The organism is Amycolatopsis kentuckyensis, assembly GCF_002155975.1.
Taxonomy (GTDB): Bacteria; Actinomycetota; Actinomycetes; order Mycobacteriales; family Pseudonocardiaceae; genus Amycolatopsis; species Amycolatopsis kentuckyensis.
The window spans coordinates 1-57025 of record NZ_MUMI01000095.1; the positions used below are offsets into that span (position 1 = coordinate 1).

Consider the following 57025-nt stretch of genomic DNA (forward strand, 5'->3'; position numbering starts at 1 on the left):
CGAGCGTGAGCGCGGACGCGCAGGCCGAGGCCGCGGCGACGCAGGCGCTCCGGGGGCTGACGCTCGAGCAGAAGGTCGGGCAGCTGTTCGTCACCTGGGTGAACGGCAAGACCGCCGACGAGGTCAACCCGAAGAACCAGACGGACTTCGGCGTCGACACGCCCGCGCAGGTCATCCGGAAGTACCACCTCGGCGGGGTCATCTACTTCAACAACGACTCGCGGGACAACTTCGACGACCCCGTGCAGGTCGCGAAGCTGTCCAACGGCCTCCAGAAGGCCGCCCTCACGAGCGGGGCGCACATCCCGCTGCAGATNNGCGCGCCGGCCACCGAGTTCCCGAACGCCATGGCCATCTCCGCCGGGCGGGACACGAACCGCGCGACGCAGGCCGCCACCATCCTCGGCCGCGAACTGCGTGCCGTCGGCATCAACCAGGACTTCGCGCCCGATTCGGACGTCAACTCCAACCCGGTCAACCCGGTCATCGGCGTCCGGTCCTTCTCCGGGCGGCCCGGGCTGGCCANNCAAGCACTTCCCCGGGCACGGCGCCGCGCCGACCGACAGCCACACCGGGCTGCCCCGGATCGACAGCACCGAGGCGCAGTGGCGGGCCACCGACGTGCCGCCGTTCAAGGCCGCGATCGCGGCCGGCGTCGACTCGATCATGAGCGCGCACATCCAGTTCCCGAGCCTCGACCCGTCGCTCGAACCCGCGACGCTGTCCAAGCCGATCATCACCGACCGCCTGCGCAACGAGCTGGGCTACAACGGCGTCGTGATCACCGACTCCCTCGAGATGGAAGGCGTGCGCAAGCTGCACGGCGACGCCGAGATCCCGGTGCTCGCCCTGAAAGCCGGCGTCGACCAGCTGCTCATGCCGGTGCACCTCGAACTCGCGATCAACTCGGTCCTCGCCGCCGTCAAATCCGGTGACATCCCGATGCGGCGGATCGACCAGAGCGTGCTGCGCGTGCTCAAGCTCAAGTTCAAGCGCGGCATCCTGTTCTCGCCGTTCGTCGACGCGAACAAGGTCATGAAGACCGTCGGCACGCCGCCGAACCTCGCGACCGCCCAGGACATCGCCGACCGCGGCATCACGGCCGTCGCGAACGACGCCGGTCTGCTGCCCCTGAAGCAGAAGCCCGCGACGACGCTCGTCACCGGCTGGGGCGTCTCCACGACGGCGACCCTCGCGCAGAAGCTGACCGCCCACGGCACGGCCGCGACGGCCTACCAAACCGGCCAGACCCCGACGGACGCGCAGGTCGCGCAGGCCGTCGCCAAGGCCCAGGCCGCCGACCTCGTCGTCGTGCTGACGAACAACATCGCCACCTACCCGCTGCAGACCAAGCTGCTCGACGCCCTGCAGGCCACCGGGAAACCGGTCGTAGCGGTCGCCGCGCAGATCCCGTACGACGCCGGCTACCCGAGCGCCGTCCGGACCTGGCTGGCCACCTACGGCTACATCGGGCCGACCCTGGAGGCGCTGGCCAAGGTGATCCTCGGCGAGACGAAACCGGTCGGGAAGCTGCCGGTCGACATCCCGGCGGGAGCCGACGTGCAGACCGTGAAGTACCCGTTCGGTCACGGGCTGACCTGGTGACCCTCAACCGGCGCCACTTCCTCGGCGCGAGCGCGCTCACCGTCCCGATGCTGGCGGGCGGCTCCACGGTCGCCGCAGCCCAGCCCGGACAAGCGGCGGAGCAAGGTCACAGCCGCGTCCTCACCGGCGCGGAACAGCTGGCCGCGCAGGGCTGGCGCACCCTCGAGGGCCGCAAGCTGGGCGTGCTGTCGAACCCGACCGGCGTCCTGCTGAACGGCGACCACATCGTCGACTCGATGGTCGCCGCCGGGGTGAAACCGGTGGCGGCCTTCGGCCCCGAACACGGCTTCCGCGGCAGCGCGCAAGCCGGTGGATCCGAGGGCGACTACACCGACCCGCGCACCGGGGTTCCGGTCTACGACGCGTACGGCGTCGACGCGACGAAGCTCGCTTCGCTGTTCACCAAGGCGGGCGTCGACACGGTCGTCTTCGACATCGCCGACGTCGGCGCGCGCTTCTACACCTACATCTGGTCCCTCTACACCGCGATGGTGGCCGCCGCGAAGGTCAATGCGGCCCTCGTCGTGCTCGACCGGCCGAACCCGCTCGGCGGCCGGGCGGCCGGGCCGGTGCTCGACCCGAAGTTCGCCTCCGGGATCGGGCGGCAGCCGATCGCGCAACAGCACGGCATGACCGTCGGCGAGCTCGCGCGCTTCTTCGCCGGAGAGTTCCTGCCGGACGAAGAAGTGAAGCTCGACGTCGTCCAGGTGCGCGGCTGGCGGCGCGACACGCTCTTCGCCCAGACCGGGCTGAACTGGGTCCTGCCGAGCCCCAACATGCCGACGCCGGACACCGCGCTCGTCTACCCGGGCACCGGGATGTTCGAAGGCACGGTGTTCTCCGAGGGCCGCGGCACCACCCGGCCGTTCGAGATCGTCGGCGCGCCCGGGCTCGACTGGCGCTGGCGCGAGAAGCTCGAGGACCTCGCCCTGCCCGGCGCCCGGTTCCGCGAGACGTACTTCGTCCCGACGTTCAGCAAGTTCGTCAACCAGACGTGCGGCGGCGTGCAGCTCAGCATCAGCGACCCCCGCGCCTTCGACGCGATCCGGACCGCCGTCGCCATGCTCGTCACGGCGAAGGCCGTGCACCCGGACGTGTTCGCCTGGCGCCCCGACAACTACATCGACAAGCTGTCCGGGTCCGACCGGCTCCGGACCATGGTCGACGCCGGCGCGGGCGTCGACGAGGTCACCGGCGCCTGGCGGGCCGAGCTGGCCGAGTTCGACCGGAGACGCCGCCACTACCTGCTCTACCGCTGAGGGGGAGACTCGTGCGTGCTAGGAAGGTCCTCGTCGCGGCCACCGGAGTGCTGGTCGCGCTGACCACGTTGACCGTGTCGGACTCGGGAGCCAGCGCCATCACCAGCCACGATCCGGCGGCCGGCCGCTTCGACCGGCCGCAGCACGGGTTCGCCCCGCCGTGGACGACGCTGCGCGACGGCTGGCCCCAGGACGTCGGCCTCGACCCGGCGCCGCTCGAGGCGGCCGAGGACTTCCTGGCGAGCTGGACCAAGCCGGACGCTTCCGGGCACCCGCACTTCTCCGGCGCGGTCGGCCTGCTCGCGCACGACGGCGTGGTCGTCGACCGGTACGCGGTCGGCGGCGCGCTGCGGTACGCCGACGCCAAGGGCACCGAACTGCCCGCCGACCAGCAGGTCCCCATGAAGAACGACACCATCTTCGACATGGCTTCGATCTCGAAGCTGTTCACCTCGATCGCCGTCCTGCAGCTCGTCGAACGCGGGCAGTTCACCATCGACACCCCGGTGAGCCGCTTCTTCCCGGAGTTCGGCACCGGCGACAAGGCCGCCATCACCGTCAAGATGCTGCTCACGCACACCTCCGGCTTCGACGCCGACCCGATCCCGTCGCTCTGGGCGGGCTACCCGGACATCCCGGCGCGCCGGCAGGCAGTGCTCGACAGCCCGCTGAAGAACAAGCCGGGCACGACGTACCTCTACTCGGACATCAACCTGCTCACGCTGGGCTTCATCGTCGAGAAGCTGACCGGGCAGTCCCTCGACAAAGTGGTCCACGACCGGATCACCGCCCCGCTCGGCATGACCGACACCGGGTACAACCCGCCCGCCGCCAAGCTGGGCCGGATCGCCGCGACGGAGTTCCAGGCGAACCCGCCGCGCGGGATGGTGCGCGGCAGCGTGCACGACGAGAACGCGTGGTCGCTCGGCGGCGCCGCCGGGCACGCCGGCGTGTTCAGCACCGCCGGCGACATGGCCACCCTCGCCCAGGCGATCCTCAACGGCGGCAGCTACCGCGGGCACCGGATCCTGCGGCAGGAGACCGTCCGGCAGATGCTCACGAACTACAACCAGCAGTTCCCGGACGACTCGCACGGCCTCGGCTTCGAGCTCGACCAGCCCTGGTACATGGGCGCGCTGGCGTCGCCGGTCACCGCCGGGCACACCGGTTACACCGGAACGACGCTGGTCATCGACCCGGAGTCCCGATCGTTCGCGATCCTGCTGACCAACCGGGTGCACCCGAGCCGGAGCTGGGGTTCGATCAACACCGCCCGCCAGGTCTGGGCGACGTCGTTGGCGCGGGCCATGGCGGTCCGGCCGGTGGCCGGGAGGGACGCGTGGACGAGCACGCTCGGTAACGCCGGCGTTGCTACGCTGAGTACCCAGGCTTTTACTACGCATAGTGATCAAGCGCGCGTCTCGTTCTCCGCCTTCGTGGACACCGAGGGCAGTAGTGATCCACTTCAGCTGCAGGCCAGCACCGACGGCGTTAACTGGCAACCGATCGCCCTATCGGTTTCGGGACCGGGGGCACCCTCCGGAATCGTGACGTCGCTCTCCGGGCACGGGCACCGCGCCTGGTGGAAGGCGGTGGGCACGCTGCCGCAGGGCGCGTCGGTGAGCCTGCGCTGGCGTTACAGCACCGATCCGAGTTACACGGGACGAGGAGTTTCGGTGGACGGTGTGAAAGTCACCGAGAGCGGCGGATCACTCCTCGACGGTGAACGAACCCCCGGCGTTTTCACTGCGGAGGGTTGGCAGTTGACCTCTCGGTGACCGATCGGTCGCCGAATGTCCACCACAAGCCGGAATTAACCGTCCGCTTGCCGCTTGCACCGCGACACTAAGTTGCCAAGTCGTTAGCTTGACCTCGTTAACAAGGTCGACCTGGTTGGCGACTTTCTGGTCAGTGATTAATCGCAAATCCAGATCCGCAGACACGGACGGGTTGCGATCCGACCGAAGGGTGTGGGTAGCCTTGTCGCAAATGCCAACGGTTAGTAACTTTCCGACGGTGAGTGATACCGAATCCGTAGTCGGCACGGCACCGTCCGAGCCCGTATCGGTCCAGACAGCCGTGCGGGACGCCGACGCCAGTCCGCTGGTGCGGATCCGGTCCCTGCTCCCCGGCCTGGCCCGCGCCGAACAGCGCGTGGCCAAGGTGGTGCTGGAAGACCCCGCGTCGGTGGCGCGGCGCAGCATCACCGAGGTGGCCCTGGCCGCCAACACGAGCGAGACCACGGTGACCCGGTTCTGCAAGGCGGTGGGCGTCGGCGGGTACCCGCAGCTGCGCATCGCGCTGGCCGCGGACACCGCGCGCACCGAGGCGCGCACCACGCGCAACCTCGGCGGCGAGATCGGCCCGGAGGACGACCTGGCCGCCGTGATCGGCAAGGTCAGCTTCGCCGACGCGCGGGCCGTCGAAGAGACGGCCGACCAGCTCGAAGTCGCCACCCTCGAGCGGGTGATCGAGGTCGTCGCGAACGCCGGCCGCGTGGACGTCTACGGCGTGGGCGCCAGCGCGTTCGTCGCCGCCGACCTGCAGCAGAAGCTGCACCGCATCGGCCGCGTGTGCTTCGCGTGGTCGGACACGCACATCATGCTCACCTCGGCCGCGGTGCTGAGCCCCGGTGACGTCGCGATCGGCGTCTCGCACACCGGCGCGACCACCGACACCGTCGAGGCGCTGCGCGTGGCGCGCGAGCACGGCGCGGTCACCATCGCCGTGACGAACTTCCCGCGCTCCCCGATCACCGAGGTCGCCGATCATGTTTTGACGACCGCGGCCCGGGAAACCACGTTCCGTTCGGGAGCGACGGCGAGCCGGATCGCCCAGCTCACCGTCATCGACTGCCTGTTCATCGGCGTCGCGCAGCGGCACATGGACGCGTCGGTCAGCGCGCTGGACGCGACCAGGGACGCAGTCGGATCGCACCGCTTGGGGGTCAGGCCGGACGGTCGTCGCCGTCCGCGGGAAACCGGCAAGTAGATGACCGGAGAAAAAGTGAGGCGCATGATGACCGTCCCCGTGCAGGCGGTGCACGTCGATTCGCCGACCGAGACCCGCAATCCCCGCACCAAGGACATCGACCTGATGTCCACCGCGGGGATCCTGGGCGCGATCAACGCCGAGGACCGCACGGTCCCCGGTGCCGTGGCCGCGGTGCTGCCCCAGGTGGCGCACGCGGTCGACTACGCGGTGGACGCCCTGCGGGCCGGGGGCCGGGTGCACTACGTCGGCGCGGGCACGTCCGGGCGGCTGGCCACCTTGGACGCGGCGGAGCTGGTGCCGACGTTCAACGTGCCGGGCGACTGGTTCATCGCGCACCACGCCGGCGGCGAGCGCGCACTGCGGCACGCCGTCGAAAACGCGGAGGACGACTCGGCGGCCGGCGCCGCCGAGATGGCCGCGATGGTGCAGCCCGGCGACTTCGTGCTGGGCCTGACGGCGTCGGGCAGGACGCCGTACGTGCTGGGTGCGCTGCTGGCGGCGTCGCGCCAGGGCGCCCGGACCGGGCTGGTCTCGGGCAACGCCAAGGCCGCGAAGCCGGCCGGGGTGGACGTGCTCATCGCCGTCGACACCGGCCCGGAGGCGATCGCCGGCTCGACCCGGATGAAGGCGGGCACGGCGCAGAAGATGATCCTCACGTCGTTCTCCACCGCGACGATGATCAAGCTGGGCCGGACCTACTCCAACCTGATGGTCAGCATGCGGGCGACGAACGCGAAGCTGCGCGGGCGGACCATCCGGATCCTGCAGGAAGCCACCGGCATGACGATGGCGGACTGCTCGGACGCGCTCACCGAGGCCGGGGGCGACCTCAAGGTGGCGCTGGTGCACTTGCTGTCCGGCGAGGACGTCAAGAGCGCCGCGAAGGCTCTGCACGCGTCGGGCGGGCACGTGCGCAAGGCGCTGGACCTGGTCAGGGTCCGGGCGAGCTAGACCTCTATCTGTTCATCTGCTTAACCTCTCAGATGAGAGGGAAGGCGGGTGGGCATGGCGGGCAAGACGGAGGACTCGCGACGCAGGCTTTCGCGTCGCGAGTGGGTGTCGATCGGCGGGATGGGCGGAGTCATCCTGCTGCTGAACGTCGTGGGCTGGGGCGTGCTCACGGCGTTCGTCGCACCGCACCACTACGCGCTGGGCGCGTCCGGCGTGTTCGGGATCGGGCTGGGTGTCACGGCGTTCACGCTCGGCATGCGGCACGCGTTCGACGCCGACCACATCGCCGCGATCGACAACACGACCCGCAAGCTGATGGGCGACGGCCAGCGGCCGCTGTCGGTCGGGTTCTGGTTCTCCCTCGGGCATTCCACGATCGTCTTCGTGCTGTGCCTGCTGCTGTCGGTGGGCGTCCGCGCGCTGGCCGGCCAGGTCGAGGACGACTCGTCGGCGTTGCACCAGGCGACCGGCGTGATCGGGACGTCGGTGTCCGGGGTGTTCCTGTACGTGATCGCGATCCTCAACCTCGTGGTGCTCGTCGGAATCCTGCGGGTGTTCCGGCAGATGCGCCGGGGCGAGTTCGACGAGGCCGCGCTGGAGCACCAGCTGGACAACCGCGGCGTCATGAACCGGCTGCTGCGCGGCGCGACGAAGGCCGTGCGCAAGCCGTGGCACATCTACCCGGTCGGGCTGCTGTTCGGGCTGGGCTTCGACACCGCGACCGAAATCGGGCTGCTCGTGCTGGCCGCGGGCGCGGCGACGTTCGCGCTGCCCTGGTACGCGATCCTCGTGCTGCCGATCCTGTTCGCCGCCGGGATGAGCCTGTTCGACACGGTGGACGGCTGCTTCATGAACTTCGCCTACGGCTGGGCGTTCGCGAAGCCGGTGCGCAAGATCTTCTACAACATCACGGTGACCGCGCTGTCGGTCGCGGTGGCGCTGCTCATCGGCACCATCGAGCTGGTGTCGATCCTCGCCGAGAAGCTGGACATCACGTCCGGGCCGCTGGCCGCGATCGCTTCGGTGGACCTGGACTACGTCGGGTTCGGGATCGTCGGGCTGTTCGTGGTGACGTGGGTCGTCGCGCTGGCGGTGTGGCGGTTCGGGCGGATCGAAGAGAAGTGGTCGGCGAAGCTGTCCTGAACGCGACGGCCAGTGCTCCACTCAGCTCACGGGGCGGAGATGGTGAGGGTCGTCGGGCCGGTGAGGCTCCCGATACCCGCTCCGGCGCACGCGAGCGCGTTCGGCGTCACGAGCGTGGCCACCTGGACCGCGCTGCCCGGCGCGTACCGGCCCGCCGTGATCAGGCCGGTGTTGGTGACCACGACCTGGCCGGCGACCACGGTGGTGGTGAAGTTGTAGGTGAAGGTGGTCGGCGCGGCCAGCGGGTTGCCCCACACGTACGTGCGGGACGTCGAGCCCGCGTTGAGCAGCGTCGTGCACGAGACCGTGTCGGTGAACACCTGCGTGTAGGACGCGGTGGCGGCCTGGGGGTCGGTGCAGAGGGGGAAGACTCCGGTGAGCACCCCGTTGACGAGCCGGGGCGTGTTGGTGATCGGCGGGTCGTAGGTGACCGCCCAGGTGCCGGTGCAGGACTGGACGGCGGCCTCGGCGTGCGCCGGCCCCGCGGACGCCAGCACGCCGCCGGCCGCGGCGAACACTGCCACCAGGAGAGCACCGCAGCTGCGCAACCGGTTCATACCGGTAATAGACCACGAACAAGAACGGCCGACTACCGCCGTTTCGGTATCAGGAAGCCGCGTCCGAAATGCTCTTCGCTTCGCGCGCACCGGCTTCGAACGCTTCACAGCAGAAGAGCAGCCACGCGCGTACGCCCTCCGGCGTTCCGCTCGCGAAGCCCTCCGCAGCCTCGAGGTAGCGAGGCACCCGGCGGAAGAACGCCACCTCGGGCACGCTCAACGACTTCGGGTCCAGGCCCGTGGCGACCATCGTCAGCCGCGCGGCCGCCCGGGCCACGACGCCGTCCGCGCTGCCGAAGGGCTTGAGCGCCAGCAGTTCCCCGTGCACGACCGCCGTCAGGACCGGTCCCGGCACCGACGTCGCTCCGGTCACCAACTGGGCGAGCAGTTCGAGGCGGCCGCCACCGGAATGCGGGCGCCCCAACGCATCCAGGTCTTCGACGAGATCCGCCGCGGCCAGGACGTGCAGGCGCGCCAACGCCTGCAGCGGCGCACGGCGCCACGTCGGCAGCAGCGATTCCAGTGTCTCCGCGACGCGCAGGGCGCCGGCGAGGACCGGATCGGCGACCGCGCCGTCGGCGGGCAGTTCCGGGTTGGCGCCTTCGATGCCGGCCGACGCGCGGGCGGCGCGCACGGACGCTTCCGCCGCCGTCGCCGCGCCGCCGCGGAGGTTCGCCGGGAGGCGGTGGACCGCGAACACGGCGTCCTGCGCGGACTTCGCCGCCGCCGCGACGCCTTCGAGGTCGAGCAGGGGCTTCAGCGGGTCGCTCATGCGTCGAGCACCTGTCCTTCGCGGGTGACCACGGGCGGCAGGACCGACCACGGGAAGTTGATCCAGCGATCGGTGTGCCGCCAGACATACTCGCACTTCACCGTCGAGTGCGGCTTCTCGTAGACGACGGCCGAGCGGACCTCGGCGACGTGCTCGAGGCAGAAGTCGCGGACCAGCTTGAGGGTGGCACCGGTGTCGGCGACGTCGTCGGCGATCAGCACCTTCTTGCTCGTGAGGTCGACGACGTTGGGCACCGGCGGCAGCATCACCGGCAGGTCGAGGCGCTGGTCGACGCCGGTGTAGAACTCGACGTTCATCACGTGCAGGTTCTTCACGTCGAGCGCGTAGCCGAGGGCACCGGCGACGAACAGGCCGCCGCGGGCGATGGAGAGGACGAGGTCCGGCGCGAAGCCGTCTTCGGCGATGGTGTGAGCCAGTTCACGGCTCGCCGTGCCGAACAGCTCCCAGCTCAGCTCTTCCCGCTCTTCGCCCATCGAGCCCGTCCTTCCGTCGTGGTCCGCCGAGCATAGGCAACCCGGAAGTGGCCTCTGAAAATGATCAGAAATTGGCTATCCTGAGCAGCCACTGGCCGATCTACCGTGGCCGTGTGACCGACTGGAGCACCCGACCGACCCTGTCCGGCGCGCACGTCCGCCTGGAGCCGCTGTCCCCCGAGCACGCCAAGGGACTGCTGGAAGCCGGCGCCGACCCGGGCATCTGGGCGTGGCTGAGCAGCCGGCAGCCCGAGGACCTCCCCGCCGCCGAGCGGCTGGTCGAGGATGCGCTCGCCGACCCCGACCGCCGTCCCTTCGCGCAGATCGACGCCGCTTCCGGCCGGGTCGCCGGGACGACGTCGTACTACCAGGTCGTGGCGAAGCACCGGATCCTGTCGATCGGGCACACCTGGATCGGCGCGGACTGGCAGCGCACCGGGCTGAACACCGAGTCGAAGCTGCTCCTGCTGACGCACGCGTTCGAAACCCTTGGCGCGCAACGGGTCGCCTGGGAGACCGACATCCGGAACCTCCGTTCGCAACGCGCCATCGAGCGGCTTGGCGCGCTTCGCGAAGGCGTCCTGCGGGCCCACCGGATCCGGCCGGACGGGTCGTCCCGCGACACCGTCCTCTATTCGATGCTCGCGCCGGAATGGCCGGCCGCCAAGGCCCGGCTGAACGAACGCTTAGTCACCGGGGCTCGCCTGGCACGGTGAACCGGCCGGGCAACGTGGGTGCAACCTTTTACAAGGCGGACTAACGTCGCTAGCGTGCCGCTAGCCGTCATGTCGGCGCACTACAGGAGGCCTTGCAACCATGACCGAGCAGTCCCCAGCCCTGGACAACCTGCTCACCGAGAGCCGCACCTTCCCGCCCGGTGACGAATTCGCTGGCCAGGCCAATGCGAAGGCCGATCTCTACGCCGAGGCGGACGCCGATCGCGAAGCGTTTTGGGCCAAGCAGGCGGAGCGGCTGACGTGGGACACGAAGTGGACCACGGTACTGGACTGGACCAATGCGCCCTTCGCGAAGTGGTTCGTCGGCGGCAAGCTGAACGTCGCCTACAACTGCGTCGACCGGCACGTCGAGTCCGGGCACGGCGACCAGGTCGCGATCCACTGGGTCGGCGAGCCGGGCGACACCCGGGACATCACCTACGCCGAGCTGAAGACCGAGGTTTCCAAGGCCGCCAACGCACTCGCGTCGCTGGGCGTCACGGCCGGCGACGTCGTGGCGATCCAGCTGCAGATGGTCCCCGAGGCCATCTTCGCGATGCTCGCGTGCGCGCGGATCGGCGCGCTGCACAGCGTCGTCTTCGGCGGCTTCTCGCCGACGGCGCTGCGGGCTCGCGTCGACGACGCCGCCGCGAAGATCGTGATCACCTCCGACGGCCAGTTCCGCCGCGGCAAGGCCGCGCCGATGAAGGCCAATGTCGACGAAGCGCTCGAAGGCGCCGAGACCGTCGAGAAGGTCATCGTCGTGAAGCGCACGGGCGACGAGCTCGAGGGCGAGGTCCCGTGGACCGACGGCCGCGACCTGTGGTGGCACGAGCTCGTCGACGGACAGTCCGAAGAGCACACTCCCGAGGCGTTCGACAGCGAGCACCCGCTGTTCATCCTGTACACGTCCGGCACGACCGGGAAGCCGAAGGGCATCCTGCACACCTCCGGCGGCTACCTGACGCAGACCGCGTACACGCACCACAACGTCTTCGACCACAAGGCCGGCGAGGACGTCTACTGGTGCACCGCGGACATCGGCTGGATCACCGGCCACAGCTACATCGTCTACGGCCCGCTCGCCAACCGCGTCACGCAGGTCGTCTACGAAGGCACGCCGAACACCCCGCACGAGGGGCGGCACTGGGAGATCATCCAGAAGTACAAGGTCTCCATCTACTACACGGCGCCGACGCTGATCCGCACCTTCATGAAGTGGGGCGCGGAAATCCCCGAGAAGTACGACCTGTCGACGCTGCGGGTGCTCGGTTCGGTCGGCGAGCCGATCAACCCGGAGGCGTGGATCTGGTACCGCGAGAACATCGGCGCGGGCAGGACGCCGATCGTCGACACGTGGTGGCAGACCGAGACCGGCGCGATCATGATCTCGCCGCTGCCGGGCGTCACCTCGACCAAGCCGGGCTCGGCGCAGAAGGCGCTGCCGGGCGTGTCCGCGAAGGTCGTCGACGACACCGGCACGGAGGTCGGCCACGGCGGTGGCGGCTACCTGGTGCTCGACAAGCCGTGGCCGTCGATGCTGCGCGGCATCTGGGGCGACGAGGAGCGCTACCGGGACACCTACTGGTCGCGCTTCAAGGATCAGGGCTTCTACTTCGCCGGCGACGGCGCGAAGTACGACAACGACGGTGACGTCTGGCTGCTGGGCCGCGTCGACGACGTGATGAACGTGTCCGGCCACCGCATCTCGACGACCGAGGTCGAGTCGGCGCTGGTCTCGCACCCGACGGTGGCCGAGGCCGCGGTGGTCGGCGCGACCGACCCGACGACCGGCCAGGGCATCGTCGCGTTCGTGATCCTGCGCGGCAACGCCGTCGACGGCGGCGAGGAGGCCATCCAGGCGCTGCGCAACCACGTGGCGAAGGAGATCGGGCCGATCGCGAAGCCGCGGCAGATCATGGTCGTGCCGGAACTGCCGAAGACGCGCTCGGGCAAGATCATGCGCCGCCTGCTGCGCGACGTCGCGGAGAACCGGCAGGTCGGCGACGTCACCACGCTGGCCGACTCGTCGGTGATGGACCTGATCTCGTCGGGCCTGCAGTCGGGCAAGTCGGAGGAGTGAGCTAGCGTTCTCCCGTCAGAGCCCTTCCGGCTTCGCGCCGGAAGGGCTCTGTCATGACACCCCCGAGTGGCACGAGTCGAACGCATGTTCTACGCTGTGCCGCGAACCACACCCACTTCCCGGGCAAGGAGACGACACGACGATGACCGTGGATGTCCTGACGCACGACGAGGAAACGGCCGAGGCTCCGGTTTCGACGCCGGAGGTTTCCACCGACGAGGCGGCCGTCACCGAGTCCGCGTCCCCGGCCCCCTCGGAGGACTCGCCCGAGCCCGCCGCCGAGGAGGCCCCGAAGCCCAAGCGCGGCCGCCCGAAGGGCGCGGCGACGGCGTCGACGGCGAAGAAGACCCGCACGGTCGAACTGATCCTCACGGTCACCGGCACCGCCGACGGCGAGTGGCAGGCCGAGCTGAAGAACGGTTCGAAGTGGGTCGCGAAGGGCCTCGAGATCCCGGCCGCGGCGGTGTCGCGGGCGGCGAAGGAGCTGCACAGCGACCTGTCCGGCCCGATCGACGAGGTGATCAACCAGGCCCGCGAGGCGCAGGCGGCCAAGGTCGCCGCACTGGAGGCCGAGCTCGAGAAGGCCAAGCAGGCCCTCGCCGAGCTGGACGCCTGAGGCTTCACTCCAGGAAACGCCCGGTCCGCTTTGCGCGGGCCGGGCGTTTCCGCTTTCAGGCGATCGGCGGACGGCCCGGCAGCGGTGACTTGAACTCCACCCACATCGCGTCCGTCAGCGCCTCGACGTGGTGGGCCACCCCGCGCGGGTGCACCACCGAATCGCCCGGTTCGAGGACCGCCTCCACGCCGTCCACCGTGCCCCGCAAGCGGCCCGACAGGACGTAGACGATCGAGTCGTGGTCGTGCGCGTGTGGGGGTGACGACACGCCCGCCGGGTAGTGGATCAGGTACGCCAAGCCGCTCGGTGCCCGCTCCAGGAGGCGGTACCGGCCCTCGCCGCCGAGCAGGGGCGCGCCCTCGACCTTGACCAGCGGTTGCCACACCTGCTCTTCCATGCCGACCATCATGACCCAGAACGGCTGAGAGTCCACACTGGACCGGCTTAGGTAAGGCATGTGTTAATTAGGCGCACCTGACAAAAAGAGCAAGTCTCGCCACGATTCCGCTTCCGTGTTTCACTGGTCCGGTGACCGAAACCATCGACGGTGACGCCGTGGAGCACACCCACGAACCACACCAGGGTGTCGGCGGGAAACTGAACTGGCTGCGGGCCGGGGTGCTCGGAGCGAACGACGGCATCGTGTCCGTCGCCGGCATCGTCGTCGGCGTGGCCGGGGCGACCACGGAAAGCACCACGATCCTCACCGCCGGAATCGCCGGGCTCGTCGCCGGCGCCTTTTCCATGGCCGGTGGGGAATACGTTTCCGTGAGCACCCAGCGCGACACCGAACAGGCCCTGCTCCGGCTCGAGAAGCAGGAACTCAAGACGATGCCGGAGGCCGAGGAGCGCGAGCTCGCCGAGATCTACGAGGACAAGGGGCTCTCGCCGGACCTGGCGAGCCGGGTCGCCCGGGAACTGACCGAAAAGGACGCCCTGCAGGCGCACGCGGAGGCCGAACTCGGCATCGACCCGGACAACCTGACCAGCCCGTGGCAGGCCGCGTGGGCGTCGCTGCTCGCCTTCTCCATCGGCGCGCTGCTGCCGATCCTGTCCATCGCCTGGGCCGGCGTCTCCCTGCGGGTGTGGGCGTGCGCGGCCGCGGTCGTCGTCGGCCTCACGCTGACCGGGTGGGTCAGCGCGAGGCTCGGCGACGCGAACGTGGGGCGCGCGATCGTCCGCAACGTCGGCGTCGGCGCCCTCACCATGGTCGTGACCTACTTCGTCGGGGTGATCTTCGGAGTCACCGTGGGCTAGTGGACGCCCTTCATCAGCTTGCGGATGAACGGGATGCCGAGGAACAGCAGCACGCCGACACCGATGGCGACCAGGCCGACCGTGCTGAAGTACGGCGCCTCGTCGTCGACCGAGTAGTACTCGGCGAGCTTGCCGGACATCGCCGTGCCGAACGAGATCGACAGGAAGTTCAGCGCCACCATCTGCGTCCGGAACGCTTCCGGCGCGAGCTTCGTCGACAGCGACAGCCCCACCGGGGAGAGGCACAGCTCGGCGATCGTGAACACGAACAGGATGCCGACCATCGCGAGGATCGGGCTCGCGTTCTTCCCGCTGCCCACCATCGGCAGGAACAGCAGGAACGCCGCGCCCATCAGCACCGTGCCGAGGACGAACTTCATCGGCGTCGACGGCTGCCGCTCGCCGAGCTTCGTCCACAGCGCCGCGAGGACCGGGGCGAAGACGATGATGAACACCGGGTTGATCGAGTTGACCCAGGACACCGGCATCTCCCAGCCGAACAGGCTCCGGTTCAGCCGCTGGTCGGTGTAGGCCGCGACGACCGTGAACTGCTGCTGGTACAGCGAGAAGAACACCGCGCTGGCGATGAACATCGGGATGAAGGAGAACACCCGGCTGCGCTCGACGGCGGTGATCTTGCCGCTGGTCAGGATGACGAGGAAGTAGACCACCGAGATCACGCCGACCACCCACACGACGACGTCGGCGAGGTTGCCCGGGTTGACGACGCCGGTCAGCACCAGCGCCAGGACCGCGGCCACCAGCAGGAGGGCGGCGCCGATCGCCAGCGCGCGCTGCGACGACGGCAGCGGGTTCGGCACCTCCTTGGCCTTGTCGCCGAGGTTCTTGCGGCCGAAGGTGTACTGGGTCAGGCCGAGCGCCATGCCGATCGCGGCGAGGCCGAACCCGAGGTGGAAGCCGACCTCGGTCTGCGCCAGGCCGGTCAGCAGCGGACCGACGAAGCCACCGAGATTGACGCCCATGTAGAAGATCGTGAAGCCCGCGTCGCGCCGCTCGTCGCCCTCGGCGTAGAGCGTGCCGACGATCGCCGTCGCGTTGGACTTCAGCCCGCCGCTGCCGACCGCGACGCACACGAGGCCGACGCCGATGCCGGCCAGGCCCGGCAGCAGGGCCAGGCTGAGGTGGCCGATCATGATCAGCACGGCGCTGTAGAACAGCGTCCGCTCGGAGCCGAGGAGGCGGTCGGCCACCCACGCGCCGATGACGGCCGACAGGTAGACCAGGCCGCCGTACGCGCCGACGATGCCGAGCGCGGACTCCTGCGCGAGGCCCAGACCGCCCTGTTCGACCTTGTAGTAGAGGTAGATCGGCAGGATGCCGAGCATCCCGTAGTAGGAGAACCGCTCCCACATCTCGACGCCGAAGAGGTTCGCCAGTCCTCGTGGGTGCCCGAAGAACCTCGTGTCCTGCTGGACCTCGGTTGAGGTGCTCACAACTCTCGTCTTCCTTTGGGTAGGGACTTCGTTGTCGATTGGCATGGTATGAGCCCACCGCGTGACCCACCACCGGCACGACGTGTGGCGGCGGTCATGACAATGCGTGACAAAGGACCGGTAAACTGGACTCAAGGTGCGCCGGGAAGCCTGGTCGGCAACAGTGATCAGCGACCCCTGGAGCCGCCCCGATGACCCGCCCGTTCAGCGAATTCGCCCGCTACCTGCGCACCGAAACGACCGGCGGGCTCATCCTGCTCGGCGCGACGGCGGTCGCGCTGCTCTGGGCCAACTCGCCGCTGCGGGACAGCTACCACGCGCTGCGCGACTTCCGGCTCGGCCCGGAATTCCTGCACCTGAACCTGACGCTCGGCGACTGGGCGAAGGACGGCCTGCTCGCCCTGTTCTTCTTCGTCGCCGGGCTGGAGCTCAAGCGCGAGCTCGTCGTCGGCGAGCTGTCGCGGTTCAAGCAGGCGGTGCTGCCGGTGGTCGCCGCGATCGGCGGCATGGCCGTGCCCGCGCTCGTCGCCTTGGCCGTCGGCTGGGGGACGCCGGGAATCGAACGGGCCTGGGCGATCCCGGTCGCCACCGACATCGCGTTCGCCCTCGGCGTACTCGCGCTGACAGCGTCGAACCTGCCGTCGAGCGCGCGGGTCTTCCTGCTTTCCCTGGCCGTGGTGGACGACCTCGGCGCGATCATCGTCATCGCCGTGCTGTTCACGACGGGCTTCGACCTGGTCGCGGTGGCCGTCGCCGTCGTCGCGCTCGCCCTCTACGCGTTCCTGCAGCACCGCCGAGTCCGGACGCCGTGGCTGTACGTCCCCTTGGCGCTGGTCACCTGGGTCGCGGTGCACTCGGCGGGCGTCCACGCCACGATCGCCGGCGTCGCGCTGGGCCTGCTCACCCGCGTCCGCACCGACGACGGCGAAGCGGAGTCGCCCGCGCTCCGGCTCGAGCACCGGCTCCAGCCGTGGTCCGCGGCGCTCGCCGTGCCGGTGTTCGCGCTGTTCGCGGCCGGGATCTCGGTCAACGCCGACGCGCTCGGCGCGGTGTTCACGACGGCGTTGCCGCTCGCGGTCCTCGCCGGGCTGCTCGGGGGCAAGGTCGTCGGCATCCTCGGCGCCAGTGCGCTCGCCGTGAAGCTGCGAGTGGCGGAGAAGCCGCGCGGGATGGGCTGGCGGGACCTGGCGGCGTTGTCCGTGCTCGGCGGGGTCGGGTTCACCGTGAGCCTGCTGATCGCGGAGCTCGCGCTGCCGGGGGAAACGAGCGAACTGGCGAAGGCCGCGGTGCTGATCGCGTCGGTGACGGCGTCCCTCCTGGCGGCGGCCTTGCTACTCCGTCGCAGCAAGGTTCATGCGCGAATCTCCGACACACTGTGAGTCCGCCGCGCCCGCATAAAGGACACATGGCACGATGACCCGGTGAGCAGCCCCAAGCACGAACGCATCGGCCCCGACGGCGTGGGGGCCGTGCCTTACCTCCCGCTGTCCTCCGCCACCGACGTCCCCGGCGACCAGTCGATCGGCCGCCTGGTCGGCGACGCGACCCAGCACATCTCCACCCTGGTCAGGGCCGAGATGGAGCTGGCGAAGTCCGAGCTGGTCGGCGAGGTGAAGAAGGGCCTCAAGGGGGCCGTCTTCTTCCTGATCGCGCTGACGGTCTTCCTGTACAGCACGTTCTTCCTGTTCTTCTTCGCGGCCGAGGGGCTGGCCGAGTGGGTGCGGTACCGCTGGATCGCGTTCGGCATCGTGTTCGTCCTGATGCTGCTCGTCGCGGCCGCGGCCGGGTTCCTCGGCTACCGCAAGGTGAAGAAGTTCAAGGCACCCGAGCGGACCATCGCCAGCGTCAAGGAGACCGCCGCCGCGCTCAAGCCGCAGCGCGCGCCCGAAGCCGGCTTGACCACGCGCGACTGAAGTCGTTGCACGCGTCCCCCGACCCGTCGATCGTCCGGCTCGACGGCCCGTGGGTCCACCGCGACGTGTCCGCGAACGGCATCCGCCTGCACGTCGCCGAGCTCGGCGACGGGCCGGTGGTGCTGCTGCTGCACGGGTTCGCGGAGTTCTGGTGGACCTGGCACCACCAGCTGAAGGCACTGGCCGACGCCGGGTTCCGCGCGGTCGCCGTCGACCTGCGCGGCTACGGCGACTCGGACAAGCCACCCCGCGGCTACGACGCGTGGACGCTGGCCGGTGACGTCGGCGGCCTGATCAAGTCGCTCGGGGCGCGCCGCGCCCACCTCGTCGGGCACGCCTGGGGCGGCATGCTCGCCTGGACGGTCGCGGCGCTGCACCCGCGGCTGGTGTCCTCGGTGACGGCGATCGGCGCGGCCCACCCGCTCGCCCTGCGCTCGGGCGCGGCCCGCCCGTGGCGCGGCCAGGGCCGGGCGGCCGGGCACCTCTTCCGCTTCCAGCTGCCGATGGCGCCGGAGAAGTGGCTGGTGAAGGACGACGCCCAAGCCGTCGAGGACCTGTTCGGCAGCTGGGCCGGCCGGCGCTGGCGGTCCACTTCGGACTTCAGCGGCAGCGTCGAAGCGTTCCGGCAGGCGATGCTCGTGCCCGGGGTCGCGCACAGCGCGCTCGAGTACTACCGGTGGGCGTTCCGCGCCCAGTTCCGCGGCGAAGGCCGCCGGTTCACCGACGCCGTCGGCACCCGGATCGCGGCGCCGACGCTGCAGCTGCACGGCGCCGACGACACCTGCATCCTCCCCGAAACGGCGCTGTCGTCGACGCGCTGGGCGGGCCCGCACGCCGAGCCGGAGATCTGGCCGGACGTCGGGCACTTCCCCCACCTCGAGGTGCCGGACCGCACGTCGGCGGCCCTGGCGGGCTTCCTCAAGCGAGACTGATGGCGTTCTTCGCCCGCTCCACCGACTCCTCCGACGCCGGTCCTTCGGCGTTTTCCGTGGCCAGCGCCTGGTTGAGGTCGACGAAGGGCCGCATCCGCCGTTCGTAGGCCGCGAAGGCCTCTTCGCGCGTGGCCCGGCCGAGTTCCTGCGCGAGGACGTACGCGCCGACCAGGGCGAGGCTCGTCCCCTGCCCGGACAGCGCCGAAGCGCAGTAACCGGCGTCGCCGACCAGCACGACCCGGCCCGCCGACCAGTGGTCGAGGTGGATCTGGGCCATGGCGTCGAAGTAGAAGACGTCCGCGGCAGCCATCGCTTCGAGGAGCTTCGGCACCTCCCAGCCGATCCCGCCGAGGCGCTCGGTGATCAGCCGCTTCTGCTCCGGGACGGTCATCCGCGGCAGCGGTTCCGAGCCGAAGCCGAGGGTCACGCGGAGCTCGGTGTTGCCGCGGACCGGGTAGATCGCGCCCCCGGTGTGCTCGTGCCGGAACCAGACCTGCCAGTCCTCGAGCCCGAGGAAGTTGGCCGTCGGGAAGATCGCCAGGTACTGCCCGAGGTGGCGGGTGAAGTCCGCTTCCGGGCCGAACGCCAGCCGCCGCACGACCGAGTGCAGGCCGTCCGCCCCGACGACCAGGTCGAACGTCCGGGAACCGCCGCGCTCGAACTCGACGCGCACCCCGTGCGCCTCTTCGGTCAGGGCGGTGATCGAGTCGCCGAAGACGTACTCCACGCCGGGCGCCTCCAGCAGCATCGCGACGACGTCGTCCCGCAGCAGCTCGAAGTCCGCGCTGTCGAGCCGTCCGCTGCTGAAGGTGTGCTCCTCCGAGCGGAACAGCTCGTGGCCGTCGCCGTCCACCATGGACATGCCCCGCATCCGCGTCCGCAGCGCGCGCATCCGGTCGCCGAGCCCCAGCTCGTCGACGACGTCGAGCGCGACCCCGCGCACGTCGATCGCCTGGCCGCCGGTGCGCGGGCCGGGCGAGCGCTCCACCACGGTCACCGCCCAGCCCGCGCGCGCCAGGAACCAGGCCAGGGTGCCGCCGGCGATGCCGGCGCCGGAGATCAGGACGTTCCGCATTGTTTCCTCCAGGGTCGTACGCTTGTACGCTCCACTGTGGAGAACAGCCAGCTCTGCGGCTATTTCTGTACTAGTACAGATGGCCACCTGTACTAGCTCAGGAGTCAGCCGTGAAGTACGTGGCCATCGCCGACGAACTGCGGGAGCGGATCGCGCGCGGCGAGCTCCCGCCGGGCGCGCGGGTGCCCTCGACCCGGCGGCTCGCGGCCGACCACGGTGTCGCACTGGCGACCGCGGCCAAGGCGCTGGCCCAGCTGAGCCAGGAAGGCGTCGTGCGCGCCGAGCCGCGTTCCGGCACGGTCGTCGCCGAGCGGGACCGCCGCGGCGGTCAGCGCGGCCTGACCCGCGAGCGGCTCGTGCGGACCGCGATCACCATCGCCGACACCGAAGGCCTCGGCGCGCTGTCCATGCGCGGCGTCGCGGCCCGCCTCGGGGTCGCGGCGATGGCGCCGTACCGGTACGTGCGGGGCAAGGACGAGCTGGTGCTGCTCATGGCCGACACGGCGTTCGGCGAGCGCGGCTACCCGGCCGAGCCGTCCGGCGACTGGCGAGAGCGGCTGACGCTCGGCGGCCGCACCCTCTGGTCGCTGTTCCGGCGCCACCCGTGGCTGGCGCAGCTCGGGCCGATCACCCGGCCGCTGCCGCTGCGCAACCTCGCCGTGCACGGCGAGTGGGCCCTCTCGGCGCTGTCCGAACTGGGCGTCGACGCCGCCACGCTGTGCGACCTGCACGTCCTGTTCTTCGGCCACATCCAGGGCATGGCGGTCCACCTCGAGCGCGAGCAGAGCGCGCTGGCGTCGTCCGGCCTGACCGAGGACGCCTGGATGGACCACCAGGGCCCCGCGGTGGCGGCGATGGCGGCCGGTCACCCGACGTTCACCAGGATGCTCGCCGAGCTGACCGAGACCGGCTACGACCTGGTGCTGGACGACATCTTCGAGCTGGGCATGCGGGCCCTGCTCGACGGCTTGGCGCTGCGGTTCGGGTGTTAGGCGGCGCAGGAGCCGGTGGACACGTTCGCCGACTGCGAGGGCGCCGCGTCGACCTCGGCGCGGACCTGCTCGGCCGTCAGCGTGAAGCCGGTCTCGGGGTCCTCCACCGCCGCGCCGAAGACGACGCCGATGACCTTGCCGTCCGGGGTCACCATCGGGCCGCCGGAGTTGCCGCTGCGGATCTCGGCGCGGACCGTGAAGACGTCCCGCTGGACGGTGTTGGCCTCGTAGATGTCCGGGCCGCGCAGGTTGATCCGGCCGCGCACGCGCGCCGGCGTCGCCCGGTACGGGCCGTCGAGCGGGTAGCCGAGCACGATCGCGCTGTCGCCCGCCGACGCCGTCTCGGGCGCGAACTGCAGCGGCTCGGCCTTCAGCCGCGGCACCGCGAGCACCGCGATGTCGACCTCCGGGTCGAAGTAGACGACGCGGGCCGGGTAGTCGCCCTGGGTGGTCTCGATGCCGACGGTGTCGGTGCCGGCCACGACGTGCGCGTTCGTCATCACCCGCTGCGGCGCGATCACGAACCCGCTGCCCTCCAGCGACCGCGAGCACGAGCTGGCGGTGCCGCGGATCTTGACCACGCTGCCGTGCAGGTCCTGGACGATCCCGCTGCGCTGCAGCGCGGGGTCCGGCGGCGAGGTGTCCGCCGTCGGCGCCTTCTGGAACGGGTCCACGATGGACGGGAAGCCGGACGCGTCGAGCAGCTTGCGCAGCTGGCTCGGGAAGCCCTGGGCGGCCTCCGGCATGGCCTCGTTGACCTTGCCGAGCACCACCGAGTTGTTGATCGCCTTGGCCAGCCCGGGCAGGCCGGACACGGTCGTCAGCGGCGTCGCGATCAGCCACGCCACCACGAACACGACCAGGGCCTGCACGACCGCGCCGAGCGTCTTGTCGATGCCGGAGAGCTTGTCCGGGTTGATCTTCTGCCGCAGCCGGCGGCCCACGTAGACGCCGATCGCCTCACCGAAGGCGACCAGGAACACGACCGTCGCGACGGCGAAGGCGACCTTCCAGACCGGGTCGTCGAAGAACGAGACCACGACCGGCGCGAGCTTGATCCCGGCGATCGCCCCGAGCACGACACCGACCAGCGACGGCAGGGCGATGATCACCCCCTGGAACGCGCCGGACACGGCCGCCAGCAGGGCCAGCAGCAGCACCAGCACATCGACCCAGTTCACCGCGTCAGTCCTTCCCTGCGAGCCGCGCCTGGAACGCCGCGAGCGCCTCGTCCAGGTCCCGGACGTCGCCCGAGTCCCATTCGCGCTCCCAGCCTCCCAGGCTCAGGAGCACCGACAGCAGCCCGGCGGTGAACCCCCACACGAACAGGCCGCCGACCTCGAACGCGGGCCCCTTCCAGGGCGCTCCGGCCTTCTTGACGGTGAACCGGTTGGCCGGGTCGACCAGGTCGGCGATGGCCACGCGCGCGACGGACGCCGTCTCGGCCGGGTCGACCGCGTGCACCGGCGACGGCTCGGCCCAGTGCGCCAGCACCGGCGTCACGGCGAACCCGGACACCGGGACGAACAGTTCCGGCAGCACCGCGACCGGCCGGACACCGGAGGGGACCACGCCGGTCTCTTCTTCGGCTTCGCGCAGCGCGGTGCCGATCGGGCCGCCGTCGCCCTCCTCGGCGCCGCCGCCGGGGAAGGCGACCTGCCCGGCGTGCGAGCCCAGCGTGTCGGCGCGGCGCTGGAGCAGGATGTCCGGCTCGCCGTCGGCCTCGCGCTCGCCGAAGAGGATGAGCACCGCGGCCGGGCGCGGGTAGGCGTCCTCGGGCGGGCTGAACCGCGTGAACGTCCGGGAATCGACTTCGCCGCTCACCTTGACCAGCGGCCGGAGCCACTCGGGAACCGACTCCGGTTCGACCAGTGGTCCGATCACGATGCCCCCTCGACTGCCGCGTGCACCTGGTCAGTGTTCCCGAAGGTCGGTGGGTTCGCGATGAACCGGACCTCGCCGGCCGCGGTGACCAAGTAGGACGCCGGAAGCCGCGGCGGCACCTTCAAGGCGGCCCGGACCGGGCCGGTCTGCCCGTTGCCGTCGTACACCGACGGCAGGTGCACGCCCAGCTTCGCCAACAGGTCCAGGCCGTCCTTCGCCGGGCTCTGCACCTGGACGCCGAGGACGCGCACGGCACCCGGCTGCTTCGCGTACTCCTGGAGCACGGGCAGCTCGGTCCGGCACGGCTCGCACCACGACGCCCACACGTTGACCAGCACCGGAGCGCCGGCGAGGGCCTTGCCGACGTCGACGCTCGCGCCGTCGCCGAGGCAGTCCGCCGTGACGCCTTCGAGCTGCTTCACCGGCTGTGCCGACGCGGGCGCCGGGCACGGCTGGAGCGCCGCGGCGGACCGGGCGGGCCCGAGGTCCCCGGACGGCTTCGCGGCGGTGTCGTCACCCCCGCGCGGCAGCAGCGCGACGATCAGGGCCACCGCCAGCACGGCGGCGGCCACGGCCCACTTGGTGACTCTCGTCACCGGGGCGCCGCCAGCGCCAGGATGTGGTCCTTTTCGACGCCTTTGACCAGCTTCGCGGCTTCGTCGAACCCGGTCGGGCCGGTGCCGTACGACGGGCAGTCCTTGGCCAGCGGGCAGGCACCGCAGGCCGGCTTCTTGGCGTGGCAGACGCGCCGGCCGTGGAAGATCACCCGGTGCGAGAGCATCGTCCACTCCCTGCGGGGGATCAGCTCGCCGACCGCGTGCTCGACCTTGACCGGGTCCTCCTCCGCCGTCCAGCCCCAGCGCCGGACCAGCCGGCCGAAGTGGGTGTCGACGGTGATCCCCGGCACGTCGAAGGCGTTGCCGAGGACGACGTTGGCGGTCTTGCGGCCGACGCCGGGCAGGGTGACCAGGTCTTCGAGCTTGCCGGGGACCTCGCCGTCGAAGCGCTCGACCAGCGCCGCGCCGAGGCCCATCACGGAGTTCGCCTTGGCCCGGTAGAAGCCGGTGCTCCGGAGGTACTCCTCCAGCTCGGTGCGGTCGGCGCCCGCGTAGTCGGCCGCGGTCCGGTAGCGCTTGAACAGCGCGGGCGTGACGAGGTTCACCCGGACGTCGGTGGTCTGCGCCGACAGCACGACCGCGACCAGCAGTTCCAGTGGTGTGGTGAAGTCGAGCTCGCAGTGGGCGTCCGGATACACGTCGTCGAGGCAACGCTTCATCCGCCTGGCGCGTCTCACCAGAGCTAACCGGCTTTCACCAGCGCCCTCACGGGGGGCGTTCGTGGTGGCAGGTGGCACCCCGATAGCCTACGGGCGCCGTCGGACGAGCCGGTGACTGCACCGGTGGACGACCGACACGCCAGAGCACCACCTCGGCGCGTTTTCCGGCCGCCATGAGCGAGGATCTGGAGTAGATGCTTTTCAACGAGTGTTTCGGGGTCCGGTCATGACCGTCTGGTTCGTCATCCTGGTCCCCCTGGTGATCATGTTCTTCGCGCTCTTCATGGAGCGGGTGGAGAGCAGGCTCAAGCACGTCGCGGTGCAGGAGAACGAGGTCGAAGAGTTCCTCGAGCAGGCGCAGCCCAACGAGGTCAGGGCGCTCTACGGGCACGGCATCGGCCGCGCGCTGGAGCTGTTCCGGCTGCGTAGGCTGGGCGGACGGGCAGCCAGGCTACGCGCGCGTCGCGTGCGGAGTTAGGCTCCACGTTCGAACGAGATCGTTTCCGCCACGTGCGAGTCCGGCGGGCGATCTCGGGAGTACGCCCTAGACTGACGCGCAAGTGATCGGCGTCACGCTCCTCCAGTCACGGGGGAGCGTGATCGTTTCTCGACGAGGAGGCACCCGAGGTGGACGAAACCCTGGCCCGTGCGGGCATTTTCCAGGGTGTGGAGCCGGCAGCGGCGGAGGCGCTGGCCCAGACCTTGGAATCCGTGGAGTTCCCCCGCGGCCATGTCATCTTCAACGAGGGTGAACCCGGCGACAAGCTGTACATCATCCAGTCCGGCAAGGTGAAGATCGGCCGCAAGTCCCCGGACGGCCGCGAGAACCTGCTGGGCATCTTCGGCCCGTCGGACATGTTCGGCGAGCTGTCCATCTTCGACCCCGGCCCCCGGACGTCGAGCGCGACCACGGTCACCGAGGTCCGCGCGGTCACCATGGACCGCCCGGCCCTGCGCCAGTGGATCTCGACCCGCCCGGAGATCGCCGAGCAGCTGCTGCGCGTGGTCGCGCGCCGCCTGCGCCGGACGAACAACATGGTCGCGGAACTGATCTTCACCGACGTCCCGGGCCGCGTGGCGCGGGCGCTGCTGCAGCTCGCCCAGCGGTTCGGCAGCCAGGAGGCAGGCCTGCTGCGGGTCACGCACGACCTGACGCAGGAAGAGATCGCCCAGTACGTCGGCGCCTCGCGCGAGACCGTCAACAAGGCGCTCGCCGACTTCGCCCACCGCGGCTGGCTGCGGCTCGAAGGCAAGAGCGTGCTGATCCTGGACCCCGAGCGGCTGGCCCGCCGGGCTCGCTGAGTCCCTCACGTCGAAGGCCCCTCGGTGAACCGAGGGGCCTTCGTCGTCGTGTCCCATAACAAAGAGCCGGGCGCCACCCCCGACGTGGCGCACCGGCTCTTCGTTGTTTGCGCGGACCATCCCCCGACGATCCGCGCTCCCCGCCCTCCGGGCCAGGCCCCGACCCGAGTGCCGGAGGGAGCTGGGTTTTTCTGTGCTGTTGTTCAACCATCACGGCCCATACCCACGAATTCAAGGCCATTCACTCTCAAGGACGCCGTCTGGGCCGTTTCGTTGCAGGAGTCCACGGAGAATATCGTGAGTGTTACCCGATCGAGACCTCTCGCACCGGTCCCAAGATCCACTGCCAGTGTGCCGGTGACGAAGCTGACCGTCAAATAACTGGTACTGACGTACCAGACTGCGGCATACTTGTACGCGTGTCCCACTCTGCCTCGAACCACGAAAGCCGCACGTCCCTCGGCGACTACCGGACCGCGCTGACGACCCGGGCGGCCCGGTGGCCCGCCGTCGCGGCCGTGCTCGCCCGCCTGCCGATCGCCATGATCGGCATCTCGGCCCTGCTCTACGTCCAGCGCGAGACCGGTTCCTTCGCCACCGCGGGGCTCGTCTCGGCCGGTTCACTCGTCGGTGTGTCGGTCGGCGCGGTGGTGCAGGGCAGGCTGATCGACCGGTTCGGGCCGACGCGGCCGTTGCTCACCGTCGCCGTCCTGCTGGCGCTGTCGATGAGCGCGCTGGTCACGGCGATCGAGTCGCACGCCGCGACGGTCGTGCTGGTCGCGCTGGGCGCCCTCACCGGGCTGACCGAGCCGATGGTCGGGTCGGCGTCCCGGGCGCTGTGGGGCCGCCTGCTCCCGCCGGGCGGGCCGCGCAACGCCGCGTTCTCGTACGAGGCGATCAGCATGGAGGTCTTCTTCATCCTCGGCCCCGGTGTGGCCGGGCTGCTGGTCATGGCGCCGTGGGCGGGCACCGGCCTGGTGCTGGGCGTCGCGCTGCAGGTCACCGGCGCGGTGCTGTTCGCGCTGAGCCCGGCCGTGCGCGCGTGGGGGCCGGGTTCGGGTTCTTCGGGGTCGCTGCTGGGCGCGCTGGCGAGCCCGGGCATGCGGACGCTCGCGGTGGCCGCGCTCGGCTTCGGCGTGGTGATCGGGTTCGTGGAGGTCGCCGTGCCGGCGGCGGCCACCGAGGCCGGCTCCCCTTCGACGGGTGGGTTGCTGCTGTCGGCGTGGTCGCTGAGCTCGGTCGCGTTCGGCGTCGCCTACAGCCTGCGGCCGTGGCCGCGGCAGCTGGGCCTGCGCCTGCCGGTGCTGCTCGGCGGGTTCGGTGCGCTGGTGGCGCTGCTCGCGTGGCCGTCTTCGCTGTGGGGCCTGGCGCTGATGATGCTGCTGGCGGGCGCGCTGATCACCCCGCAGTCGACGGCCCACTCGACGACGATCGAGGTGGTCGCACCGTCCGGGACGGCGGCGGAGGCGTTCGGCTGGGTGCTCACGGCGGTGACGCTGGGGCTGGCGGCCGGCCAGTCGATCAGCGGGTACGTCGTCGAGCACGCCGGCCCGGGCGCGGCCTTCCTGGCGGCGAGCGCGGCGGGGCTGGCGCTGGCGGTGGTCGTGTGGCTGCTGCGCGGAACGGTCCGCTCCGCCGCCGCTCCGGCCGAGTCGCGTTCCCTGGTCAACGCGTAGTTCGGCGGTTTTTGTCGGTGCCTGCCGCTAGCTTGCGGGCATGGACGTCACCGCGCCTGCCCACCGCCTCTCGGCGGCCGTCTCGGCCGCGTCACGCCTGCTGCCGTCCCGCACCGGACTGAGGCTGCGGGCGGACGCGGCCGGGCTGACGGTCGCCGGCGTGGCTCCGGACCTGGCGGTCCGCTTCGACTGCCCGGCGACCACGCACACCGACGGCGCGGTAGTGGTCCCGGCGGCCCCGTTGGTGGAAACGCTGAAGGTGCTCGACACGGAGCTGGTCCGCTTGGTCGTCGAGGGCACGCGCCTGGCGTTGCGGCTGGACAACGCCCGGTTCGCGCTGCCCCTGCTGCCGACCTCGGCGGCCCCTGCGGACCCACCCGCGCAGGTGTCCGAAGTAGACGGAGCGGCGTTCGCTTCGGCGTTGCGCATCGTGGCGGGCACGGCGGCCAAGGACGACCCGCTCCCCCTGTTCACCGGCGTCCGCCTGCAGGCCGCCGGTTCCGGCCTGACGTTGACGGCGTCGGACCGCTACCGGATGGCGGTGGCCCGGCTGCCCCTGCTGTCCCCGGGTGCCCTCGACGTCCTGGTCCCGGCGGCCCTGCTGTCGGAGGCGGCCCGCCAGGCCCGAGGCCGGGTGGGCCTGCACGTGGGGCCGGGCCGCTTCGGGGTGAGCTGGCAGGGAGGCCTGGTCGCCACTGCGGTCCTCGACGCGGGCTTCCTGTCGGAGGACTCGATCCCCTCGGGCACGGTGGACACCACGGTGTCACTGCCGGCGGACGCCCTGGCCGCGGCGGTCCGCCGAGTGGGCGTGTACGCGGAGGACAGGCGAGTCCTGACGGTGGAGGTGGGCGACGCACAGGTCCGCTTGGCGAGCGCACGGCAGGACACGGGCGAGGCGGAGGAGGTCCTGAAGGCGAACGTCAGCGGCGGGCGGACGTCACCCTCGTTCCAGGCCCGGTACCTGCTCGACGCGCTGGGGGCGTTCGCCGGGGAGCGGGTGGAGCTGTCGATCCAGCCGGGGATGCGGGCGTGCATCCTGCGGGCCGCGGAGCCCGGGGAGGTGGCATTGACGTACTACCTGATGCCGATGCTGGCGCGGTAGATCAGCCGATGCCGATCAGTCGGGCTCCGGCTTGTGCGGAAGCAGGCTCGCCGGGAAGGCGAGCCGGCGGAGCTGCCGGATCGCGGTGCGCGAAACGGCAGCTCCCGCGCTACACGGTGCCGAAGCGCTTCAGCGTCCGGATCATCGGTGCCGTCTCCACCTGACGGATGCCTTCCAGGCCGCCCAGGTCGTCGGCCAAGTACTCGTACAACGCCGCGTCGTCGCGGCAGCCCACGTTCGCCACCAGGTTGGCCGGGCCCGTCGTTGCCGCCGCGAAGGCCACCTGGGGGTGTGTGGACAGCGCCTGGCCCGTTGACTCCAACGCCGATGGCGCGACCGTCAGCCACAGCGTCGCCGTCAGGGGGTAGCCCAGCAGGGCCGCGTCCACCTCGACGTCGAAGTACAGGGCTCCCGATGACCTCAGCGTCTCGAGGCGTCGGCGGACCGTCGACTCCGAACGACCCGAGGCCGCCGCCAATGTCGACATGTCGGCACGGCCGTCGCGGGCCAACGCAGCCAGCAGTTCCGTGTCTCCGGGCTCCGGGCGGTAGGCCGAAGACCCCGGAGTGCTGCGCAACGCAGCGACCTCGGCCGGAGTCAACGCGCTCGACCGGCCCGGCCAGCCCGCCGGGCCGCCCGCGAAGCGACGCAGCAAGCGGTACGCCGTCATCGACACCACCCGGGGTGTCTTCGGCAGCCTGCCCAGCAGCAGCCCGCCTGCCTGCTCGCGCAGCGGTGCCCGGACGAAGCACACGATCTCCGTCCCGCCGGACATCAGGCTCACCCACTGCGTGTCGTCCCGGCGGGCCAGCGCCGCCGCGATCGGGGCCGCCGCGTCCGGGACGCAGCCGAGGCGGACCAGCCAGTGGACCTGCCCCAGCGGGGCCGCCTCCGGCACGCCCACCACCCGCAGCACCCCGGACGACCGCAGCTTCCGGTACCGGCGCGCCACCGTCTGGTCCGACACCCCCAGCACCGCCGCGATCGTGCTGAACGACGCCCGGCCGTCCAGCTGCAACGCGTGCGCCAGGCGGCGGTCGAGACTGTCGAGCAGGCCGGATTCCACCAGATCAGCCTAGGAGATGTCGGATTCCGTGCACGATCTCGTCATGGATGGAACGCCGGTGCGGAGCCGCCCACGCTGAAAGGATGAACATCGACCACACGGTCTTCCTGACCCGCCGCCACGGGGAAACCTGGCGGCGCTACGAACAACTCGGCTTCACGCTGAGCCCGCAGTCGCGGCACTTCGCCGCTCCCACCGGCGACAGCGAGCCGGTGCCGAGCTGCACCGCGAACCGCTGTGCCTACTTCGGTGGCTCGTTCCTCGAACTGATCGGCATCGTCGACGAGACGACCGGCGATCCGTGGCGGGTCCTGCCGATCCTCGACGCCCGGGGTGACGGCCTCCACGGCGTCTCCTTCGGTGTCGACGACTCCGAGGAGGCGGCAACGAGGCTCCGCGAAGCCGGCCTCTCGAATTCAGGAGTCCTGAAGCTGCAACGCGACGTGGACCTGCCCGAAGGCACCCGCACCGCGCGGTTCCGCAGTGTCCACATCAGACGGGACCGGAGCCCCGAGGGCATCCTCCACACCGCCGAGCACCTCACGCCGGAGTACCTCCACCAGCCGCGCTACCTCGATCACCCCAACGGCGCCCGCGGCGTCGCGGGGATCGTCCTCGTGGTCCCGGACGGCGAAACAGCCGCCTACCGGCAGCGCTACGACGTGATCACCGGCGGCCGGCGGCTGGTCGACATCATCGGGGTGAGCGACCTCGACGCCGTCCTGCCCGGCGAAACCCCGCGGAAGCTGCCGTACTTCGCCGCCCACGGGGTCGTGGTGGCGGATCTCGCGAAAGCGCGGAAGCTGATCGAGGAGCACGTCCCGACCACCACCCACGACCGCGGGTTCTTCGTCCGCGCCGAAGACGCCTTCGGTGCCGCGGTGTTCTTCGAGGAGGCACGATGATCGTCGAAACCACCAGCGGCCGGGTCCGCGGCGCGCACGGCACGTTCAAGGGAATCCGCTACGCCACCGCGAAACGCTTCGAAGCCCCGATCCCGCCGAAGCCGTGGAGCGGTGTCGAAGACGCGCTCGAAGCAGGACCGGCGGCGCCGCAGCCACCGTCACGCCTGGAGCACGCCCTCGGGCCGATGCCACTGCCGCAGCGCGAAGACTGCCTCTTCCTCAACGTCTTCACGCCGTCGACCACCGGGAACCGGCCGGTGCTCGTGTGGATCCACGGCGGCGGGTTCTCCAGCGGCTCGGGCGGCCAGGTCTGGTACACCGGCACGCGCCTGGCCCGTGACGCCGACGCCGTGGTCGTGACGCTCAACTACCGGCTCGGCGCCCTCGGCTTCGCCGCGCTGGACGGCGTGCCGCCGAACCTCGGGCTCCGGGACCAGCTCGCCGCCCTGGAGTGGGTGCGGGACAACATCGCCGCGTTCGGCGGGAACCCGGCCGAAGTCACCCTCGGCGGGCAGTCGGCCGGTGCGCAGTCGACGCTCGCCCTCTGGTCGTCGCCGCGGACGAGAGGGCTCATCAAACGGATCGCCCTGCAGAGTGCGCCCCTCGGCATGCGCCCCGCCACCAGGGAGGAAGCGAACCGGACCGCCAGCGCGCTGGCGGCCCTCCGGACCGCCCCGGTGGAACAGCTGCTGGCCGCGCAGGTTTCGGTCCCCGGCAGGCCCGGCTCGATCGAACCGCCGTTCCAGCTGGTCGCCGACGACGACCTCGTCGCGCACGACCTCATCGAAGCCGCGCCCGAAGGGCCCGCCCTGATCAGCTGGACCCGCGAAGAACTCCGCGCCTTCGTCCCCGACGCGCCGCAGGAAACCATCGACGCGGCGAACGGCTTCTTCACCAGCGACCGGTTGGTCGAGAAGCTCGGCGCCTTCACCTACCGCTTCGACTGGCAGGCGCCCGGAAACCGGTTCGGCGCCTGCCACTGCCTCGACATCCCGTTCCTCTTCGGCACCCACGACGTCTGGGACGCGCCGATGCTCGAAGGGGCCCCGAAGGGCCTCGAGCACGAGACCGGCCTGCGCGCAGTGTGGGCCGCCTTCCTCCACGGGGAGCGGCCCGCCGCGCTCAGCCCGCCGAAGCTGCCTTGACCGCCGCCTCGACCTCGGCGAACGACGGGTTGACCATGGCCGTCGACCCGACGATGACCGTCGGCACCGTCTCGTTGCCGTTCGCGACCTCGCGCACCCGCGCGGCCGCCGCCGGGTCCTCCCAGATGTTGATCGCCCGGACGTTGAAGCCGCTCTTCGACAACGGCCGCTCCAGCGCGGCGCAGAACCCGCACCCCGGCCGCCAGTAGAACTCGACCTCGACGTTGCTCATCCGTTCTCCTCCGACCGCAAGTAGTCCAGCTGCGCCTGCACGCTCCACTCGGCGGGCGCCCACAGCGCCCGGTCGACGTCGGCGTACACGACCTCGACGACCTGGCGCGGTGTGGCGTCCGCCCCGAGCGTCTCCAAGGCCGAACGCACCTGGTCCAGCCGCTGTTCCCGATGGGCAAGGTACTCGCGCGCGGTCGCGGGCAGATCGGGGAGCTCCGGACCGTGGCCGGGCAGGCCGACCGTCCCGGCCGGCAGCTCGATCAGCTTCCGCAGGGAACGCAGGTAGTCGCCGAGGTCGTGCAGCACCGTCGTGCCGCGCCCGAGGATGGTGTCGCCGGTCAGCACCTGCGAACCGACCACGAGGGACACCGAGTCGTCGGTGTGGCCCGGCGTGTGCAGGACACGAAGGGAAAGCCCGCCCGCCGAGATCACTTCGCCGTCCACAAAGGACGAAGCGCCCACGCACAGGGCGGGATCGAACGCCCGCACCGGCGCGCCGACGCGCTCGGCGAACCACGGCGCGCCCTCCGCGTGGTCGGGGTGGTGGTGCGTGAGCACGACCAGCTCGACCGGAGCGACCGAGGCCAGCAGCTCGAGGTGCTCGAGGTCGCGGTAGCCCGGGTCGACGACCACCGCCGGGCTCGACGGTGCCGCCCGCAGCACCCAGCTGTTGGTGCCTTCGAGCGTCATCGACGACGGGTTGTTCTCCAGCAGCACCGAAGCCGTCTCGGAGACCTGGCGCAGCACGCCGTAGGCCGGGGCGCTCATCGCGGCTCCAGGACGACTCGGACGTGGCCGTTCTCACGCACCAGCGTGGGCGCGATCCGGACGATCTCGCGCGGCGCGTCCAGCACGTCGTCGGCGGTGGCGAACTCCGCCAGCTCGCTCAGCGTCAGCCACGTCGGCGGCATCAGCATCCGGCGGCCTTCGCGCGCGTCGGCGATGGCGTCTTCGGGACGCTGCCAGCCGGAGCTCGAGGCCTCCGACGTCGCGCCGTCGGCCTCCTGGCCCTCGGGCAGCTTGGCGACGTAGAACCGGGTGTCGTAGCGGCGCGGCTCCTGCTCGGGCGTGATCCAGTGCGCCCACGGCCGCAGCAGGTCGGCCCGCAGCGTCAGGCCCGCGTCGGCGAGGAACCCGGCCAGCGACACCTCCCGCGTCTCCAGGGCCTGCCGGGCCGCCGCGTACGGCGTGACGTCGGTGAGCACCGCGTCCGCGCCGCCCGCGAGCAGCACGCCGGACTCCTCGAACGTCTCGCGCACCGCCGCGCAGGTCAACGCCCGCGCGAGGGCTTCGTCGCAGCCGAACCGCGAGGCCCACCACGACGGCTCGGGCCCGGCCCACGCCACCGACGTGTCGGCGTCGCGCCGGTCGACCCCGCCGCCGGGGAACACGGTCATCCCGCCCGCGAACGGCATGCCCTTGACCCGGTGCTGGAGGAAGACCTCGACGCCGTCGGCGCCGTCCCGGACCAGGATCACCGTGGCCGCGTCCTTCGGCGTCGCCGGCGGGCCGTCGGCGTTGGCGCGGGTGGCCACCCCCGCGCCGACCGGGATGTCGAAGACAAACTCCTTTGGCTGCTCCACCTCGGCAACATACCTCCGCCACCCGACGTCCCGTCGCGCAGTTGTGGCACGCCGGACACGGAAAAGGCGGCACCTCCCGGAGGGGAAGTGCCGCCTTCTCGTGAACAGAGTCCTACGGGGCGGTCCAGCCGCGCTGGTCGCCACCGGAGCGGGACGCGCCGTTGAGCCGCATCTTCGCCGCCTCGGCCCGCTCGCGCTCGGCCAGCTCGGCGTGCAGCTCGCGCAGCAGCGCCCGGTCGCGCTCGCTCAGGCTCGGGTCGTCCAGGTCCAGCGCCGGCAGCTCGACGACCTCGTGCATCGACGGCTTGCCCGCGGCGATCTCGCGGCCCTTCTCCGGGTCCTCGGCCAGCGCCTGCCGCAGCTGCGCCACCTCGGCCGGGGTCAGGTCGGCGGTGCGCTCCGCCCGCGTCTCCGACCGCGCCTTGCGGGGCGGCTCGGCGGCGGGCGACGGCGACACGATCGGCACCACCGGGGCAACCGGCTCGGCCGGCGCCGTCGTGGTGCTGCTCGACCGCATGCTGTGCCGGCTGCCCGACTCCGCGACCGGCTCCGACGTCACCGGGGCCGGCGGCTTGGCGACCGGCTCCGGCCGAAAGGACGACGAACTCGACGTCGTGCTCCCGGTCACCCAGGCCGGCGACGCGGCGGCCGAGGCGGCCTGGTGGTACTCGGAGTGCGCGACACCCGGACCGCTGACCTCGACGACCGAGTGGATCCCGGCCCGGCGCAGCGCCGTGTCGACGCGGAACGCGACGGCCGGCGGGTTGCCCTCCGGCCCCAGCTCGACGAGGACCACCCGCTGCGGCAGCGCGCCCGGCACGCTGCCGGCCGGGGTGTTGCGCCACACCGCGTGCACCGAGCGGACGTCCGGCAGCACCTGCAGCGTCCGGTCGAGCGCCTCGGCGATGCCGAACTCCGGGGAGTTCTCGCCGCTGAACCGGTGCGTGTTGACCGGCTCGGTCTCGTCGACCAGCAGGTCGTTCGCCAGCGTCGCGTCCGACCGGCTCATCTCGAGGACGAGCGCGAGCTCGCGCTGCTCGGCGGAGCTGACCGGGATCCGGCCCGCGATGAGCGTGCCGGTGGTCAGCTCGACCGCCTCGTCGATGTGGGCCCGGGCGATCAGCTCACGCGCTTCGGTGAGCGCGCTGTCGTCGATCCGGCCCGCCAGGGCCAGTAACAGGTTGTGCAGGCGCAGGGGCACCGAGAACCCGTCCATGGGCGGGCCGTCGTGGACCTCCACCATTGCCTTGCTCCCTCCCAGCTCGCTGGCGGGCGAGCGTTATGCGGCTACTAGCCGGGTCCCCGCCACGGCGCCCACGCAGACCAGCTCTGAGTCGGCCAGCGCGGCCCGGTGGTACCCCGGCAGGTCGAAGCGCGGCGGGATGACTTCGACGCTGGGCTCTTCGTCGCCCAGGACCCGCAGCACCCGCTGCAGTTCGCCGGTCAACCTCGGCAGCCCCGTCAGCGCGGTGATCAGCAGGACCCGCTTCGCGGTGCCCTGCCCGACCACACCGACGTGTCGCCAGCTCTGCCGCACTTCCCCCACGTCCGGGCGACCGCGCAACGTTGCGTGGATCAACACGGACACGGAGTCGACCGAGTTAACCCATTCGGGCGCACTCGACGTGAATGTGTACCGGTTCTCGGTGACGTCGTCTACCCCCAGCGTCGAACTGACCTGGTGCCAGTCGGCGCCGTGCGGGATGAGACCGGCCACGAGCAGCCGGTACTCCGTTTGGTCGAGGTCGATCCTGTGCTTAAGCAAAGACCTCGGCAGGGTGCGCGCGAGGGTGCCCATGGCGCCCTCGCCGAGCCAGTCGCGGAACCGCCACAGCAGCTGGTCGGGCAGCCGCCCGGCCAGCCGGAGCAGCAGCTCGTGGGTGGCCTGCTCGATGTCCGGGTCCATCACTGCACCTCCACGATCAGTTCGACCTCCACCGGCGAGCCGATGGGCAGCTCCGCGACGCCGACGGCCGAGCGGGCGTGGATGCCCGCGTCGCCGAAGACCTCGCCGAGCAGTTCGGACGCGCCGTTGACGACCGCAGGCTGACCGGTGAAGCCTTCCGCGGAAGCCACGAAGCCGACAACCTTGACGATCCGCGCGACGTTGTCAATGCCGACCAGGGCGTGCACGGCCGCGAGCGCGTTGAGCGCCGACGTGCGGGCGTGGCCCTTCGCCTCTTCGGGGCTGATCTCCGCGCCGACCTTGCCGGTCGCGGCGAGCACGCCGTCGACGAAGGGCAGCTGGCCGGAGGTGTAGACGTGCTTCCCGCTCTGGACGGCGGGCACGTACGCGGCCAGCGGGGCCGCGACGCCGGGCAGCTCGATGCCGAGCTCCTTCAGCCGTTCGCTCCAGCTCACCGGGTCAGCCCTTCGGACGCTTCAGGTAGGCGACGTGCTGCTCGCCGCTCGGGTTCGGCAGCACGGTGACCAGCTCCCAGCCGTCCTCGCCCCACTGGTCGAGGATCTGCTTCGTGGCGTGGATCAGCAGAGGGACGGTGGCGTACTCCCACTTGGTGGCGCTCATAGCCGCCGAGCGTAGCCAAGCGGGCAAGACCGCCTGGGACGGCCGCCGGAAAACCGGCCGCGACGCGCCGGGGTGTGGTTCATCTCACGCTAGCGTGGGCGGCGTGGAAACGTGGCGCGTGATCGTGACGGCGCTGCTCGCGGCGGCCGGGCTGCCGCTGGCGCTCGTCGTGATGGCGAAGGTGCGCGACCGGACGCAGAACTCCGGCCAGGTCGCGCTCGGCGGGGTGATCACCTTCACCCTCGTGGTGGTCGTGGGCGTGCTCACCCTCACCGTGCTGCCCGGCCTCGTGAGCTGGGCACTCGTCGCGGCCGTCGCCGCTGCGGCGGGCGTCATGCTGCTGGCCGGTTGAGCGCTGAATTAGGGTGCAGAAGTGACCATTTCCCATGCCGGCTGGACCGACGAGCTTGCCCGCGCCCGGCTGCACTTCGTCACCGGCAAGGGCGGGACGGGCAAGACGACGCTGGCCGCCGCGCTCGGCCTCGCGCTCGCCCGCGAAGGCCGTCGGGTGCTGCTCATCGAGGTCGAGGGCCGGCAGGGCATCGCCCAGCTCTTCGACACCGAGCCGCTGCCCTACGCCGAGCAGCGCATCGCGTCCGTCCCGGGCGGCGGCGAGCTGCGCGCGCTGCACATCGACGTCGAGGCCGCGCTGCTCGAGTACTTCGAAATGTTCTACAACCTCGGCTTCGCCGGCCGGACGCTGCGGCGGATGGGCGCGATCGAGTTCGCGACCACGCTCGCGCCGGGCCTGCGGGACGTCCTGCTCACCGGGAAGATCAAGGAGTGCGTCGGCCGGACCGAGTCCGACGGGCGGCACACCTACGACGCCGTCGTCGTCGACTCGCCGCCGACCGGCCGGGTCGTCAAGTTCCTCGACGTCACCAAGGCGCTGACCGACCTCGCGAAGACCGGCCCGATCCGCGGCCAGGCCGACGGCGTCGTCCGCCTGCTGCACTCCGGGGAGACCGCCGTGCACCTGGCCACGCTGCTGGAGGAGATGCCGGTGCGCGAGACCGTCGAGGCCGTGGCCGAGCTGGACGGCGCCGACCTGCGCCCGGGCGCGGTGCTGGTCAACCGGGTCCGGCCGCCGCGGTTGCCCGCCCGGTCGGTGACCGCCGCCGCGGACGGGCGCGTCGACGCCTCCCGCGTCCGGACCGGGCTCGCGTCGGCCGGGCTGAAGCTGCCGGACGACACGTTGGACGCGCTTGTAGAAGAAACTGTCGAACATGCCGTGCGGGTGGCCGCCGAGCAGCGGGCGCGCGAGCAGCTCGCCGAGGCCGATCTGCCGACCCTCGAGCTGCCGGACATGACCGACGGCATCGACGTCGCCGCCCTCTACGACCTGGCCGAAGCCCTGACCGACCAGGGGGTGCGGTTGTGACCACCATCGACATCGACGCACTGCTGGACGACCCGGAAAGCCGCGTGATCGTCTGCTGCGGCTCCGGTGGCGTCGGCAAGACGACCACGGCCGCGGCGCTGGCCCTGCGCGCCGCCGAGCGCGGCCGCCAGACCGTGGTGCTGACGATCGACCCGGCACGACGGCTGGCGCAGGCGCTCGGCCTGCGCGAACTCGGCAACCACCCGAGGCAGGTGCAGGTCGAGGGGTTCGAGCCGAAGGGCGAGCTCTGGGCGATGATGCTCGACATGCGCCGCACCTTCGACGACATGGTGCGCGTGCACGCCGGCCCGGAACGCGCCGAGCAGCTGCTCCAGAACCCCTTCTACCAGACGATTTCCACGTCGTTCTCCGGCACGCAGGAGTACATGGCGATGGAGAAGCTGGGCCAGCTCGCCGCCACCGGCGAGTGGGACCTGATCATCGTGGACACCCCGCCGAGCCGGTCCGCTCTGGACTTCCTCGACGCGCCGACGCGGCTTTCCTCCGCGTTGGACGGCCGGATGATCCGGCTGCTCACCGCCCCGGCGAAGGCCGGCGGCTGGGGCCTGCGCAAGGTCGTCAACGCCGGGTTCTCGATGTTCGCCAAGGCCGTGTCGACGATCATCGGCGGCCAGCTGCTGACCGACGCGTCGGCGTTCATGCAGGCCTTCGACAGCATGTTCGGCGGTTTCCGCGAGCGCGCCCGCAAGACAGCGGAGCTGCTGCGCTCGTCCGGGACGTCGTTCCTGGTCGTGGCCGCGCCGGAGCCGGACGCGCTGCGCGAAGCGTCCTACTTCGTGGAGCGGCTGTCGTCGGAGTCGATGCCGCTGGCGGGGTTGATCGCGAACCGGACGCACCCGGTGCTGGCGAAGCTGTCGGGCGCGGAGGCGCTGGCGGCGGCCGAGTCGCTGCAGGAGGGCGACACGAACGCCCCGCTGGCCGAGGCGGTGCTGCGGCTGCACGCCGACCGGGTCGGCCTGGCCGCGCGCGAAGAACGGCTGCTCGCCCGGTTCACCCGGGCCCACCCCGAAGTGGCGCTGGCCCGGGTGCCCGCGCTGGCCGGCGACGTGCACGACCTCGACGGCCTGCGCGACATCGGCGTGAAGCTCGCCGGCTGAAGCGGCACGGGCGGCGCGGCAGCAGGACCGCACCGCCCGCGGCCGCTCAGCCGACCTTGACCCGCTCCTTCGCGTCCCGCTTGGCCGCTTCGAGCAGGTCCGCCCAGCTCTCCACGTCGGGACGGCGGCGCAGCAGGGCTCGCCGCTCCCGTTCGGTCATGCCGCCCCAGACGCCGAAGTTGATCCGGCCGTCGAGCGCTTCGGCGAGGCATTCCGTGCGGACCGGGCAGCCCATGCAGACGGCTTTCGCCCGGTTCTGCTCCGCACCCCGGACGAACAGGCCGTCCGGATCGGCGTCCCGGCAGGACGCGTTGATTCGCCAGCTCGACTGGTTGGTTTCCATACCCCCAGCTCCCTACCCTGGTGATCGACGCACCAGCGGGGAAAGGCACTGCGCTCCCTTGCCCCCGCGAGCGTGTCTCCCTCAGCTCACGTCGGTTACCCGGGCACCTCCCCGGTGCCGGTGCCGCCGTTCGGACCAGGCGAGCTCCCACCCGCGTTGATCCATCCGACGGCTTGTCTTCGTGAGACGTTGACGGACTGTAGGGGCCGTCGGTTCCCCCCGTCGAGACCCAGAATGCCTTCCGTTACCAGTTGTCACCGAAGGGGGTCTGTTTTGTCACTGAATTCACACCTGCGGAGACACGGCGTCACCGGCGCCTGACTCACTCCGGGTAGCCTGGCCCTCGTGCGAAAAGCGGATGGTTTGTTCAAGCTCATCGGCCTCTGTCTGCTCGCGGGGGTGCTCGTCGCCGGCATGCTCTTCCCGGTCGTGGGGGCCGCCGGTGTCATGTCGAACCAGGCCAGCGAGACGGTGGAGAAGACCTCCTCCGATCTCGCGGACATCCCACCGCCGCTGGTGACGACGGTCACCGACAGCACCGGCAAGCCGATCGCGACCCTGTACGACCAGTACCGGCTGCCGATCACCGAGAACCAGATCAACGAGGCCATGAAGTGGGCCCTGGTGTCGGTCGAGGACAAGCGGTTCTACGACCACCACGGCGTCGACTGGCAGGGCACGCTGCGCGCGGCCGTCAGCAACACCACCGGCGCCGACACCCAGGGCGCCTCGACGCTGACCCAGCAGTACGTGAAGAACTACCTGATCAACGTCGTCTACCGGACCGACACGATCGGCCAGAAGAAGGCCCAGGAGCAGTCGATCGCCCGCAAGCTCAAGGAAGCGCGGATCGCGATCCAGCTCGAGACGAAGCTGACCAAGCAGCAGATCCTGGCCGGCTACCTCAACATCGTCGAGTTCTCCCGGCAGATCTACGGCATCGGCGCGGCGGCGCACGCGTACTTCGACACGACCCCGGAGAAGCTCACCGTGCCGCAGGCGGCGCTGCTGGCCGGCCTGGTGAACAACCCGATCAACAACGACCCGTGGAAGCACCCGGACAAGGCCACCGCGCGCCGCAACCTGGTGCTCGACCGGATGGTGGACAACAAGAAGCTGGCCAAGGCCGACGCGGACCGCTTCAAGGGCGAGCCGCTGGGCGTGGTCGCGGACACCCCGAAGAAGCCGCCGGCCAACTGCATCGGCGCGGGCCCGGAGGCGGGCTTCTTCTGCCAGTACGTCGAGGACTACCTCCTCAAGGCCGGCGGGATGACCAAGGACCAGCTCTACACCGGCGGCTACACCATCAAGAGCACGCTGGACGAGCGCGCCAACCACGAGGCGAAGGTCTCGGCGGAGGCGCAGGTCAAGAAGACCCAGCCGTACGTGGCGAACACGTTGTCGCTGGTGAAACCGGGCAAGAACCGGCACGAGGTGGTGGCACTGGCCTCGAACCGCGACTACGGCCAGGACCAGGGCGCGGGACAGACGACGTATGCCCTGCCCACCGGCGTGTACAACACCGGTGGCGCGGGGTCGACGTACAAGATCTTCACCACGGCGGCGGCGCTGGAGAAGGGGCTCGCCGGGATCTACACACCGGTGGAGGTGCCGGAGTCCTACACCTCGCACGTGTTCCTGGGTGGCGCGAAGACCTGCCCGAAGGCCGGCAACTCGAACTGGTACTGCGTGGGGAACGCCGCCGACTACAGCCGGATCGCCCAGGGCGCGACGGTCCAGACGGCGTTGGCCACCTCGCCCAACACCACGTTCGTCGAGCTGGAGGACCGGCTCGGCAGCACCGGTCCCGGCATCGACATGGCCCGGCGCCTCGGCATGCGCGACACCATGGCGAGCAACATCGGCGGCGGCACGGTCGACCCGAAGTCGGACAAGGCCGAGAAGAGCCAAAGCCAGGCCGAGTACTACGGCCCACGCCCCGGCTGGGCGGGCTTCGGCGCGTTCACCCTGGGCTTCAGCCCGCTGAGCGGCCTGGAACTCGGCAACGTCGCGGCGACCATCCTCTCCGGCGGCGTCTGGTGCCCGCCGACGCCGATCGGCGGGGTGACCGACCGCAACGGCAAACCGGTGCCGGTCAAGGAAGCGCCGTGCGAGCAGGCCGTGCCCGAACCGCTGGCGAACACCCTCGCCGTGGGCATGAGCAAGGACGACCAGGCGGGCGGCACGTCGTTCCAGGCGGCCAACAGCGTCGGCTGGAACCGGCCGATGATCGGCAAGACGGGCACCACGCAGGGCAACGTCTCGGCGACCTTCGTCGGCGGCACGCCCCAGCTCGCGGGCGCGGCGATGACGTTCAAGTTCGGCGGCGGCCAGGGCGGTATCTGCGACGCCGGCCCGGGCAACGTCCGCGTGTGCCCGAGCGGCAACATCTTCGGTGGCAAGACCCCGGCCCGCACCTGGTTCGGCGCGATGAAGAACATCATGGACGCCAGTCAGCCGATCCAGGAGCTACCGCAGCCGGATCCGCAGTACATGGGCGGCGGCGCCCGGTAGCCGTCGCGAAAGCCGGAAGGGGTCCGCGGCGCACGCGGGCCCCTTCCGGCTTTTCCGCTCAGTACCAGCCGGTGAGGATCTGCTGCCCGTTGTGGTAGCCGCCCGCCCGGAACACCCAGCTGGTGCTCGGGTTCGTCAGCTGGGCCGCCGAGGTGATGCTGGCCTTGTTCTTGGGGTTGCCGAAGGGGCCGCACTGGAGCCAGGTCCGGCCGCCGTCGCGCGACCAGTCCATCCAGACCGTGCCGGTCACCGGCACGTTCCAGGTGCCGTTCCACAGCTCGGCGTACCCGCGCGTCCGCCCGCCGAACGTGCCGAAGAACAGGTTCACCCGGGTCCCGTCGGACCAGAGGAGCTCGGGCCCGACCGGGCGGTAGTCGGCCGCACCGTCGTCGGAGATGTCGATGAAGCCGTTGGCGCCGCCGGCGCAGTCGGCGACACTCGCCGACGCCGTCCCCGCCGGGACGAGCACGGCCGCCACCGCAGCCAGCGCGGCGGCCAGCGCCGACGCTTTTCCGGAAATTATGCGCATCAAATCCTCGATTCACCGGGGAACTACCGCGAACGAGAGTCGAGAATGAGCCGACGGCTCGACGACCGGTGCCCATTCGAGGGGCACCGCCCCCTCCTCCCGAACGGAGCATAGCCGCGCGCGGCAGCATTTCCTCAATCCACCGATCGAGTGACGCACGCTGTGGCGATGCCGTTCGAGCCGCTGCGGTCACCTCGGCCCGAGGAGGGTTTGAACGGCTGGTTTGAACCACTTTTCGGCGACATTCCCCGCAATTCGACGACCGCACTCGGAGACGCATTCCCAAAATGGGCCCAACGCCCCCTGGCCGAAATCCTCGAGCGAGCCACGGCACGAACCGCCGTGGCCCGCTCGGCTGTTCCCGCTCAGCAGTGCGCGATCCCCGGCGCGGGGTCGTGCCCGGTGGCCAGCCAGTAGCCGGTCACCCAGCCGTAGGTCCAGACCGGAACGGCGTTCTCGTCGTGCTGGTAAAGGCCGTAGTACCAGACGCTGTCGCCGTTGATCGGCTCCCCGGTCGTCCAGCAGCCGAGCGAAAAGGGGTAGTCGCCGGGCATGGTGAGGATGTAGCCGCTCTTCGAACTCGCACCGGTCCGCAGGTTGACCGACGTGAGCGTGTTGGCGCACGAGGGATAGCCGCGCAGCCAGTCCGGGCACGACGTCACGCTTTCCACGGAGTCGTTCGAGGCCAGCGCGACCCCGCCCGAGCCGACCAGTACGGCGGCCACTGCCGTCAACACCCCGAGCACTCGCTTGACCCTGTGCATGATCACCTTTCCGTGACAGATTTCCAGCGGCGTTTTCCGATACCACCGCGGCAGGCCGCGATTCGCCGCGATAAAACGGACATGCAGGGCGATTCGGCACAATCTTCGGCCCGACCGAGCGGGCCTACGCCATTCCTCCCCGGCCCAAGTTATCCACGCCGCACAACTTTTGCTCAATCGGCCGTTCGAGTGACGGCAGACTCGCCGCGCCACGTCGCAGGCGGTGACCTCACACCACTCTTACGGCCCCTTGATCACCAGCGCCCGCCCGGTGTTTACTGCCATGACCTGCAGCAACGCCTGCGGGTTCGAGCGTGGCCGCCAACCCTGGGGAGGGGGTGAGCATGCGGCGCCGCCGAGCGCCGATCCGGCCGTCGAACACAGGAGCGATCGCTCCTTCCGTGGCCCGCGACCGCATTCGCAACGCAATTCGCCGGCCGGCCGTCGCCTTTGCCGGAATTCCGGGCGCGCCGCGTTTTTTTCGGAAACGACGCACCCCGGCACTTTTTCCGCTGCCGCTCTCTCGCTTCGAGGTAGGTATCCCCCATGCTTCCTGTCCACCGAACCGCGCGTCGAAGACTGCGCTCGCTACCTTCGGCCGCGGCTGCTGCCGTGGCCTGCGCGATGATCACCGCACCCGCCGCCGAGGCCGCACCGCCGTCCGGGCCGACCGGCTCGGTGGGCGCCGAAGCCCCGGCCGCTTCGTCCGTTCCGGCCGCACAGCGGTCCGAAGTGCTCGGAACGGGCTGGGCCGGCTCCCCCGACCGGGCCGTGACCAGCAACGGGGACGCCTCGGGCTTCCACGTCCTGGTCGCCGACGCCAAGGACGGCTACGCCTGGCGCACCGCCGCCACCCTGACCGAAACGGGCACGGACACCGACCGGTGGATCGGCCGGACCTGCGTCACCTCGTCGGGGAAGCGGGCCGTGGTCGTCTACGCGCCGCGTCAGCTCGTGAACGACGAGGACCGCTACCACCACGGTGCGCTCGCCGCGGTCGTCGACCTGGACACCGGTGCGGTCACGAAACTCCCGGAGCCCGTGTCCATCGCCTACTACAACCCGGGCTGCGGCGCCGGCGAGCAGGCGATGCTCACCCAGAACTTCGCCCGCAAGGGCCAGTACGTCTCCCGGCTGTTCACCGTGGACGCCGCGGCCGGCCGCATCACGTCCACTGTGGACACCGTCGGCCAGGTGACGTCCGCCGTCCCCACCGGCAAGGGTGTCGTCGCGGCCAAGGGCGACAACCTCGTGTCCGTCGGCGCCGACGGCGCGGTCAAGCCGGTGGCGTACACGCCCGGTGGCGCGTTCCGGCTGGTCGTGGACGCCTCCGGTGGGGTCGGCTACCAGACCCAGACCGCCTCCGAGACCGCTGTCCACCGGTACGCCGACGGCGTCGACGCGGTCGTCACCGAGGCACCGCAGGGCTCGGTCCAGTTGCACGGCTCCGCCGGCCGGGTGTTCCTGCAGGGGCCGGACGCCGCGATGCCGTCCGCGCCCGCGGGCTGGCAGGCGGCGAAGGTGCCCGCCGACTCGGAGCTCTCGACCACCGGCGCCCTCGGCGTCGATTCCGCGCTGCCCGGCGACCCCGCCGCACCGGGATCCGCACCGCGGCCCGCCGGCGTCACGCCGGTGCGGATCGCCGCGCGGGTCCTGTCGACCGGCGCCGAGCCGAAGTTCGAGGTGGCCCCCGCCGCGCTGCACCCGGAACAGGGCAGCGCCGACTCGCCCGCCGTCGCGAAGACCGCAGGACCCGGTGGCGCTCAGCCGTCCGGCACCGGCGACGACACCACGGACCCGAACCGCAAGTGCGCGATCCCGCGCAACGATCCGCGCATCCAGTCGCTGCAGGAAACGCCGCAGATGGCCGAGTGGGCCGCGGACCTCGCCGTCAAGGGCGCGCTCACGGTGGCCCGCCCGGCCGGGTACAACGGTTCCGCCCTCCCGGCCTACACCCCGCAGGGGCTCTTCCCGATGCACGCCCTTCGCGGCGGCGGCCTGGTGCCGGCGCAGGTCCTGCTGGGCATCATGGCCCAGGAGTCCAACATGTGGCAGGCGAGCCCGCACGCCGTCGACGGCGAAAGCGCGAACTTCGAGCAGGGCGGCTTCTACGGCCGCAACGTCGGCGTCGACTCGGTGAACTTCGCCAAAGCCGACTGCGGCTACGGCGCGACCCAGGTCACCACCGGAATGACCGTGGGCGACGGAACCACGGTGTACAGCCACGACCAGCAGGTCGCGCTCACCGTGGACTACGCCGCCAACATCGCCGCCGGGCTGAACATCCTCATCGACAAGTGGAACCAGATGAAGGACCTCGGGGTGGTCGCGAACAACGCCGACCCGCGGTACATCGAAAACTGGTGGTTCGCGCTCTGGGCGTACAACAGCGGCTGGCACAAGCTGAACGACCCGACCGACCCCAACAGCCACCCGGACGTCTACGGGCTCGGCTGGTCCAACAACATGGCCAACCAGGACCTGATCCAGGACCGCAAGGGCTTCCTGGACAACCTGACCAGCTGCAAGACGGAACAACAGGACACAGGAGGCAACTGCAACGACGCCAAGCACCCGGCCGACTGGACCTACCCGGAGCGGGTCATCGGCTTCGCGAAGAACTCGCTGGTCCGCTACAACTGGTCGGCGGGCCAGTACAGCGCCACCTTCGTGAAGGCCGCGTTCCCGAACGGGAAGCCGAGCGTTCCGGCCCTCCTGACGTTCTGCGCACCCGCGCAGAACGGTTGCGACCCGGCCAAGACCCACGTACCCGGCAACTTCCCGGGCACCGTGGCCAGCCACTGCCTCCGCGACGACCTCGCCTGCTTCTGGCACGCGTCGTCGACGTGGCAGCCCAGTGCCGCTCTGCTCGGCACGGAAGCGGTGATCCACTCGCCGGGCGAAGCCGAACCCCAGCCGGGGCAGTTCTACCGATCGGACTGCTCGACCCCGCCGGGTTCGGGTGGCTTCCTGATCGTCGACGACGTCGCGCCCGGCACCCGCACCAGGAACGGCTGCGGCGCGGGTGCGGTCAGCCACGGCTCCCTGACGTTCAGCTTCGCCCCCGACAACGCCGGCAACTACCCGTCGAAGATCGACTTCCACCAGCTCGACACCGGCTACCGCGGGCACTTCTGGTTCGCCCACACCTGGAAGGACACCCTGGTCAACGCCAAGCACAAGGTCACCGGGACGTGGACGCTCGACCAGCCGATCAACGGCTGGGCCCGGGTGCTCGTGTACGTCCCGGACCACGGCGCGACCACCCCGCAGGCGTGGTACCGGGTCAACGGCTCGGACAGCACCTCACCCCTGCGCTCGGTCTCGGAAGGGGGTTACCTCGACGAGAACCGGCATCCCCAAGCGGGCAGCTGGCGTTCGCTCGGCGCGTTCAAGTTCGCCGGCGTCCCCAGTGTCTCCCTGGACAACCTGACGCACGCGAACTACATCGGTGACCTGCCCAACGGCGTCGACGACGTCTCCTGGGACGCCGTCGCCTTCCAGCCACTGCCCGGCAAGCCCGCGAACCAGATCGTCGCGATGGGCGACTCGTACTCGTCCGGCGAAGGGGTCACGCCCGACGATTCCTGGGCCTACTACCGGGAAAGCGACCACGACGGCAACGACAAGACCCTGCGCAACGCGTGCCACCGGTCCAGTGATGCGTGGTCACGCCTCGGCAAGCTGAGCGACAACCCGGGGCAGAGCATCGGCAGCCGGGCGGACACCTTCGACCCGTCACTCGATTACCACATGACGGCTTGCCAAGGCGCGCGTGGTCACAACCTGTGGCGGGGCGACGCCGGCGAATACGGTGAACCCGCCCAGCTCGACCAAGGCTATCTCGACCAGTACACGAACCTGGTCACGCTGTCGATCGGCGGGAACGACGCACGGTTCACGGACATCCTCAACAATTGCGTGACCTACTTTCCGGCGCACGTCGGTGGTTCGTGCGCCGACATGTCACTCGACAACGACGGCAAGCCGGTTTCCCAGACCATTCCGGCGTTGTTGACCAGCAATGTCATACCGGACATGGAAAAGACCATCGACAACGTGATGGCGGCCGCACCGAACGCGGCCCTGCTGTTCATGGGCTACCCGCAACCGATCGAAAACGCCGCGCCCTGCACCGCGCTCTTCGGCAGCAGTTCGATCACGTGGTTCCGCGGCATCGCCGGCCAGCTCCACGACCTGCAGTCCCAGGAGGTGACGAAACTGCGGGACAGCGGCCGCAACATCAGATTCGCCGATCCCGTTCCGGTGTTCGACGGCAAGGGCGCCTGCGGCACCGCCGAAGCCATTCACTCCACGGTCACCCGGTTCTCACACGGAGACGCCAAGCAGCCGGTGAGCCAGCAATCGTTCCACCCCAACGAATACGGTTCGACCCTCTACACCCAGGTTCTTGAGCGGACATTGCACGACTGGTAATCTCGATCAGTGAAATGGCGGCTGGTCGCGGGAGCGGGAACGGCGGCAATAGTCCTGTTCGCCGTTCCCGCGGCCTGCCAGTCCTGGCGGGATCACGCCAGGAACGCCGCCCGCGAGCACGCCATCGGCAACGTCCGCGGCCTGGCGGCCAAGGATCTGGCCGACATCGTCGCGGACCCGGCGACCCGCAGCTCCGACCCGCGGCAGGCCGCCCAGCGGGTCTCGGCCTACCTCACCCCGCCCAACCCCACCGAAACAGTGTTGCGGGACAACGGGTTCGAGGTCCGGACGCACTTCGACGAACCATGGTCCGACCAGGGCCAGGAACACCGGGTCCGGCTGTGCGTCGCCTACGTCACCCGTGCCGCCGGCACCGACCCGGTGACACTGGCCGACCGGCCGTGCCCGGACGACCCGTCCTTCAGTCCCGGCCTCGACGAAATCGTGAAGACCGGCTGAAGGGACGCGGGCCGCCCGAGCCGGAAATCAAGCCGGCGGACTGGTTCCGGGACAGCTCGGCAACCGGTCGTACCGCACCGGCGTCCCGGCCGCCGGCGGGACCGCGAACGAATAGCAGATCTGGTGGTCCGGGTCCGGGGACACGAGCCGGACGACCACCGTCGCCCCCGCGGTGTCCCGCCTGATGCCGATCGCCGACGCGCCGTCGATGGCCGCCGCGCGGCGGAGCGCGCCGTCCTGCGTTCGCTCCGCCGGGGTCAGCTTCTCCAGGCCGGCGGCGATCTCCGGGGCCTCCGTGCCGACCACGTGCGGCTCCGTGACCTTGTCCTGCACCCGGGCCGGGACGACGGTGAAGAGCAGCACCACTCCCGCCGCCCCGGCCAGTACCGCGCCGAGGAGGGCCCAGAAGAGCACGCGCAGCGGCTTCGCCCGCCGTCCCGGTCCGGTCATCAGCTCGGGTAGTGGAGCTGGGCCAGGCGCTGTTCCATCACCTGAGCGTAGCCCGTCGTCCCCGCCGCGTTGGGGTGGAACATCTCGCGGCTCAGGCACGCTCCGCCCAAGATGTCCCAGAAGCAGAACGGGGACGGGTTGTCGCCGCTGTGGAAGTCCCCCTCGCCATTGGGGCCGAGGACGATCTTGTTGATCCACTCCGGGTCGTCGCACCCGCCGTGGCCGACGAAGGCGGGGATGGGGTCGGCGGCGTCGACGGTGATGCCCTCGCCCCGCAGCTGCGTGACGACCTCGGCCTCCTTGTCGCGGGCGTAGTTGGTCAGCTCGGCGATGGCGTGCACCTCGGACATGTCGAAGTACCAGGAGCCACCGCACTTCACCGTGCGGCTCAACGGCTCCGGGTAGGCCGTCAGCACGATCCGCGCGTTCGGCGCCTCGCTGCGGATGGCGCGGATCGTGTCCGCGATCCGCGTCTTCGTGCGGTCGAAGATGGCCTTGTACTTCGGCAGGTACTCGTCGTCGGCGCAGTTGGTCGGGTACGCGCAGTCCATCAGGGCGTTGACGAACGCGTTCTCGTCGTTCCCGCCGATCGTCAGGGTCACCAGGGTGGTTTCCGGGGTGAGCACCCCGGACGCCACCTGGTTGATCTCGTGGAACTGGCCGTCGCCCTTCTCGTACTGCTCCGGGTGGATCCACGACGTCGGGATCGAGCCCGAACCGTTCCACCGCCCGGACACGTTCCACGTCCACGCTCCGGAACAGGCGACGAACCCGAGTTCGCTGTTCGTGTTCCACTGGTCGGACAGCGTGCCCAGCGGACCGCCCGAGCCGGGGATCACCATCTTGCGCGGCCAGGCGTTCGCGCTGCGGCGGCAGGCGTTCCACTCGGCGTTGCCGTGGTTGGCGTCGGATTCGGTCGCGTAGTTGCCGGCGCCCTCACCCGACGAGTAGGAGTCGCCCAGCGCCGCGACGATGTTCGTCGGCTTGGCCGGCAGCGGCTGGAACGCGATCGCGTCCCAGGCGACGTCGAGGTCGCCGGTGCCGTCCTCGGTCAGCGAGCTCATCGAGACGCTCGGCCGCCCGGCGAACGGGTAGACCCCGATCGACACCCAGCCGTTGCGCTGGATCTGCTGGTTGAGGTACCGGTGCCGGCTCTGCCCGTCGCCCAGGCTGATGTCGTAGCGCGCCTGCTGCGTCTGGGCGCCGATGTCCGGCAGGTGCACCATGACCCGCGCCCAGGCGGTGAGCGGGTTGGTCAGCGACCACGTCCCGGTCACCTTCAGCCGGCCGCCTTCGACGGCGGACGTGCGCGTGTGGCCGAAGTAGAAGTGACCGCCGAAGCCGCCGCCGAGCTGGTGCGTGTCCACCTTCCCCGGGTAGTGCCCGGTTCCGTCGTCGGAATAGCTGAGCTGGAAGCTGCCCGCGTTGGTCCAGGTCTGCGCGCAGTTGTTCCGGACGGGCGGGGCGCCGTTCGCGTCGTCGACGATCAGCGCGTTCGACGGCAGCCCGGCCGTGCTGCAGTTCGGCGGGTAGCTGTTGGCGTCGTCCTGGTAGGCGTAACCGGGGTCGAACCGGAGCAGTTCGTACCCGCACGAGGAGTCGCAGTCCGGCTTCCACGTGTTCGACTGGTGGTACCAGCACTTCAGGTCGAACTTGCCGCCGGTCTTGTGCGCGCACGGGCCGGCGGGTTCGCCGACGACGTTGGCCGGGTCGTCCGGGCCCGTACCCGCGTAGTCCGGCACGTTCTTCTCGCCCGGGTGGCATTCGTTGCTGTCGTCGCAGAACTGGTTCACCGGCGGCTTGACCGCGATCCGGTTGTCGACGGTGTTCCACCACGACGGCCGGAAGCCGGCGACCATGGTGCCCGGCGTCTCGATCAGGTTGACCGGGTGCCCGGCCCAGCCGAGCACCTTCTCCGGGTACGGCCAGTACTGCGGGTGCGCCGCGTCGGCGTAGGTGTACTCGAGGAACGGGAGCCGGCTGTCGAGGAACCGCGGGTTCGCGGGGTTGTTGCCCCAGCCGAGCCCCCACGGCGCCGTCCCCGACGCGGGGTGGAACCCGGAGTTGTAGGCCCAGATCGCGAAGAACCAGTTCTCGATCCGGGAGACGTCACCGTTGTTGACGACGAGGCCGGCGGAGCGGACCTCGTTCCACTTGTTCGAGATGATCTGGGCACCGGCGGCCACGTTCGCGGCGAAGTCCAGCGCCACCGCCCGCTGCGTCTGGTACGGCCAGGCCTCGTCACCCGGGCCCTTCTCCTTGCCCGCCAGTCGCATGTGGTCGGTCACCTGCGTGACGCCGTACCCGCAGTCGGCCTTCGCCCAGTCGATCGTCCAGTCGTCCGCGGCGTTGCCGTTGTAGTAGTTGATGCCGTAGTAGTTGCCGATCAGCGGGTTGCCGGTGGTGCCGGGCACCGAGGACCGCGCGGCCTGCCACATGTTCGACTCCTGCGCCGTGATGCCCAGCATCACCTGCGCGGGCACGAACCCGCCGCCGGCCAGGTCCACCTTGGGGAACAGGCCCTGTGGCGTGTACGCCGGCATGCCGAGGTTCTTCCAGTTCGCCGGCCGCTGCACCGTCAGCGCGCCGCGGACGGCCTGGTCGACCGCCCACTCGACCTGCCGGGGCTTCGGCTGCATCGCCTGGTTGCGCGAGTCGGTGCGGGGCACGCTGCAGTAGCGGTCGGCCGAGTCGGACGGGTCGGTGGGGTTGCCGTTGGTGGTCGCGCCGGCCGACGTGCCGGCCGGCGCCGGGCTGGTCACCCGGCCGGCCGCGGGCGCGGTGTCCGTTTCGGCGACGAGCGTGACCTGCTTGCGGGTGGGCAGGACGGTCGCGGTGATGTTGACGGCCTGGGCGCCCGCGGGCGCCTGCCGCGGGTCGGGCGCGCCCGGCTTGACCACCTCGGTGACGGCGAGCCGGCCTTCGGTGGACACCGTCGCGTCCTTCGGCACGTCGAGCAGCGAGACGGCGGCGGGGAGCGCCGCGCCCGTGGCCTTCTTGGCGCCGGTGACGGCGACCCGGCCACCGCGGCCCGAGGTCACGCCCAGCGCGGTCCGCGCGCCGGTGGCGAGGGTCCGGGTGGTGACCGATCCGTCGCCGGCGAGCACCGCCCGGCGGGCCTTGGCGTTCTGCGTCCCGTCGTGGTCGAGGTAGACCACGCCGCCGTCGGCGTCGGCGGCCAGCGCGTAGGGCACTCCGGACGCCGGGGCGACCCGCTGCAGGGCGCCGGTTTCGGTGACCCGGACGAGGGCGTCCTTGGTCGCGCCGATCAGGCCGTGCGCCGTCGGCACCGCCGACGTCAGCTGTCCCGCGACGTCGACGGGTGCGGCGAGCTTGCCGGAAGCCGCGTCGAGGCGCAGCAGCCGGGTCTTCCCGAGGTCTTCGTCGCCGGCCTGCGTCAGCACGGCGGCATCGCCGGTGCCGCAGGACGGGTTGAAGTAGGCGAGGCTGGTCCGGACCGGCAGCTTCCGCACCGCACCGGTGCCGAGGTCGACGACGGCGGTGAACGCGCCGCGGTCGAACAGCTCGGTCTTGTTGGTGAAGGTGCGCGGGGCGTAGGCGACGACCGCGTGGTGGGCCGATCCGGTCACGCAGACGTTGCCGATCCACGTGTCGGCGTCGAAACCCGGCTCGGACAGCGTGGCGACGGTGTGCCACTCGTAGGCTTTCGCCTCGTCGGCGACCAGGAGGTGGAAGCCGTCCGAGTCACCGCTGGTGGTCCAGGCCCGGTCGGCCGAACGGTCCCAGCCGGGAGCGCGTTCCGCCGCGCCGACGCTGCGGGCGGTGGCCCGTGGCGGGGCCGCGGCCCGGGTGTCGGTCTCCGGGTTCGGGACGTTCGGTGCGGCGGACGCCGGCGCCGAGACGGCGGCGCTCACCGAGATCGCGACCGCGAACGCGGCCGCCCATCGGAGCCGTGGACGACTGGACTTCACTGATCCCCCTCGATGCAGCGGGCCATGAACCTGCTCGCACGGAAAACACCGCGCCGGAAACGGGCGCGGTGCGAAAACCCCAGCTGATGACGACCGGCAACGGCTGCCGGCTTCGCCCCCTCTTCAAACGTATTCAGCCAGTTCGCCGCACGACGATCAATACGCTGCCCGGGTGATCAGCTCGGGGGCATCTCCGACAGGATCTCCGTGTTCCACCACTGGTAGAGCTTGTCCAGCTCGTCGTCGGTGGTGATCTTCGTGGACAGCAGGATGCCTGCCACCAAGTTCTTCTTCTCCGTCCACACCAGCTGGGCCGGGTCATCCCGGAAGCAGGTCAGGTACTCGCCCGGGACCGGGTTGCGGACCTCCGCCCGGTAGTACGTGCCCCAGATTTTGGGGTATTTGTCCGGACGGCACGCGCCCTGCGCGTCATTGCGGGTGAGGCCCTGCGTCTTCACGATGTTCTGGAAGAACGCGTCCATCGCCGCGGCGTCGGCGAAGCGGAGGAATCGCGCGCCGGTCGGCTCCGGGAACCAGACGTTGCCGATCCTGACGTCGCCGACGGTCGAACCGGCGCACTCGACCGCCGCGGCCGCTCCGGCGGGCGCCGCCGCGTCGGTGCACGTCCGGTAGATCGGCGGCAGCGCGGCGGCCAGGCGGTCGTCGTGCGGCGGCTTCGATTCCGCAGTTTTCGGGGATTCCGAAGTGGACGGTTGGTCGGGCGACGTTTCCGTTGGCGGCGTGGAGGTTTCGCCGGTGGTCGGCGGGTTCGTCGGACCGGCCGTCTGGGTCGTCCTGTCCCGCGTCACGACGTACGTGATCACCAGCGCCACCACGACGACTCCGGCCAACGCGGCGCACAACGCGATCCACCGGTTCCGCTGCGACTTCGCGGCCGGCGGCGGCCCGGTGACCGGACCCGGGCGCGGCGCCGTCGGGAGCGGCATCGGCCGCGGCGGGGTCATCGGCGCCGGAGCGGCGTGCGGCACGAAGCCCGGCACCGTCTTCGGTGGCGGCGCCACCTGCGGCACGAAGCCCGGCAGCGTCTTCTGCCAGGTCGGGATCGGCGGGGCGGGCGCGGTGATCGCCGCCTGGACGGCGTCGGCGAACGCCCCCGCCGTCCGGTGGCGGTCGGCCGGGTTCTTCGCCATCCCGCGTGCCACCACCGCGTCCAGCGCCGCCGGCAGCCCCGGGCGGGCCCGCGAAAGCAGCGGCGGCGGCGCGGTCAGGTGCGCGCCCATCTGCGCCGCCGCGCCCTCCGCCGGGAACGGGCGGTGCCCGGTGAGGCACTCGAAGAACACGCACGCCAGCGCGTAGACGTCGACGAGACCGGTGATCGGGGCGTCGCCGAAGCGTTCCGGCGCCATGTAGTCGAGGGTGCCGATCACGTTGCCGGTGCCGGTGATCGACGTCCCCTCCGCCGTCATCGACCGCGCGATGCCGAAGTCCACCAGGTACACGAAGTCCGCGTCCGTCACGAGCACGTTCGACGGCTTGACGTCGCGGTGCACCAGGCCGTCCGCGTGGGCGGCGTCGAGCGCGCCCGCGACCTGCGTCACGATCCCGGCGGCCCGCGCGGGGTCGAGCGGCCCGTCCGCCAGGAGTTCCTTCAGGTCGCGGCCTTCGACGAGCCGCATGTCGAGGTACAGGCGGCCGTCGATCTCGCCGTAGGCGTGGATCGGGATCACGTGCGGTTCCCGCAGCCGCGCGACGATCTGCGACTCGCGGCGGAAGCGGGCGCGGAAGGCTTCGTCGGTGACGAACGGCTCGGACAGCAGCTTCAGCGCGACCACGCGGTCGTGCGCGGTGTCGTACGCGCGGTGGACCTCGCCCATGCCGCCGCGGCCCAGCAGGCCTTCGATCCGGTACGGCCCGAACTGCTCCATCGTTCTCCCCAAGCCCCCCGGCTCAGTACCCGTCTTCGGGCCGACGCAGATGTTAAGCACGAGGTTCCCCGTAACGGCGGCGAAGTCATCCAACTGTTGAGCACGTATCCTGGGTGCTGTGAGCACGCTCAGTAACACACGCACGTCGGGGGCGACGGCGGCGCGCCTCGCCGCGGGGACGGTGGCGCTCGGCGCCGCCACCCTCGGTTACGCCGTCGGGATCGAACGGCGCCGCTGGACCCTCCGCACCGCCGAACTGCCGGTGCTGGCGCCGGGGTCCCGGCCGTTCACCATCCTGCACGTTTCGGACCTGCACATGCTGCCCGGTCACCACAGCAAGCAGCGCTGGGTCGCCGCGCTGGACGAGCTGAACCCGGACCTCGTCGTCAACACCGGCGACAACCTCTCGCACCGGACGGCCGTCCCGGCGGTGCTGCGCGCGCTGGGCCCACTGCTCGACCGGCCCGGCGTGTTCGTCTTCGGCAGCAACGACTACTACGCGCCCAAGCCGAAGAACCCGGCCCGCTACCTGATGCCGCAGGGCAAGAAGAAGCGCATCCACGGCGTCCAGCTGCCGTGGCGCGACCTGCGGGCGGCGTTCGTCGAGCACGGCTGGACCGACCTGACGCACGTCCGCCGCACGATCGACGTCGGCGGGCAGCGGGTGTTCGCGGCCGGCGTCGACGACCCGCACCTGCGCCGCGACCGCTACGCCGACATCGCGGGCCCGGCCGACAGCGGCGCGGCCGTCCGCCTCGGCGTCACGCACTCGCCGGAGCCGCGGGTGCTGGACACGTTCGCCACGGACGGTTACGACCTCGTCCTCGCGGGCCACACCCACGGCGGCCAGCTCCGGCTCCCGGGTTACGGCGCGATCGTCACCAACTGTGACCTGGATCGCAGCCGGGCACGCGGGGCGTCGAGGTGGGGTGCGCACATGTGGCTGCACGTCTCGGCCGGGCTGGGGACGTCACCGTGGGCGCCGGCCCGGTTCGCCTGCCCGCCGGAAGCGAGCCTGTTGACGCTGGTCCCGCGCGGATCGGGGTCGACCGAGCCGCATAAGTCGGCCCCCCGAAAAGCCCGCGACACCGTCCGCTAGACTTCTCCACGACCCGTTAAGCAGTACCTCGGGGTGTGGCGCAGCTTGGTAGCGTGCCTCGTTCGGGTCGAGGAGGTCGTGGGTTCGAATCCCGCCACCCCGACGAGTAAGAGCCGGTGTCTTCGGACACCGGCTCTTCTGGTTTCAGCGGGTGGCCGTCACCTCCACCCAGCACTGGCTGAAATCTCCGTCACCACCGCGGGTCCACATCCACGCCGAGCGGGCCGCGCTCGCCAGCTGGTCGCGGTCGCGGGCGTACGCCGGGTCCGTGATCGCCGCGTCGAGCCTCGACTCCACGTACTTCGCCAGGTCGCGGTAGCTCATGTCCTCGCGGTACTTCGCGCGCGAAGCCACCTCCGTGAAGCCCGCCCGGACGCACTCCTCCGCGATGTGGCGGCCGGCGAACGGGTCGCCGCCCGCGCGGCGGCGCAGGAGGTAGTGGCCCCTCAGGGCCGCGTCGACGTTCGCCGTCTTCGGCCGCAGGCGCGCCTTGCTCCAGTCCGATGTGGACAAGGCCAGCCGCCCGCCCGGCTTCAGCACCCGGCGCAGCTCCGCCAGTGCGTCCGCAGGACGGGAAAGATGCTCGAACAGCGCGTGCGAGAACGCCACGTCCACGCTGCCGGAAGCGAACGGCAGGTCGTACGCCGACCCGACCACGAAGTCCACTGTGGACCTTCCGGCCCGGCGGGCCAGCTCCCGGGCCATCGCCACCTGACCCGCGTCCCGGTCGACGCCCGTGACCCGGGACTCCGCGGCCAGGCCCAGGGTGATCGAGCCCGGACCGCAGCCCAGGTCGACCACCCACATGCCCGGCCGGAACAGGGGCTGGGCGAACGTCGCGCGCTCCGCCGCCGTGCGCGCGGACATCATCGACACCGCGTCTCGCCCGTAGCCCGGCGCGTAACCCTCCAGCACCCCGCACACAGTACGGCCAGAAGGTGGCAGGATCGAGGGGTGAGCACGCAGTCAGCCAACCAATATCCGCCCGCGGTGGTCCCGGACCGGCTGTTCGACGACGCCGAAGCCGAAGCCCGCTGGCGCGCCCGCTTCCACGCCCCGCGCATCTCCGTGCCCGAGTGGGCTCGCGACGCCCCGGAGGCCAACGTCTACGTCTCCAACGCCAGCGGTGTCTGGGAGGTCTACGCCTGGAACCGCGCGACGGACGAGCACCGCCGCGTCACCGACCGGCCGAACGGCACCCTGCACTCGACGCCGTCCCCGGACGGCGAGTGGATCTGGTGGTTCGACGACACCTACGGCGACGAGTTCGGCTCCTGGGTCCGCGAGCCGTTCGCCGCGACCGAGGGCAGCAAGCCGGAGAAGGCCGTCCCCGACGTCCACGACGGCTACCCGGCCGGCCTCGAGATCGGCACCCGGCTCGTCGCGGTCGGTGTCTCGACCGACGACGGCAGCGAGCTGTTCGCCCGGATCGGCGGCGAGACGCACCGCTTCTACAGCCACCCGGACGACGCCGGCATCGCGTCCCTCTCCCGCGACGAGAGCCTGATCGCGATCTCGCACTCCGAGCACGGAGACTCGCGTCACCCCGCGCTGCGGGTACTGGCGACCGACGGGTTCGGGACCGTTTCGGAGAAGTGGGACGGCGAGGGCAAGGGCCTCTCCGCCCTCGAGTTCTCGCCGCTGCCCGGCGACCAGCGGCTGCTGGTGCTGCACGAGCGCCGCGGTCGCGAGGAGCTGCTCGTCTGGGACGTCCGGGCGGACACCGAGACCGAAATCGAGCTGGACCTGCCCGGCGAGGTCGTCGCGGGCTGGTACCCGGACGCGCGCGCCCTGCTCGTCGTCCACTTCCACGAGGGCCGCAGTTCGTTGTACCGCTACGACCTCGACACGGCCGAGTTGTCCTCTGTGGACACCCCGGCCGGCCGGATCGGCGGCGCGGGCGTCCGCCCGGACGGCACGGTCGAGTACTCGTGGTCCAGCGCCGCCGAGCCGACCGCGGTCCGGGCGCGGACCGGCGACGGCACCGACTCGATCCTGCTCGAGCCGCCGGGTGAGCGGGCGCCGGGGTCGGAGCCGGTGACCGACGCGTTCGTCGAGGGCATCGGCGGGCGGATCCACGCGCTCGTCTCGCGGCCGTCGGGCGCGCCGGAGGGCCCGCTGCCGACGGTGTTCTCCCTGCACGGCGGCCCGCACGCGGCGGACGAGGACCGCTTCTCCGCCTACCGCGCGACCTGGCTCGACGCCGGGTTCGCCGTGGTCGAGGTCAACTACCGCGGCTCGACCGGCTACGGCTCGGCCTGGCGCGACGCCATCGAGGGCCGTCCCGGGCTGACCGAGCTCGAGGACGTCGCCGCGGTCCACGACTGGGCCGTCCAAACCGGACTCAGCGACCCGGCGAAGTGCGTCGTGAACGGCGCTTCGTGGGGCGGTTACCTGTCCCTGCTCGCGCTCGGCACCCAGCCGACGCGATGGGCGGCGGGCGTCGCCGGGGTGCCGGTGGCGGACTACGTCGCCGCGTACGAGGACGAGATGGAGCAGCTCCGCTCGTTCGACCGCGCGCTCTTCGGCGGTTCGCCGGAGGACGTGCCGGCGGTGTACCGGGAGTGCTCGCCGATCACGTACGTCGACGCCGTGACGGCGCC

The 57025-nt window shown here is 70.9% G+C and carries 53 protein-coding genes, 1 tRNA gene and 1 pseudogene (1 of these 55 cut by a window edge); 30 read left to right on the forward strand and 25 right to left on the reverse strand.

Annotated elements, in window-relative coordinates; genetic code table 11:
• Positions 1-5 precede the first annotated feature (5 nt).
• From CCN39_RS10460 to nicT, 6 genes and pseudogenes are all read left to right on the forward strand, one after another.
• Positions 6-1605 (forward strand): annotated as a pseudogene (locus tag CCN39_RS10460) (glycoside hydrolase family 3 protein).
• Positions 1602-2864 carry an exo-beta-N-acetylmuramidase NamZ family protein gene (locus tag CCN39_RS10465; protein WP_086840765.1) on the forward strand — a complete coding sequence of 421 codons (1263 nt, stop codon included), beginning with the start codon at positions 1602-1604 and terminating at the stop codon, positions 2862-2864. Before CCN39_RS10460 ends, CCN39_RS10465 begins: the two are co-directional and overlap by 4 nt.
• A gap of 47 nt (positions 2865-2911) precedes the next feature.
• Positions 2912-4642, forward strand: coding sequence for a serine hydrolase domain-containing protein (locus CCN39_RS10470; RefSeq protein ID WP_086840766.1), 1731 nt, complete (start codon positions 2912-2914; stop codon positions 4640-4642).
• Between the two features lie 238 nt (positions 4643-4880).
• Positions 4881-5855 carry a MurR/RpiR family transcriptional regulator gene (locus CCN39_RS10475; protein ID WP_434781099.1) on the forward strand — a complete coding sequence of 325 codons (975 nt, stop codon included), beginning with the start codon at positions 4881-4883 and terminating at the stop codon, positions 5853-5855.
• Between the two features lie 24 nt (positions 5856-5879).
• Positions 5880-6809, forward strand: a complete 930-nt coding sequence (locus CCN39_RS10480) for an N-acetylmuramic acid 6-phosphate etherase (RefSeq protein ID WP_086840768.1) — start codon at positions 5880-5882, stop codon at positions 6807-6809.
• Between the two features lie 54 nt (positions 6810-6863).
• A complete protein-coding gene (nicT, locus tag CCN39_RS10485; RefSeq protein ID WP_086840866.1) occupies positions 6864-7952 on the forward strand; it encodes a Nickel transporter NicT in 1089 nt (362 codons plus the stop codon).
• A gap of 26 nt (positions 7953-7978) precedes the next feature.
• Here nicT and CCN39_RS10490 read toward each other — a convergent pair whose 3' ends face one another.
• The 3 genes from CCN39_RS10490 to CCN39_RS10500 are packed head-to-tail and all read right to left on the reverse strand — an operon-like array spanning position 7979 to position 9775.
• Positions 7979-8509 (reverse strand): hypothetical protein, encoded by a 531-nt coding sequence (locus tag CCN39_RS10490; RefSeq protein WP_143264002.1) that lies wholly within the window; start codon positions 8507-8509, stop codon positions 7979-7981.
• 49 nt (positions 8510-8558) lie between these two features.
• Entirely contained in the window at positions 8559-9281 is a 723-nt protein-coding gene (locus CCN39_RS10495; protein ID WP_086840772.1) for a Fic family protein, read from the reverse strand.
• Positions 9278-9775, reverse strand: coding sequence for a phosphoribosyltransferase (locus tag CCN39_RS10500; protein ID WP_086840774.1), 498 nt, complete (start codon positions 9773-9775; stop codon positions 9278-9280). Before CCN39_RS10500 ends, CCN39_RS10495 begins: the two co-directional genes overlap by 4 nt.
• 113 nt (positions 9776-9888) lie before the next feature.
• On the opposite strand from CCN39_RS10500, the gene CCN39_RS10505 reads away from it, so the two are divergent.
• From CCN39_RS10505 to CCN39_RS10515, 3 genes are all read left to right on the forward strand, one after another.
• Entirely contained in the window at positions 9889-10491 is a 603-nt protein-coding gene (locus CCN39_RS10505) for a GNAT family N-acetyltransferase (protein WP_086840776.1), read from the forward strand.
• Between the two features lie 100 nt (positions 10492-10591).
• Positions 10592-12574, forward strand: coding sequence for an acetate--CoA ligase (acs, locus tag CCN39_RS10510; RefSeq protein ID WP_086840778.1), 1983 nt, complete (start codon positions 10592-10594; stop codon positions 12572-12574).
• Between the two features lie 142 nt (positions 12575-12716).
• Positions 12717-13190 carry a DUF6319 family protein gene (locus tag CCN39_RS10515; RefSeq protein ID WP_086840779.1) on the forward strand — a complete coding sequence of 158 codons (474 nt, stop codon included), beginning with the start codon at positions 12717-12719 and terminating at the stop codon, positions 13188-13190.
• Positions 13191-13245: 55 nt separating this feature from the next.
• Here the strand turns inward: CCN39_RS10515 and CCN39_RS10520 are convergent, their stop codons facing one another.
• The gene (locus CCN39_RS10520; protein ID WP_086840781.1) at positions 13246-13599 is read right to left on the reverse strand and encodes a cupin domain-containing protein; all 354 of its coding nucleotides are present in this window, start codon (positions 13597-13599) and stop codon (positions 13246-13248) included.
• Positions 13600-13718: 119 nt separating this feature from the next.
• On the opposite strand from CCN39_RS10520, the gene CCN39_RS10525 reads away from it, so the two are divergent.
• Entirely contained in the window at positions 13719-14447 is a 729-nt protein-coding gene (locus CCN39_RS10525) for a VIT1/CCC1 transporter family protein (RefSeq protein ID WP_086840783.1), read from the forward strand.
• Here CCN39_RS10525 and CCN39_RS10530 read toward each other — a convergent pair.
• Positions 14444-15901 (reverse strand): peptide MFS transporter, encoded by a 1458-nt coding sequence (locus CCN39_RS10530; protein ID WP_086840785.1) that lies wholly within the window; start codon positions 15899-15901, stop codon positions 14444-14446. The two genes, CCN39_RS10525 and CCN39_RS10530, sit on opposite strands and share 4 nt — an antisense overlap.
• Before the next feature lie 191 nt (positions 15902-16092).
• Between CCN39_RS10530 and nhaA the strand changes: the two genes are divergently transcribed.
• From nhaA to CCN39_RS10545, 3 genes are read left to right on the forward strand one after another with little or no spacing between them, the layout of a single operon-like run.
• On the forward strand, positions 16093-17280 hold the full coding sequence (gene nhaA, locus CCN39_RS10535) for a Na+/H+ antiporter NhaA (RefSeq protein ID WP_086840787.1): 1188 nt from the start codon (positions 16093-16095) through the stop codon (positions 17278-17280).
• 42 nt (positions 17281-17322) lie between these two features.
• Positions 17323-17814 (forward strand): phage holin family protein, encoded by a 492-nt coding sequence (locus tag CCN39_RS10540; RefSeq protein WP_086840789.1) that lies wholly within the window; start codon positions 17323-17325, stop codon positions 17812-17814.
• Between the two features lie 5 nt (positions 17815-17819).
• A complete protein-coding gene (locus tag CCN39_RS10545) occupies positions 17820-18746 on the forward strand; it encodes an alpha/beta fold hydrolase (RefSeq protein ID WP_086840791.1) in 927 nt (308 codons plus the stop codon).
• Here the strand turns inward: CCN39_RS10545 and CCN39_RS10550 are convergent.
• A complete protein-coding gene (locus CCN39_RS10550) occupies positions 18733-19821 on the reverse strand; it encodes an FAD-dependent monooxygenase (RefSeq protein ID WP_086840793.1) in 1089 nt (362 codons plus the stop codon). The two genes, CCN39_RS10545 and CCN39_RS10550, sit on opposite strands and share 14 nt — an antisense overlap.
• 110 nt (positions 19822-19931) lie before the next feature.
• On the opposite strand from CCN39_RS10550, the gene CCN39_RS10555 reads away from it, so the two are divergent.
• A complete protein-coding gene (locus tag CCN39_RS10555) occupies positions 19932-20813 on the forward strand; it encodes a TetR/AcrR family transcriptional regulator (protein WP_086840796.1) in 882 nt (293 codons plus the stop codon).
• On the opposite strand, the gene CCN39_RS10560 is transcribed toward CCN39_RS10555, so the two are convergent.
• Genes CCN39_RS10560 through nth form a run of 4 tightly spaced genes read right to left on the reverse strand, consistent with a single transcriptional unit; the run spans position 20810 to position 23973 of the window.
• Positions 20810-21994 carry a MarP family serine protease gene (locus CCN39_RS10560; RefSeq protein WP_086840798.1) on the reverse strand — a complete coding sequence of 395 codons (1185 nt, stop codon included), beginning with the start codon at positions 21992-21994 and terminating at the stop codon, positions 20810-20812. The two genes, CCN39_RS10555 and CCN39_RS10560, sit on opposite strands and share 4 nt — an antisense overlap.
• A gap of 4 nt (positions 21995-21998) precedes the next feature.
• Positions 21999-22697: an NUDIX hydrolase gene (locus CCN39_RS10565; protein WP_086840800.1), complete on the reverse strand. Its 699-nt coding sequence runs from the start codon at positions 22695-22697 to the stop codon at positions 21999-22001.
• On the reverse strand, positions 22694-23293 hold the full coding sequence (locus tag CCN39_RS10570) for a TlpA family protein disulfide reductase (RefSeq protein WP_086840802.1): 600 nt from the start codon (positions 23291-23293) through the stop codon (positions 22694-22696). The genes CCN39_RS10565 and CCN39_RS10570 overlap by 4 nt, the downstream gene beginning before the upstream one ends.
• Entirely contained in the window at positions 23290-23973 is a 684-nt protein-coding gene (nth, locus tag CCN39_RS10575) for an endonuclease III (protein ID WP_086840804.1), read from the reverse strand. Before nth ends, CCN39_RS10570 begins: the two co-directional genes overlap by 4 nt.
• Positions 23974-24199: 226 nt before the next feature.
• Here nth and CCN39_RS10580 point away from each other — a divergent pair, with 226 nt between their 5' ends.
• The 4 genes from CCN39_RS10580 (at position 24200) to CCN39_RS10595 (ending at position 28053) form a co-directional block, all read left to right on the forward strand.
• A complete protein-coding gene (locus CCN39_RS10580; RefSeq protein WP_013230551.1) occupies positions 24200-24451 on the forward strand; it encodes a hypothetical protein in 252 nt (83 codons plus the stop codon).
• A gap of 149 nt (positions 24452-24600) precedes the next feature.
• Positions 24601-25275 carry a Crp/Fnr family transcriptional regulator gene (locus tag CCN39_RS10585; protein WP_003081747.1) on the forward strand — a complete coding sequence of 225 codons (675 nt, stop codon included), beginning with the start codon at positions 24601-24603 and terminating at the stop codon, positions 25273-25275.
• A gap of 419 nt (positions 25276-25694) precedes the next feature.
• Positions 25695-26951, forward strand: a complete 1257-nt coding sequence (locus CCN39_RS10590; RefSeq protein WP_086840806.1) for an MFS transporter — start codon at positions 25695-25697, stop codon at positions 26949-26951.
• Between the two features lie 40 nt (positions 26952-26991).
• Positions 26992-28053, forward strand: a complete 1062-nt coding sequence (locus tag CCN39_RS10595) for a DNA polymerase III subunit beta (protein WP_086840808.1) — start codon at positions 26992-26994, stop codon at positions 28051-28053.
• 109 nt (positions 28054-28162) lie between these two features.
• Here CCN39_RS10595 and CCN39_RS10600 read toward each other — a convergent pair whose 3' ends face one another.
• A complete protein-coding gene (locus tag CCN39_RS10600) occupies positions 28163-29119 on the reverse strand; it encodes an Lrp/AsnC family transcriptional regulator (protein WP_086840810.1) in 957 nt (318 codons plus the stop codon).
• Positions 29120-29202: 83 nt separating this feature from the next.
• Between CCN39_RS10600 and CCN39_RS10605 the strand changes: the two genes are divergently transcribed.
• Both CCN39_RS10605 and CCN39_RS10610 read left to right on the forward strand, forming a co-directional pair.
• Positions 29203-30024: a VOC family protein gene (locus CCN39_RS10605; RefSeq protein ID WP_208630197.1), complete on the forward strand. Its 822-nt coding sequence runs from the start codon at positions 29203-29205 to the stop codon at positions 30022-30024.
• On the forward strand, positions 30021-31169 hold the full coding sequence (locus tag CCN39_RS10610; RefSeq protein WP_086840814.1) for a carboxylesterase family protein: 1149 nt from the start codon (positions 30021-30023) through the stop codon (positions 31167-31169). Before CCN39_RS10605 ends, CCN39_RS10610 begins: the two co-directional genes overlap by 4 nt.
• Here CCN39_RS10610 and CCN39_RS10615 read toward each other — a convergent pair.
• The 7 genes from CCN39_RS10615 to sp36 form a co-directional block, all read right to left on the reverse strand.
• A complete protein-coding gene (locus CCN39_RS10615) occupies positions 31147-31401 on the reverse strand; it encodes a glutaredoxin domain-containing protein (RefSeq protein ID WP_043789066.1) in 255 nt (84 codons plus the stop codon). The genes CCN39_RS10610 and CCN39_RS10615 overlap by 23 nt on opposite strands.
• Positions 31398-32168, reverse strand: a complete 771-nt coding sequence (locus tag CCN39_RS10620) for an MBL fold metallo-hydrolase (protein ID WP_086840816.1) — start codon at positions 32166-32168, stop codon at positions 31398-31400. Before CCN39_RS10620 ends, CCN39_RS10615 begins: the two co-directional genes overlap by 4 nt.
• The gene (locus CCN39_RS10625) at positions 32165-32983 is read right to left on the reverse strand and encodes an NUDIX hydrolase (protein ID WP_086840818.1); all 819 of its coding nucleotides are present in this window, start codon (positions 32981-32983) and stop codon (positions 32165-32167) included. Before CCN39_RS10625 ends, CCN39_RS10620 begins: the two co-directional genes overlap by 4 nt.
• Before the next feature lie 112 nt (positions 32984-33095).
• Positions 33096-34226 (reverse strand): hypothetical protein, encoded by a 1131-nt coding sequence (locus tag CCN39_RS10630; protein ID WP_086840820.1) that lies wholly within the window; start codon positions 34224-34226, stop codon positions 33096-33098.
• A gap of 36 nt (positions 34227-34262) precedes the next feature.
• A complete protein-coding gene (locus CCN39_RS10635; RefSeq protein WP_086840868.1) occupies positions 34263-34889 on the reverse strand; it encodes a hypothetical protein in 627 nt (208 codons plus the stop codon).
• Positions 34889-35344: a RidA family protein gene (locus CCN39_RS10640; RefSeq protein ID WP_086840822.1), complete on the reverse strand. Its 456-nt coding sequence runs from the start codon at positions 35342-35344 to the stop codon at positions 34889-34891. Before CCN39_RS10640 ends, CCN39_RS10635 begins: the two co-directional genes overlap by 1 nt.
• A gap of 4 nt (positions 35345-35348) precedes the next feature.
• The gene (gene sp36, locus CCN39_RS10645; RefSeq protein WP_003068074.1) at positions 35349-35510 is read right to left on the reverse strand and encodes a Sp36 family protein; all 162 of its coding nucleotides are present in this window, start codon (positions 35508-35510) and stop codon (positions 35349-35351) included.
• Between the two features lie 103 nt (positions 35511-35613).
• Between sp36 and CCN39_RS10650 the strand changes: the two genes are divergently transcribed.
• From CCN39_RS10650 to bagB, 3 genes are read left to right on the forward strand one after another with little or no spacing between them, the layout of a single operon-like run.
• Entirely contained in the window at positions 35614-35862 is a 249-nt protein-coding gene (locus tag CCN39_RS10650) for a hypothetical protein (protein WP_086840869.1), read from the forward strand.
• A gap of 21 nt (positions 35863-35883) precedes the next feature.
• On the forward strand, positions 35884-36891 hold the full coding sequence (gene bagA, locus CCN39_RS10655; protein ID WP_086840824.1) for an ATPase BagA: 1008 nt from the start codon (positions 35884-35886) through the stop codon (positions 36889-36891).
• Positions 36888-38009, forward strand: a complete 1122-nt coding sequence (bagB, locus tag CCN39_RS10660) for an ATPase BagB (protein WP_086840825.1) — start codon at positions 36888-36890, stop codon at positions 38007-38009. Before bagA ends, bagB begins: the two co-directional genes overlap by 4 nt.
• Before the next feature lie 46 nt (positions 38010-38055).
• On the opposite strand, the gene CCN39_RS10665 is transcribed toward bagB, so the two are convergent.
• Complete coding sequence (locus CCN39_RS10665) at positions 38056-38352, reverse strand: WhiB family transcriptional regulator (protein ID WP_086840827.1); 297 nt, start codon at positions 38350-38352, stop codon at positions 38056-38058.
• Positions 38353-38697: 345 nt separating this feature from the next.
• Between CCN39_RS10665 and CCN39_RS10670 the strand changes: the two genes are divergently transcribed.
• Positions 38698-40866 carry a transglycosylase domain-containing protein gene (locus tag CCN39_RS10670; protein ID WP_244210719.1) on the forward strand — a complete coding sequence of 723 codons (2169 nt, stop codon included), beginning with the start codon at positions 38698-38700 and terminating at the stop codon, positions 40864-40866.
• A gap of 58 nt (positions 40867-40924) precedes the next feature.
• Here CCN39_RS10670 and CCN39_RS10675 read toward each other — a convergent pair whose 3' ends face one another.
• Together CCN39_RS10675 and CCN39_RS10680 are read right to left on the reverse strand one after the other, a co-directional pair.
• Positions 40925-41395 (reverse strand): hypothetical protein, encoded by a 471-nt coding sequence (locus CCN39_RS10675; RefSeq protein ID WP_143264003.1) that lies wholly within the window; start codon positions 41393-41395, stop codon positions 40925-40927.
• A 365-nt stretch (positions 41396-41760) separates the two neighbouring features.
• Positions 41761-42159 (reverse strand): hypothetical protein, encoded by a 399-nt coding sequence (locus CCN39_RS10680; protein WP_143264004.1) that lies wholly within the window; start codon positions 42157-42159, stop codon positions 41761-41763.
• Positions 42160-42783: 624 nt separating this feature from the next.
• Between CCN39_RS10680 and CCN39_RS10685 the strand changes: the two genes are divergently transcribed.
• Both CCN39_RS10685 and CCN39_RS10690 read left to right on the forward strand, forming a co-directional pair.
• Positions 42784-46596, forward strand: coding sequence for a hypothetical protein (locus tag CCN39_RS10685; protein WP_143264005.1), 3813 nt, complete (start codon positions 42784-42786; stop codon positions 46594-46596).
• Between the two features lie 9 nt (positions 46597-46605).
• Entirely contained in the window at positions 46606-47055 is a 450-nt protein-coding gene (locus tag CCN39_RS10690; RefSeq protein WP_086840835.1) for a hypothetical protein, read from the forward strand.
• Positions 47056-47082: 27 nt separating this feature from the next.
• On the opposite strand, the gene CCN39_RS10695 is transcribed toward CCN39_RS10690, so the two are convergent.
• Complete coding sequence (locus CCN39_RS10695) at positions 47083-47505, reverse strand: hypothetical protein (protein ID WP_086840837.1); 423 nt, start codon at positions 47503-47505, stop codon at positions 47083-47085.
• Positions 47505-51437 carry a golvesin C-terminal-like domain-containing protein gene (locus tag CCN39_RS10700; RefSeq protein WP_086840839.1) on the reverse strand — a complete coding sequence of 1311 codons (3933 nt, stop codon included), beginning with the start codon at positions 51435-51437 and terminating at the stop codon, positions 47505-47507. The genes CCN39_RS10695 and CCN39_RS10700 overlap by 1 nt, the downstream gene beginning before the upstream one ends.
• Here CCN39_RS10700 and CCN39_RS49340 point away from each other — a divergent pair.
• Entirely contained in the window at positions 51419-51613 is a 195-nt protein-coding gene (locus CCN39_RS49340) for a hypothetical protein (RefSeq protein ID WP_143264006.1), read from the forward strand. The genes CCN39_RS10700 and CCN39_RS49340 overlap by 19 nt on opposite strands.
• Here the strand turns inward: CCN39_RS49340 and CCN39_RS10705 are convergent, their stop codons facing one another.
• Positions 51614-53323, reverse strand: coding sequence for a serine/threonine-protein kinase (locus tag CCN39_RS10705; protein WP_086840841.1), 1710 nt, complete (start codon positions 53321-53323; stop codon positions 51614-51616).
• 118 nt (positions 53324-53441) lie between these two features.
• Here CCN39_RS10705 and CCN39_RS10710 point away from each other — a divergent pair, with 118 nt between their 5' ends.
• Entirely contained in the window at positions 53442-54422 is a 981-nt protein-coding gene (locus CCN39_RS10710; protein ID WP_208630198.1) for a metallophosphoesterase, read from the forward strand.
• A 29-nt stretch (positions 54423-54451) separates the two neighbouring features.
• Positions 54452-54525 (forward strand) — tRNA-Pro (locus CCN39_RS10715).
• A 41-nt stretch (positions 54526-54566) separates the two neighbouring features.
• On the opposite strand, the gene CCN39_RS10720 is transcribed toward CCN39_RS10715, so the two are convergent.
• Complete coding sequence (locus CCN39_RS10720; RefSeq protein ID WP_086840843.1) at positions 54567-55337, reverse strand: class I SAM-dependent methyltransferase; 771 nt, start codon at positions 55335-55337, stop codon at positions 54567-54569.
• A gap of 39 nt (positions 55338-55376) precedes the next feature.
• Here CCN39_RS10720 and CCN39_RS10725 point away from each other — a divergent pair, with 39 nt between their 5' ends.
• On the forward strand, positions 55377-57025 hold the 5' portion of the coding sequence (locus tag CCN39_RS10725) for a S9 family peptidase (protein ID WP_086840845.1). It continues 202 nt past the right edge of the window; 1649 of the gene's 1851 nt are visible here — the first part of the coding sequence; it begins with the start codon at positions 55377-55379; its stop codon lies off the right edge, out of view.

Bases quoted from the DNA above. Each gene is read 5' to 3' on its own strand.
- CCN39_RS10480 (WP_086840768.1), top strand. From the start codon at position 5,880: ATGATGACCGTCCCCGTGCAGGCGGTGCACGTCGATTCGCCGACCGAG.
- nicT (WP_086840866.1), top strand. From the start codon at position 6,864: ATGGCGGGCAAGACGGAGGACTCGCGACGCAGGCTTTCGCGTCGCGAG.
- CCN39_RS10490 (WP_143264002.1), bottom strand. From the start codon at position 8,509: ATGAACCGGTTGCGCAGCTGCGGTGCTCTCCTGGTGGCAGTGTTCGCC.
- CCN39_RS10495 (WP_086840772.1), bottom strand. From the start codon at position 9,281: ATGAGCGACCCGCTGAAGCCCCTGCTCGACCTCGAAGGCGTCGCGGCG.
- CCN39_RS10500 (WP_086840774.1), bottom strand. From the start codon at position 9,775: ATGGGCGAAGAGCGGGAAGAGCTGAGCTGGGAGCTGTTCGGCACGGCG.
- acs (WP_086840778.1), top strand. From the start codon at position 10,592: ATGACCGAGCAGTCCCCAGCCCTGGACAACCTGCTCACCGAGAGCCGC.
- CCN39_RS10515 (WP_086840779.1), top strand. From the start codon at position 12,717: ATGACCGTGGATGTCCTGACGCACGACGAGGAAACGGCCGAGGCTCCG.
- CCN39_RS10520 (WP_086840781.1), bottom strand. From the start codon at position 13,599: ATGATGGTCGGCATGGAAGAGCAGGTGTGGCAACCGCTGGTCAAGGTC.
- nhaA (WP_086840787.1), top strand. From the start codon at position 16,093: ATGACCCGCCCGTTCAGCGAATTCGCCCGCTACCTGCGCACCGAAACG.
- CCN39_RS10550 (WP_086840793.1), bottom strand. From the start codon at position 19,821: ATGCGGAACGTCCTGATCTCCGGCGCCGGCATCGCCGGCGGCACCCTG.
- nth (WP_086840804.1), bottom strand. From the start codon at position 23,973: ATGAAGCGTTGCCTCGACGACGTGTATCCGGACGCCCACTGCGAGCTC.
- CCN39_RS10580 (WP_013230551.1), top strand. From the start codon at position 24,200: ATGACCGTCTGGTTCGTCATCCTGGTCCCCCTGGTGATCATGTTCTTC.
- CCN39_RS10595 (WP_086840808.1), top strand. From the start codon at position 26,992: ATGGACGTCACCGCGCCTGCCCACCGCCTCTCGGCGGCCGTCTCGGCC.
- CCN39_RS10605 (WP_208630197.1), top strand. From the start codon at position 29,203: ATGAACATCGACCACACGGTCTTCCTGACCCGCCGCCACGGGGAAACC.
- CCN39_RS10610 (WP_086840814.1), top strand. From the start codon at position 30,021: ATGATCGTCGAAACCACCAGCGGCCGGGTCCGCGGCGCGCACGGCACG.
- CCN39_RS10615 (WP_043789066.1), bottom strand. From the start codon at position 31,401: ATGAGCAACGTCGAGGTCGAGTTCTACTGGCGGCCGGGGTGCGGGTTC.
- CCN39_RS10620 (WP_086840816.1), bottom strand. From the start codon at position 32,168: ATGAGCGCCCCGGCCTACGGCGTGCTGCGCCAGGTCTCCGAGACGGCT.
- CCN39_RS10630 (WP_086840820.1), bottom strand. From the start codon at position 34,226: ATGGTGGAGGTCCACGACGGCCCGCCCATGGACGGGTTCTCGGTGCCC.
- CCN39_RS10635 (WP_086840868.1), bottom strand. From the start codon at position 34,889: ATGGACCCGGACATCGAGCAGGCCACCCACGAGCTGCTGCTCCGGCTG.
- sp36 (WP_003068074.1), bottom strand. From the start codon at position 35,510: ATGAGCGCCACCAAGTGGGAGTACGCCACCGTCCCTCTGCTGATCCAC.
- CCN39_RS10665 (WP_086840827.1), bottom strand. From the start codon at position 38,352: ATGGAAACCAACCAGTCGAGCTGGCGAATCAACGCGTCCTGCCGGGAC.
- CCN39_RS10675 (WP_143264003.1), bottom strand. From the start codon at position 41,395: ATGCGCATAATTTCCGGAAAAGCGTCGGCGCTGGCCGCCGCGCTGGCT.
- CCN39_RS10680 (WP_143264004.1), bottom strand. From the start codon at position 42,159: ATGCACAGGGTCAAGCGAGTGCTCGGGGTGTTGACGGCAGTGGCCGCC.
- CCN39_RS10685 (WP_143264005.1), top strand. From the start codon at position 42,784: ATGATCACCGCACCCGCCGCCGAGGCCGCACCGCCGTCCGGGCCGACC.
- CCN39_RS10695 (WP_086840837.1), bottom strand. From the start codon at position 47,505: ATGACCGGACCGGGACGGCGGGCGAAGCCGCTGCGCGTGCTCTTCTGG.
- CCN39_RS10705 (WP_086840841.1), bottom strand. From the start codon at position 53,323: ATGGAGCAGTTCGGGCCGTACCGGATCGAAGGCCTGCTGGGCCGCGGC.